Below are 57,479 nucleotides of genomic sequence, written 5' to 3' on the forward strand. Positions count from 1 at the left end.
CGCGCAGCCACGACGCGTCGTCGACGCCGAGCTCGGCCAGGAAGCGTAGGCGGTTCTCGCCGGCGAACACGTTCCACGCGGGCTGGAGATCACAGGCGGGGTCGCCCACGTTGAGGCCGCCGAAGTCGATGATCCCCGACAGGCGGCCGTCGACGACCAGCAGGTTGCCCGGCAGCAGATCGCCGTGCACCCAGACCTCCGGACCGTCCCAGGCCGGGGCGTTGAGCGACTCCTCCCACGAGCGCAGGGCAGCGGCGCCGTCGATGCGGTCGCCGAGCTGGGCGATCGACCGGCGGACGAACTCGTCCCCTTCAGCCAGCGGACCGCCGCGAGCGCCGCGGGGACGCGGATGCGCGCCGGTCTGGTCGACCTTCCGCAGCGCCTTCACGAACGCGGCGAGATCGACGGCCGCCTGCTCCAGGTCCGCGATCGTGCCGTTGGCGTTCGCGCCGGGCAGCCACTCGTACACGGACCAGCTGAAGGGATAGCCCTCGGCCGGATCACCCATCGCCAGCTGCACCGGAACGGCCAGCGGCAGGTGCGGTGCCAGCTTCGGCAGCCACTGCGCCTCCTTGGCCGCCTGCCCGGTGGCCCAGGCGATGCGCGGCATGCGCACAGACAGGTGGTCGCCGAGTCGGTAGATGTCGTGGTCTGTGCCGTAGGAGTCGACGGGTTCGATCCGCAGTCCGGCCCACTGCGGGAACTGTCCCGCGAGCAACCGGCGGACTAGCGCGGCATCGGTGTGGACCTCGTCGGCGTGCATCTTCGTCCTGCTCATCGCCGCCCATCCTTGACCGGCCGCGCCCGTTACGGCAATTGGTTTTGGGTGGCGGACGCACCTCCGAGACGGAATACTTAGAGTGTCCGTTCGAACACGAAGGGAAAGATTTCATGGTCGCCATGATGGAAGAGAAGCACCAGACGGAATCGACCTACGCGAAGCTCACGCGTACAGGGATGACCGCTCGTGAGCTGTTCGATGCCCTACCCCCCATCCCGGATCTCCGGGTTGAGGTCATCGAAGGGAAGATGCTTGTGAGTCCTATGGGCAGTCCAGAGCACGGCTGGATGGCCACACGCCTGCACAACGCCCTCCTTCCACTGCTGACACAGCGAGGATGGGAGGCAGCGATGGGCCTCAACCTCTGCGTGGAAGGGCCACGAGATTCCCCCGCGCCGGACTATGTCGTAGCCCCCAGCGACTGCCCACGCTGGGGCAAATGGGAGCTGTTGGCGTCTGGGGTGGTCATGGTGGCGGAGGTGGTGTCACCCAGCAGCGTCTACACAGACCGCGTGGAGAAGCGACGAACCTACGCGCTGGGCAGAGTGCCCATCTACGTGCTGATCGATCCGATCGCCGACGAGCCGAGCGTGACCGTGTTCAGCGAGATCAAAGATGACGCCTATGAGGTGGCGATCACCGAGCAGATCGGCGCACCGATCATGCTGCCCGCCCCGATCGACTTCGAGCTGGACACCTCGATCTTCAAGATGTGACCTTCAGGGCGGCCTCCAGGAGGAGGGTGCCCGCGCCGAGCAGTGCTGCGTCCCGCCCCGCCCGCGCCGGGGCGATCTCCAGGTCCCTTGTCGCCAGCGGCAGGCAGCGTTCCCAGACCGCCGCCCTGATCGACGTGATCAACGGTTCCGCCGCCGACAGGCTCCCACCCACCGCCACCACGTCTGGGTTGAAGAAGTTCACCAGGACGGTCAGGACCTCGCCGATGCGGCGGCCGGCCGTGCGGACCAGGCTGGTGGCCTCCGGGATGGCGTCGTCGACCAGGGTGACGATGTCCGCCGGGCGGCTCACTTCGATGCCGGACTCCTGCAGGGCCGACATCAGGGCGGCGCCGCTCGCGTACGCCTCCAGGCAGTCCGGGTGGCCGCAGGCGCACACGATCGAGGAGTCCGAGCGGACCCGCACGTGGCTGATGTCGCCGGCCGCGCCCCGGCCCCGGTGCAGGTGGCCGTTGACGATGACGCCGCAGCCTATGCCCGTGCCGGCCTTGACGACCATGAGGTTCTCGCTGGCGGGCCACCACCTCGCCTCGCCCGCCGCCATCAGGTTGGCGTCGTTCTCCACGAGGATCGGCAGGTCGTAGCGGGTGGCCAGGTGGTCGGCGACCGGGAAGCCGTTCCAGCCGGGCATGCGGGACGGGGTGACCACGCGCTGGCTGGACGGGTCCACCGGGCCCGGGATGCCGGTGCCGACCCCCCTGAGCGGGACGGAGGAGGGGACGTGGGTGGCCAGCAGCTCGTCGAACGCGTCCGCGATGCGGTCCAGGGTGACCTGCGGGCCGTCGGCTATCTCGCAGCCGCGTTCCTCGATCACGAGCGGCGTGCCGCTGAGGTCCAGGAGACCGAGCCGTACGTGGTGGGCGCCCAGATCGGCGACGGCCAGGACGCCGGCGTCCGGGGACAGGCGCAGGCGGCGGGGGCGGCGGCCGCCACGCGAGGTGCCCGAGCCCTCCTCGGCGAGCAGGCCCGCGTCGATGAGCTCCTCCACGCGCAGCGACACGCTGGACGCGGCCAGGCCCGATAAGCGGGCCAGGTCGGCGCGTGACTCGGCCTTGCCGGTGGCGACGAGTCGCAGCAGGTCGCCCTGTGCCCCCTGCACGGGCAGCCGCTGATTCATGTGAGATACCTACCATGTCCGGACTTGCGACGACAACGTATTGACTTGCTACGAAATCACCCACTACGGTCCGGCCTATCTTCGAAATCGAAGGAAGTGACCGTTCATGAAGAGACTTGTCGCCGTTGTCGCCGCCTCGGTCTTAGGGCTGGCGGCCTGTGGTGAGTCGAGCAGCCCCGCCGTGCCCGCCGTGCCGGGGGAGCCGTCCCAGAAGGGCACCGACGTGCTCGCCAAGGCGCCCGTCGCGGCGGCGGCCGACATCCTGCCCGGCTCGACCATGGAGAAGATCAAGAAGCGCGGTGAGCTCCTCGTGGGCGGCTCGCTGGACGCGCCTCTGCTCTCCCAGCAGAATCCCGTCACCGGCGAGGTCGAGGGGTTCGACGCGGAGATGGGCAAGGCGCTGGCCAAGTACATCCTGGGCGAGCCCAAGGTGAAGATCGTCAACTCCGCGTCGGAGACCCGGGAGGCGCTGCTGGCCAACGGCACCGTGGACGTGGTCTTCCAGACGTACACGATCACGGAGGAGCGGGCGAAGCAGGTGTCGTTCGCGGGCCCGTACTACACCTCGGGGCTGACCATCGCCGTGAAGAAGGGCACCTCGGGCATCGCCAAGCCGGAGGACCTGAACGGCAAGAAGGTCCTGGCGGGCGCGAACACCCCGGCCATCCCCGCGATCAAGAAGCTGGCGCCGCAGGCGGAGATCATCACGTTCGGCAGCGACCCCGAGTGCATCCAGGCGCTCAAGCAGGACCGGGGCGTGGCTTACGTGCAGGACGAGACGCTCCTGATCGCGGACGCCCAGAAGGACCCGTCGATCCAGATCGTGACCAAGCCGTTCACCGTGGACCCGTACGGGATCGGGCTCAAGCACGGTGACGACCAGTTCAAGAAGTTCCTCAACGACTGGCTGAAGAAGACCCAGGATGCCGGTGTCTGGCAGGGGATCTGGAAGAAGTTCATCGGCACCGTCGTGACCGGCGAGGCTCCACAGCCGCCGCAGATCGGCTCCGTGCCGGGGTCCTGATGTCCGTACTGCTCGATCACCTGCCCGAGCTGTGGCAGGGGCTGATCGTGACGTTCCAGCTCACCGCCGCGTCGTTCGCCGGCGCGGCGGTGCTGGGGGCGCTGGTGTGCGCCCTGCGGGTCAGCCCGGTACGGGTGCTGCGCGCCATCGGCACGGCGTACGTGGAGGCGTTCCAGAACCTGCCGCTGCTCGTGCTGCTCGTCCTGGCCTTCTTCGGCCTGCCGGAGATCGGCATCAAGGCCGAGCCGCTGGTCACGGCCATCGTGGTCATCGCCGTGTACGAGGCCGCGTACGTCGGCGAGGCCCTGCGCTCCGGCGTGAACTCGGTGGGCAAGGGGCAGGGCGAGGCGGCGCGGGCGATCGGGCTGACGTTCAGCCAGTCGCTCAGGCACGTCATCCTGCCGCAGGCGCTGCGCACGGTCGTCCAGCCGCTCGGCAACATCTTCATCGCGACCACCATGAACACCGCGCTCGCCGCCGCGGTCGGCGTCGTCGACCTGACGGCCGCCGCCAACCGGGTGAACCTCATCGAGGCGCAGCCCATCCCGATCTTCGTGGGGGCGGGCTTGGCGTACGCGCTGATCGCCTCGGTGGCGGGGTTCGTCACCGGCAGGCTCGAACGCAGGCTGGTGATGCTCCGGTGACGGTCCTCTTCGACGAGCCCGGGCCCAAGGCGCGCAGGCGCATCCGCGTCGCGACCGTGCTCGGCACGCTGGCCGCCGTCGCGCTCGTCGCTCTGGCCGTGCGGCAGTTCGCGGCGAACGGGCAGCTCGACGCCGCCCGCTGGCAGCCGTACGCGACCTGGCCCATGTGGCGATATCTCCTGACAGGTCTGTGGTCCACGTTCCTGGCGGCGGTCGTGTCGGCGGCACTGTCCATGGCGTTCGGCCTGCTCCTGGCCCTCGGACGGCTCTCGGACCGGCGGTGGTTGCGCCTCCCGGCGGCCGCCTACGTCGAGGTGGTCAGGGTCATCCCGGCGCTGCTGCTGGTGTACGTGGTGCTGTTCGCGCTGCCGCGCTACGGCCTGGACCTGCCGCTGTTCTGGAAGTTGTGCGTGCCGCTGACGGCGTCGAACGCCGCCGCCTTCGCCGAGATCTTCCGCGCCGGCATCAACTCCGTCGAACGCGGCCAGACCGAGGCGGGCCTGGCCGTGGGGCTCACCCGGTTCCAGACGATGCGCCTCATCGTGCTGCCCCAGGCGATCCGCCGCGTGCTGCCGTCGATCGTCAGCCAGTCCGTCGGCCTGCTCAAGGACACCTCGCTGGGCTTCGTCGTCAGCTACGGCGAGCTGCTCTACAGCGGCAAGGTCCTGGCCGCCTACAACGGCCTGCTCATCCAGACGTACCTCGTCGTCGCGCTGGTCTACCTGGTGGTCAACGCGTCGCTGTCCAAGCTGGCCCGCACGCTGGAGGCCCGCCAGTCAGCCTCACTGAGAAGGAGAGCCGCACGTGCCTGACTACGCCGTGCTAGCCGAGGTCATCCGCTCCGGCTTCGTGGAGAGTGTCCATTACGGCAGCGCCGTCGGCCTGGACCCGTCCGGGCGTGCCGAGGTGACGCTCGGGAAGGTGGACGCGCCGGTGCTGCCGCGCTCGTCCGCCAAGCCGTTCCAGGCGCTGGCCTGCCTCACCGCGGGCGCGGCCCTGGCCGGGCCGCGGCTGGCCATCGCGGCGGGCAGCCACACCGGCGAGGACTTCCACGTGCGGCTGGTGCAGGAGATCCTCGAGGACTACGGCCTGGACTTCGGCGCGCTGGCCTGCCCGCCGTCGTGGCCCGAGGACAGCCCCACCATGTACGGGCTCATCAGGCAGGGCGCGGAGCCCTCCCGCGAGCGCATGAACTGCTCGGGCAAGCACGCCGCCATGCTCGTCGCCGCCGTAGCCAACGGCTGGGACGTGCCCTCATACCTGTCGGCCGGCCATCCCCTGCAGCTCCAGGTGCGTTCGGTCACCGAGGAACTGGCGGGGGAGAAGGCCGCTCACGTGGCGGTGGACGGCTGCGGCGCGCCTCTGTTCGGCCTGTCGCTGACCGGACTGGCCCGGGCCGTTCAAGGCCTGGTCCTGGCCGCGCCGGGCACCGCGCCACGCCAGGTCGCCGACGCGATGCGCGCGCACCCCGAGTACGTGGGCGGGACCGGCCACCAGAACACCGAGCTGATGCGAGCCCTCCCCGGCGCCCTGGCGAAGGGAGGCGCCGAGGGGGTGCTGGTGGTGGCCATGGAGTCGGGCCACTCGGTCGCGGTGAAGGTCATCGACGGCAGCCCCCGCGCCACCACGGCCATCGCGCTGGCGGTGCTCCGCCGCATGGGCTGCGACGTCGCGCCGGCCGCGGCCTTCGAACGGGTGGACGTGCTGGGCGGCGGCGTCCCGGTGGGCCGGATCGTCGCGAAGCCGGCGTGAGCCCGCAGCTCAGAGCGGGCCGCCGCAGCCTTCCGTGAGGCCCTTCGCCGGGCTCTGGCCGTTCTTCTTGACGGCCGACTTCTTCGGCGAAGGCGAAGGCGAAGGCGAAGATGAGGGCGAGGGCGAGGGCGACGCGGTGGCCGATGGCGAGAGTGACGGGCTCGCGGAGGCGGCGACCGGGGAGCTCCCACGTGCCGAGTCGCGCATCGCCTTGTCGGCGATGAGGCGGATCTTCTCCCAGTCGGGATAGCCGGTGCTGATCAGCGGGGGCACGAACTGCACGCTGGTCACCTTGGCGTTCTTGACCTTCAGCGCCAGCGGCACCAGGTTCTTGAGCATCGACCGCGGGATGTCGGTCCTGATCAGCTCCTTGGTGGCCAGCGCGATCCGGTTGAACCTGGACAGCACCGTCGCCGGGTCCGCCTGGTCGAGCAGCGCGCCGAGCACGCAGCGCTGGCGGCGCATCCGGGTGTAGTCGTCGCTGTACGTGCGCGAGCGGGCGTACCACATCGCGTCGGCGCCCTTGAGCTTGCGCGTGCCGGCCTTGACCAGCCCCTCGTTGTACTTGCCGAACACCACGTCCTGCTCGACGGTGACCGTGATGCCGCCGATGGCGTCGATGAGCCGGGCGAACCCCCACATGTTGACCAGGGCGTACCAGTCGACCTTGACCCCGAGGGTGTAGCCGATCGTGTCCATCAGCACCTTGGCGCCCTGGTGCTGCTTGCCGCCGAAGATCTCGGGGTGCGCGTCGGCGTACTCCCAGACGCTGTTGAGCAGGTCGCTGCGCCCGCCGCCGGGGTCGGGCGGGAGCCGGAAGCCGTTGGGGAACTGCTGCGCCATCGGGGTGCCAGGGCGGAAGCGTACGTTCTCCAGGTTGCGCGGCAGGCTGAACAGCACGGTGTTGCCGGTGTCCACATCGACGCTGGCCAGGTTCATGCTGTCGGTACGCACGCCGATCCTGTGGTCGTCGGCGTCGCCGCCGAGCAGCAGGATGTTGACCCGCTGCCGCCCCGCCCACGGTTCCTCCGGCTTCTCCGCCGCCGCGGCGGACGGCGAGTCGGACGGCGTCTCCTGGAAGATGTCGTTGAGCGTCTGCCGCGAGGTCCACACGGCCTGTGTCAGCCAGCCGAACGGGAACACCACCACGACGGCGAGCAGCCCGGCCAGCGTGCCGCTGAGGATCTGCCCGGACTGCGGCAGCCGCCCGGGCCGCAGCACGACGAACGAGTGCACGATCAGGGTGAACCACGCCACCCCCAGCACGGCGGCGCCCACCAGGATCGCCGTCAGCCAGGAGTTCTCGGTCAGCGAGCCGATCAGGTTGTCGGTGGTCAGCGCCAGCGCGAGCAGCGCCAGCAGCCCGGCGACGTAGCAGGAGAGCAGGACCAGCCCGGTCTTGCGCCAACCGGCACGCAGATGAGCGGCCCCGGGCGCCAGTGCCGCCAGCACCAGCCAGCCGAGGACCGCTCCGGCACTCGCCGGTTCCTTTGCCTGCCGCACGCCTTCCCCGTTTCCCCGAGCTCCACCACATAGGCCCGATCGAGGCCGCTACCAGCGCTAGGCCAGGCCCACCTCAGGCATCAATAGAGGCGGCAGCCTACGCACCAAATACGAAATATGTCTTTATCGGCGGATGAACATCAGTAGCCGAACAGTCATCACCGAGATCGCCACCGTCACATTGAACCGTCCGGAGCGGCTGAACGCCGTCACCTTTGCAATGCGCGGGCAGTTGATCGAGTCGCTTGACCTCGCCGACGCCGACGATGTCTAACATGTGCCTCTATGGTGTCTAGCATGTACGAGATCACCGTGCTGCCCATGCCGCACGACTTCGAGGGCGAGGTCGTCGCGACGCTGGTCTCCAGGACGGTCGGATCCCGCAGGGCGGTGCTCTACCTGCACGGGTTCACCGACTACTTCTTCCAGGACCATCTGGCCGATCACTACATCCAGCGCGGCATCGACTTCTACGCGCTCGACCTGCGAAAGTACGGGCGCTCTTTGCTGCCGCACCAGACCAGGGGCCTGATCAGGAGCGTCACCGACTACTTCCCCGAGATCGACGAGGCCGTCCGCCTCATCCGGCAGGACCACGACGAGCTGACGATCAACGCCCACTCCACCGGCGGCCTCGTCGCCTCCCTGTGGGCCGACCGGGTCCGCGGCCGGGGGCTGGTGCAGGGGCTGGCGCTCAACAGCCCGTTCTTCGACCTGAACGTGCCCGCCCCGCTGCGCCTGGCCGCCGACCTGCTCAAGACGCCGCTCTCGTACACGAGGAGGGCGCTCCCGCTGGGCATCAGCACCGTCTACGGGCAGACGCTGCACCGCAGCGAGGGCGGCGAGTGGGACTACGACCTGACGCTCAAGCCGCTGGCGGGCTTCTCCGTGCACGCCATGTGGCTGGCCGCCATCCGCAGGGCGCAGCGGCGGCTGCACGCGGGGCTCGCGGTGGACGTGCCGGTGCTCGTGCTCGCCTCCACCAACGGGCTCCGGGTACGCGACTTCGTGCCGGAGGCCCGCTCCGCCGACGTCGTGCTCGATCCGCAGCACATCGCCCGCTGGTCCACCGCGCTGGGGCCGCACGTCACCTGCGTGCGCATCCCGGACGGCATCCACGATCTCGTGCTGTCGGCCGAGCCGGTGCGCAAGCAGGTGTTCGCCGAGCTGGACCGCTGGATGAACGCGTATCTTGGTCCGCGTTCGGCGGACCAAGACAGGTAGCGGAGTCTGCCCCCCGTGGCTCTCCGTGAGGAGTTCGGCCCAGAACGGGCCGAGCACGGCGTGGGCTGAGCCCGCCATCGCCTCCAGTCCGTCCGCGCGGGTGCGGCCGGAGGCGTCTGGAGCCTTGTGTGGACGGCGTCTTCCTCGGGCGTGCGGCGCAGTCCAGGAAGCTCGACGGATTCTCAACATATCCTCAACACCTGTAGACCTACATTTCCAGTCATGAGAAGAGCCTCAGCTCTGGCTACCGGGTGGCCCAAGAAGGGCGCCAAGTTCCACGGCTACTGCTGGGGCAACAAGCCCGTCTGGAACTGGACCGAAGTCTGGAACCTGAGCGGCGGGGGACACAGGTACATCTGGCACACCGGGCTCAAGACGGTCCGCCAACGACACCAGCGGCCGACCAGTGACCGCCGCGCCGTGCCGAGGACACGATGTGGTTGCGCGAGCGCCTGGCCGCCGGTGCCGTCGCCGACGTCGTGCTCGCCCCGGCCGAAGATCAGGCCTACCGGCGCACCGTCGACTGGCTCAGGTGCTGCGGCCGGCCAGTGGCGAGTGCGTCACAGCCATCAGGGATTGATCGCGTTCGTACGGGAGGCGGTTGATGAGAGCGACCATGCCAGATCCACGGCCTGTTCAGGTCGAAAACGTCGCCGAACTTCGCGGCGATCTCGGCAGTCGAACCGACCGATGCGTTCTGCTGAATGGAGGATTCGTGTGAATCGGCCCAGGTGCGTACTTGCGGCAATGGTGGTCGCCGGCCTTCTCACCTCCTGCGGAGGAGGTGCGGGAAGCGATGACTCGGGAGGACCGCACGCGTCCCGGACCGGCACGGGGAAGCCGTCCTCGTCCGCCTCCCCTGAGCGTGTCGCACCGAAAACCCAGCTGTCGGTGCCCAGCCTCTATGACACCTCCCGCGGCTGGGAGTCAGATCTGCCGGGGGACCAGCTCACCCTGCCGCACTCCGGGGCGGTCGCCGTCTTCGGGCAGGGTGGCAAGAACGACGGCACCATCACCGTGCTCGATGTGACCAGCGGCCAAACCCTGTGGAAGACCGAGGTGAAGGGCCCCGGCCTGATGTCAGCGTTCTCGGTCACCGTGCAGGGAAAGGACTACCTGGTCGCCTCCGCGTCCGGCTTTCAGGGCGCCGACGTGGTCAGCAAGGGCCGGCAGGTCACGACGATCGACATCTTCCCCGCCCGTGCCGTTGGAGACGGAGTCAAGCCGGCTCACCATCTCGAACTGGACGGCGAGGGTGCGGTGAGCAACGGCGGTGGCGGACTGCTGGTGAAGCAGGACAACGACATGGTGGTGACCGTGGATCCGGCCACAGGCGCGACGAAGACGTACGACCTGAGGAAGATGAAACCTCCAGCCAGCGAGTGCAAGCTGTGTTTCGCGTCGACCAAGGCCGTAGCGGTCACTCCCCGCGGGCCGCTGCTGTCCACCAACACCCAGCCCCGCCGTCACTACTGGGTGCCGGGAGCCTGGTCAGGCGGGACTCTCACCACCGACGCCGATCGCAAGATCTTCGTCGCGCCGGTCGGGGACTCCCTCGTCGCGCAGTGGCGCGACGAGGGCGCGGCCAACGACACGTGGGCCGTTCTGGACCCCGCCACGGGAAAGGTCCGCGCCGAAGTCGACTGTGCGCCGGATCAGCGCGTGACGGCCGACGACTCCAAGGGAGCCTCCCTGTCCGCTGACGGGCGCTATCTCGTCCGCAGCCACACGGCCTTCGACCTGGACGAAGGCACCGGCCACTGCTTCGAGGAGACCGACCAGGACAAGCCGGTGCATCTGACCGGTGTGACCGATGACGGCGTCGCCTTCGGTATCGGCGCCTCGACTGCCGACCAGGCCGATCCTCGGGTCACCGTCGATCTCGCCACAGGCCAGGTCCAGCTCGGCGACTATGTTGTGGCTCCCTTCGGTGACTACTCCGGATACGGTCTGTTCTGGGACGACTCCACCAGCACCATGGTCGCCTATCCACACGTCAAGTGACCGCACGCGTGGGAGACCGGTCACGTTCAGTGGTGCGGGCAGCCCCAGCGGGGGCTGCGCCCGTGTCCGGCACAGGTGATCCGTAGCGGGGCCGGGGTGAGCCGGTGGTGGTGATCGCGGACCGGGCCGACGTGGAACGCATATCCGTGCACTCCACTTCGGAAACTGACACCTGCTCACTGGCCGGGAACGGCGTGGAATCCCGGGCGCGAGGTGCGGTGGAGCTGTGGGATCGTGGAGGCTTTGACGCCACGTCCTGCCCGCCGCACCCGGGGATTTGTCATGGAATTTCGGATTATGGGGGCATTGTCGGTACGTGACGGCGCCGAGGATCGCACCCCCACCGCTCCGAAGCACCGTGACCTGCTGGCGATGTTCGTGCTCAACGCCCGCCGCCCGCTCACCGTCGAGCGGCTGCGACAGCTGCTGTGGCCGCTGGAGGAGGGCGACCGGTCAGATTCGCTGATCCGCGGCTACATCGGCCGGCTCCGGCAGCTGATCGGCAAGGACGTCATCACCACCGTGTCCGGCACGTACACGCTGGCCGTCAACGACGATCAGCTCGACGTCGGTCGCTTCCGCCGGCTCGTGCAGGAAGGGCTGTCCGGGCGTGACGGCGGGAAGCTGCGGGAGGCGCTGGGCCTGTGGCGCGGGCCGGTTCTGGCGGACGTGGATCCTGACGCGAGGCGCTGGGCCGAGACCGGGCGGCTGCGCGAGGAGCTCGAAGAGCTTCGCCTGCTCGCCCTGGAGCGCCGGATCGAGCTCGACCTGGACGCGGGCCGGCACCGCGAGCTGCTGTCCGAGGTACGGAGGCTGGTCGCGCAGCACCCGCTCTGGCAGCGTTTCCGCGGCCAGTTCATGCTGGCGCTCTATCGCAGCGGGCGGCGCGTGGAGGCGCTGGCTGCGTACACGGCGCTGCGCGACGAGCTCGACGGCGGGCACGCCATCGAGCCCGACCCCGAGCTGCAGCTGCTCTATCACCGCATGCTGCACGACGACGTCATGCTGCACGTCTCCGCGGGCCCGCCGGTGCTCTTACCGCGGGACGTCGCCCACTTCACTGGCCGCGCCGACCTGCTCGACCAGGTGTTCTCCGGCCTGGTCGTCGTGCACGGCCCGGCCGGGGTGGGGAAGTCGGCGCTCGCCGTACGCGCCGCCTGGCGGCACAGGGAGCGCTTCCCCGACGGGATCCTGTACGCGGACCTGCGCGAGTCCACCCGGCCTGGCGCGATCCTGGAGGACTTCCTGCGCTGGCTCGGCTGCCCGGCCCAGGCGGTACCGGCATCGGAGGGCCAGCGGCAGCGGCTGCTGCGCACTTACACCGCCAACCGCCGCATGCTCGTCGTGCTGGACGACGCCGCCGACGAGTCCCAGGTACGGCCGCTGCTCACCTCGTGCCCCACCGTGATCACCAGCCGGTCGGCGCTCGGCGGGCTGACCGGCGCCGTACGGCTGCCGCTGGGCGTCCTGGACGACGACGAGGCCCGTGACCTGCTCGTCAAGCTCATCGGCGAGGAACGGGCGGACGACGGCGGGGTACGGGAGCTGATGCGGTTCTGCGGCGGGCTGCCCATCGCGCTGCGCATCGCCGGATCCCGCCTGGCCACCAGACCAGGCTGGACCCCTGGCTACCTCGCGGGCCTGCTGAAGGACGAGCGCGGGCGGCTGGACCGCCTTCACTCGGGCGACCAGACGGTCCGCAGCGTGTACGCGGTCGGCTACGAGGGCCTGCCCACGCCGGCGCGCCGCATGGTGCGGCTGCTGGGCGCGCTGTCGGCCCCCGACGTCGCCGACTGGGCCGCCCAGGTCTTCGGCGACCAGGCCGACACGCTCGTGGACGCCGGCCTGCTGGAGGCGCACACCGTGGACGTGGCGGGCCAGGTCCGCTACCGCATGCACGACCTGACCCGGCTCTACGCCCGTGAGCGGCTGGTGGAGGAGGAGGGCGTGCATGCGGTACGGGACGCGCTCGCGCGGCTCCAGGCCGTCGTGATCGCCCGGGTGCAGGCGTCCCGGTTCCCGCTGGTCTCCGGTGAGCCGACCATGCGCAGCTTCGTTACCAGGGACATCAAGGAGTCGGCCGAGTGGCTCGTCGCCGAGCGCGCGTTCCTCGCCGCCCTGGTCGGCGACCTATACGGGGCCGGGCTCGACGAGGGCGCGTGGCGGCTCGCGCATCTGCAGGGCCCGTTCCTGGAACGGCGGCGCTTCCTGGACGACTGGCGGCCGGTCGCCGAGACCGGCCTCGCGGCGGCGCGGCGCACGGGTGACGCTCGCGCCGAGGCCCTGCTCCTGCGCGACCAGGGCGACCTGTGCCGGGCCGAGGGCCGGTGGGCGGAGGCGCTGGATCTGCTCACCCGGGCGCTCGGGGCGTTCACGAGCCTCGGTACGTCCAGCGGCAAGGAGGCCGCGCAGGTCCGGCGCAGGATCGGCCAGGTGTACCTGGAACAGGGCCGTCTGGACGAGGCAGAACGCCAGCTGACCTCCTCTCTGCACGCCTTCAGCAGCGGGAGGGCCGGCGCCGAGGCGCAGCAGGCGCTCGGCGCGGTGCTGCGGCGGGCCGACCGCCCCGACGAGGCAGCCGACCGGCTCGCCGCCGCCGCAGGCTTCTTCGATGCTGTAGGCGACCGGCACCGGCACGCCGACACCCTGCTGGAGCTGGCCGCGGCACGGCTGGCGCAGCGGCGGGTGCCTGGCGCCAGGGACTGCGCGCAGCGGGCCAGGTCCATCGCCGTACGGCTCGGCGACCGGCTGCTGGACGCGCACGCGTTGCTGGCGCTGGCCCGGGTCAACCAGGCTGAGGGCGACCGCGACGCGGCGCGCGAGCTGGCCGAGGACGCGTTCAAGATCTTCGACGGCATCGCCGACGAACCCGGTAGGGCGACCGCGCTGGACCTACTCGCCGCCCTGGTGTGACGACCTGGTGTGACGACCTGGTGTGACGACCTGGCGTGACGACCTGCTCTGACGGCTCAACACCGCCTCAACACGGCCTCAACATCACCCGCACTAGCTTCCTCTCGTCAGTCCAATGGACACATGAGAGAGGAAGATCACGATGGCGTTCATCACCTTCCGCACCTCGATCGCCGCCCTGGCTGTCGCCGCGGCCGCAACAACCGGTCTCGCCGCCCTCCCTGCCGTCGCGGCTTCGGAGGCGACCTCGGCGTCCGCGATGGGGACCGCCTCCGGCTCCTGCGGCAAGGGCGGCGCGTACATCAACTTCACCGCGCACTACCACAACAGCAGCCGGTACCACGTCTTCACCAAGTTCTCCTGGACGATCGCCGGGAGCGGCGTGGGCAACAAGAACAACGTCGAGTTCCGGGTGAAGCACGACAACCGACTCGGCCACGACCCGATCTACTGGACCTGGAAGTCCCCGGACAACATCCGCAAGGGGTACTCCGAGGTCAACTCCGGCACGCGCAACGGCGGGAACCCGGTCCCGAAGAGCGGCATCAGGGTGCCGAAGAACAAGGCGGCGTACGTGGAGTTCAAGGCCGTCTTCGACAAGAGGGGCACCGACCCGCGCTGCGCCGGTCACACGCGCAACGTCTGATCCCGTTCGCTGAGGCAGGGGCCGTGTCTTCCAGGGCGCGGCCCCGGCCGGTCGAGGGAGGTTCTCATGCGTCGTCGTCGGGTGGCGCTCGCCGGTCTCATGGTCGCGGCAGTTCTCGCCGGTGGCTGTGCCGCCGTGGAGCCGGCCCGTCCGTCCGCTCAGCCGTCGCCCGCCCCGTACAGGACCGACCCGATGATCGTCGCGGTCTCGTCCGATGGTGTGGTGGTGGCGGATCCCGGCAGCGGATCGTACCGGGGCTACTCCTCGCGCGGGGAGCTGCGCTGGACGGACCGGGAAGCGTACCGCCAGGACGCGGACGCCGTCTGCGCGGCGCGCTGCCCTGACGCCGTGCTGTCAGCGCCCGCGGGCGACGTCCCGACCTGGCGGCGGCCGATGGGGCGCGCCACGCTGGTGGGCGGTGCAGGGAAGCGGGTGCTCAGCGTACGGGGGCCGTCGGACGCTGTGCTGGCCGAAAGCGCGCCGGGGAAGGGCGGCTGGCTCACCCTGCTCAGGAACGGCGTGAAACGAACGCGGGTCCCGATCTCCAGCGCGGCGGGGCTCCTCTGGGTGGAGGACCCGGCGCGGTCGGCCGCCCTCATCGCGTACGACGACCCGGACGTCGCGGGGGCCGACATCCGCTGGTTCCGGCGCGACCGGCACGGCTGGCGGCCGACTGGACGCACGGCGCCCGCGGCGGGCGTGTGGGGGGCCTGCCTGGCGGACGGCGGCGACCTGACCGTGCTCACCGGCCCCGGCGCGCGGATGCTGGTGAACGGCCGCACAGTGCCACTCCGGACCGACCTGAGGGTCGCCGCGGAGTGCGCGGCGGGCCGGGACGGCGCGGTCGTGCTGGACCGCTGGGTGGACGAGCGGGGCGTGCGGCACACGGCCGTCCGGGGTGTCGGTGTGGACGGGCGTCAGATCTGGGCCAGGGAACTCGCCACTGAGGCGACGGTCGCCGCCGATCCGGACGGTCGCCGGTTCGCGCTGGTCCACGATGGGACGGCGGAGATCGTCGATGCGCGGGGACGTACGACATCACGGTTCGGCGGGGTGGTGGCCGCCGCGTTCCCGAGGAAGGGCGAGCTCGTCACATTGGACGCAGGAGCACGGCCTAGACGCCTCACGCTTGGTTGAGCGGATCAGTACCGTATGGAGCATGGTTGCCCCTCTTGCCCCTGAGGATCCTCCGCGTCTGGGTGAGTTCGAGCTGCTGGGCCGACTCGGTGAGGGCGGCCAGGGAATCGTCTACCTGGCCCGCGATGCAGGTGGGCAGCGGGTGGCGGTGAAGGTGCTGATCAGGGCCGACGCCGAGGCCCGCGCCCGTCTGGCCCGCGAGCTGGCCGCGGTGGAGAGCGTGGCGCCCTTCTGCACCGCCCGCGTGCTCACGGCCGTGCCGGACGGGCCGCGGCCGTACGTGGTGAGCGAGTTCGTGGACGGGCCGACGCTGGCGGAACGGGTACACGAGCACGGCCCCCTGCACGGCGGCGAGCTGGAACGGCTGGCCGTCGGCACCACGACGGCCCTGGCCGCCATCCACGCGGCCGGCGTCGTGCACCGCGACTTCAAACCGAGCAACGTGCTGCTCGGCCCGGACGGTCCCCGGGTGGTCGACTTCGGCATCGCCCGCGCGGACGGTGTCACGACCATGACCAGCGGACTCATCGGCACCCCTGCCTACCTCGCGCCCGAACAGCTGAGCGGCGCCCCCGCCTTGCCCGCCTCGGACGTCTTCGCCTGGGCGGGCACCATGGTCTTCGCCGCCACCGGCACCTCCCCGTTCGCCGCCGCGGGCATCGCGGACGTGCTGAACCGCATCGTCACCCACGAACCGGATCTGTCAGCGGTCCCGCCGCCGTTGCGCGGCTCGATCGCCGCCGCCTTGGAGAAGGACCCTTCGCACCGGCCGGCGGCGGGCGAGCTGCTGTCCCGCCTGATCGACCCGCTCTCCGGTGGCCGCGGCCGGTCGATCGTGGAGCTCACCAGCCTGGGCAGCCGCCTCGCCGCCGAACCGGCCGGCGATCGGGGAACGCCGGACCCGGCCGGCGGTCGGGATCTTGCCGGGACGGCCGGTCGTGCGGGCACCGCGGAACCCACTGGTCGTGGGGGCACCGCGGAACCCATCGGTCGTGGGGGCACCGCGGGCCCGGCCGGGGAGCCGACGGCCCCGCCCTCCTCACGGGCCCCGGTGCTCATCGGGTGGACCGCTGCGCGGGGCCGCCGTGCCGCGCTCGCCGTGGCGGCGGCGCTGCTCGTGGTCGTGGTGGGGGCGCTCGCCTGGTTACGGCCGTTCGGCGGGACGGGGTCCCAGGCGTCCTCAGGTACCGGTGAGCCGGGCTCCTCGGCCGCCTCACGTCCCGACGCTTCCGCCCCCACCTCCGCCGAGCCCTCATCGGCCTCACCGTCGGGCTCACGGGAGGTCTCGCCCAGCGGGTCGGCGAGTCCGGGTGCGTCGGCGGTCCGGGGCGGGGGGCTGCGGGTGTCCGACACGTTCGGGCGTACGGTCAGCACCGGATTCGGTACGACGGACGACGGGGAGCGTCACTGGTTGGTCGGCGTTCCGGCGAGCGGCTACTCGGTGGACGGCAAGAAGGGCCGGATCACGATGACCTCCGGAGCCGGCTCCAGCGCGTACCTGGACGGCGTGAAGGAGACCAGAACCGACCTCAGCTTCACCTTCGCCGGCGACAAGCCCCCCACCGGCGGCGGGATCTACGTGTCCGCCGTGGGACGCAGGGTCCCGACAGTGGGGGGTTACCGGGCGCACGTGAGCCTGCGGCCTAACGGCAAGGTCCTGTTCCAGCTGATCCGCTTCGAGGCGGGCCGCAGTGAGATCGACCTCGCACAGCCACTGCGGGTCCCCGGGCTGACGGCGGGCGCGGGCATCGCGATGCGAGTACGCGTCCAGGTCACCGGCACGTCACCGACCACGATCCGCGGCAAGGTCTGGGCCATCGGCGCGCCCGAGCCGGACTGGCTGCTCTCCGTCACGGACGCGACCTCCGGACTCCAGGTCCCGGGTGGGGCCGGCGTCCTGACCTTCTTGTCCCGTAAGGCCACCGACACCCCCGTCACGGTGACCGTGGACGACCTCGCCCTGACCGCAGCACCGGGGTGACGTGCCTGGTGACCTCCTGGAACGTGACCGACTCACCGCGAGCCGACAATCCGTTCGGCCCGGAGCAGGCGATCCCGGCGATGCCGAGCCCCCGCGCCAGATGGTGGAGCACCTATCGCTCGCGGGCGGTGAGCAGGTCGAACACCGCCGCGCTTGCTCCTGCCCGGCGACCAGGGGTACTTCTCCCGAAATGATCTCCACCATGGGTGACAACCTGGATTCGCCCAGATTCCCAATAAGGCACCCCTACATCACCAGGGGAACGAGAACAGCCCGTAGTAGGCGGCCGCCACCAGCAGGAGCCCGGTGCCGCCCAGCACGCCCGCCACGGCCACGTGCTGCCAGCGGCCCGGCCGCATGCCCTCACGCAGCGCGGACACGAACGCCGCCACCGCCGTGACCTCCTGAATCAGCATCAGCACGGCCAGCAGCCGCACGACCAGCCAGCCCGCCAGCACGGCCGGCCAGGCGCCTGCCTGGTTGACGGAGAACAGCACCAGCAAGGTGATGAACGCCACCACCGACGCCAGCAGGCCCAGGCCCGTCCAGGCCATCCGGTTGAGCCTGCGTCTGATCGGCGGCCACAGCGCGGCGTTGGTCTCGGCGCGGACCTGGTTGCGCCCGCGCAGGCGGACGACCATGGCCGCGACCGGACCCGCCACGTAGCCGACGGCGGCCAGGCAGATCGTCAGCCCCAGCATCGTGCCGCCCGCGTACCAGGGGGCGGCCGGCACGTCGCTGGCCTCGAACCGCTGCACCGGCGTGGCGCCCGCCATGTGCAGCGCGGGCCTGGCCGTGCCGGGCAGTCCGGTGATCCAGTTGGCGAGGGTCTCGAGATAGCCCTTGGTGAACTCGCCGCCGTTCACCCGCATGGCGTGGTCGCCCTTGGCCATGAACCGGATCGTGTAGTTGTCATTGCCCGCTCTGTGCAGTCCCTTGATGAGGGCCTGCGTGGACTCGACGAAGGGGATCGAGGGGTCCATCGTGCCGTAGAAGGCCAGAACCGGCTGCTTGATCTCGCTTAATGCCGGCTGCGCGTCGTACCTCAGGAAGTTGAAGCCGACCCCGCCCATCGCCCTGGTCAGCAGGTCGCGGGCGCCGATCGGGGCGTGCAGCCTGAGCAGTTGCTCGTTGAGCGCCCAGGCGACCTGGCGGAGCGGGGAGACGTTGGGGGACGACACCAGGATCACGAACCCCACCGCCGTGCTCTTGGCCGCCGCGATCGGCACCACCCAACCGCCCTCGCTGACCCCCCACAGGCCGATCCGCGCCGGGTCCACCTCGGGACGCGCGCGCAGGAACTCCACCATGCGCAGCGTGTCGTCGGCGAGCAGCGAGAAGTCCCTGTGGCGGAAGTCGTAGCCGGTCGTGCGCTTGTCGAACGCCATCGTGACCACGCCCGCCTTGGCCAGGAACTCCGCCTGCGGCGTGAACTCCGTCCGCGACCCGTTGCCCGATCCCGACACGAACACCAGCGCCGGATGGCGCCCCGGCGTCAGCGGCACCCGGAGCGTGCCGTCCAGGCGCTGGCCCTCCGCCGCGATGGAGATCTCCTCCCTGCGGATGGGATCGACTGCCACCACCGGCCGCAGCTCGCTCGGCGGCTGCGCCGGAATCGTCTGGAAGACTGGGTCCGCCTTGAGCGGCGGCGGATCGAACGCGGGTGGCAGGACGTATCCGACCGTCGCAAGAGCCACCAGGACCAGGCCGGCGGCGACGCTCAAGGTGCCACGGCCAGTGCGCATCGGCCTCCCCATGTGGGTTGGTTTGCCCGCCGATCTTCTAGCCTACTCCCGGCCCATGAGACAGGTGAGGCCGCATTTGTCGGTGAGAGCTGTTAGCTTCCTGCGACATGCGGATCCTGCACACCTCCGACTGGCATCTGGGGCGCTCCTTCCACCGGGAGAGCCTGCTCGCCGGGCAGGCGGCGTTCGTCGACCACCTGGTGGAGACGGTGCGGTCCGAAGGGGTCGACGTGGTGGCGGTCGCGGGCGACGTCTACGACCGTGCGCTGCCGCCGGTCGACGCGGTGGCGCTGCTCGACGAGGCGCTCGCGAGGCTGCGCGCGGCCGGGGCGCGGGTGGTGCTGATCAGCGGCAACCACGACTCGGCGCTGCGGCTGCGCTTCGGCTCGGCGCTGTTCGAGGCAGCCGGGGTCCATGTGCGCACCTCGCCCGACCTCGCCTGGGAGCCGGTGCTGGTGGACGACGTGGCCTTCTACGGCATCCCGTACCTCGAGCCCGAGCTGGTCCGCGCCGCCTGGGAGCTGCCCGACCGGAGCCACACGGCCGCGCTCACGTACGCGATGGACCGCATCAGGGCCGATTCCGTCCGCCATCGCGCCTCGGTGGTGCTCTCGCACTGCTTCGTCACCGGTGGGCAGGCCAGCGACAGCGAGCGCGACATCAGCGTGGGCGGCGTGGCGCACGTTCCGCTGCCTGCCTTCGACGGGGTGTCGTATGCCGCGCTGGGCCATCTGCACGGGCGGCAGCGGATGTCGCAGACCGTGCGTTACTCGGGCTCGCCGCTGGCCTACTCGTTCTCGGAGGTCGGGCAGGTCAAGGGGTCGTGGCTGGTCACTCTCGGCTCCGAGGTGGAGGATGTGGAGTTCGTGCCGGCGCCTGTGCCGCGGCCCGTCGGGCGGCTGTGGGGAGAGCTCGAGGCGCTGCTGACAGATCCGCGACATGCCGCTGTCGAGGACCACTGGCTGCAGGTCACGCTCACCGATGCCGTCCGCCCCAAATCCGCCATGGACCGGCTGCGCGCCCGTTTCCCCCACACCCTCGCCCTCTCCTTCGACCCGGTCGGCGCGGCAACCGCCGCCCAGCCCGTACGCCTCAGCGGGCGGCCGGAGGCGGAGGTGGCCCTTGATTTCGTCAGGGAGGTCCGCGGCGAGCCTGCCGCACCTGAGGAGGAAGACCTGCTAAGACAGGCCATCGAGGCGTCGAGGGTGAAGGAGACGATGGCGTAGATGCGGCCGCACCGGCTCTCGCTGACGGCGTTCGGGTCCTTTCCCGGCTCCGAGACGGTCGACTTCGACGCGCTGGCCGAGGCGGGCCTGTTCCTGGTCCACGGGCCTACGGGGGCGGGCAAGACCACGATCCTCGACGCGCTCTGCTTCGCCCTCTACGGCCAGGTGCCCGGTCAGCGCAACAGCGCCCGCAGCCTGCGCTGCGACCACGCCCCGCCCTCGGCCGGGCCCTCGGTCACGCTGGAGGTGTCCATCCGTGGCCGGTTACTCCGCATCCAGCGCTCACCGGCCTGGCACCGTCCCAAGCTGCGCGGGACCGGTTCCACGGAGGAGAAGTCCAAGGTCGTCGTCTCCGAGTGGCAGGGGGCCGAGTGGCACGGGCTGACGACCAGGCTCGACGAGGCGGGCGATCTGGTGGGCGGGCTGCTGGGCATGAACGCCGAGCAGTTCTGCCAGGTGGCGATGCTGCCCCAGGGGGATTTCGCCAAGTTCCTGCGGGCGGACGGGGATGATCGGGCCAAGCTGCTCGAGCGGCTGTTCACGGTGAAGGTCTTCACCCAGGCCGAGTCGTGGCTGGCCGAGCACCGGAAGCTGGCGTGGCGGGCGGCGCAGGAGCTCCGGCAGCAGGTGGACTTCGCCATCAAGCGGGTGGAGGAAGCGGCGGGCGACGACCTGCACGGCGGTGTGTCCGCCGGCGATGGTGCCGCGGGCCGGGACGGGGCCGACGCCGAGGCGCCCACGCCCGAGGAGGACCCCCTGCGCTGGGCGGGAGCGCTGCGCGAAGCGGCGCGGGCAGTCGTGACGCGGGCCGATGAGCAGCACGAGCTGGCCGGGCAGGCGTTGCGTGCGGCGCGGTTGCGGTTCGAGCAGCCGCCGCCCTCGCCGACCGGCAGCGCCGTTACGCCGAGGCGCTCACCCTGCGCCACACCCTCGACGAGCGGGCGGACGAGCGGGCCGACCTGCAGGCCATCCTCGACGACGCCGCCAGGGCCGATCGCGTGCTGCCTCTCATCACGGTGGCCAGGCAACGTTCGGAGGCCGCCACCAAGGCACGCGCCCTGGCCGCCGACGCCCTCGCCCGAGCCCGCCCCCTGCTGGCCCGCCAGGCGGAACGGCAGCCGGGCGAGGCCACCGGCCCCTCGCCGACCTCAAGTCGTCACTCAAGCACGTCATCCTCGGCGGGCGGTCCCGCGGCGGCTGAGTTGGCGGGGCTGGAGCGGGAGCGGCAGGCGGAGATCGCGCGGTTGTCGGAGCTGCTCACCGAGGAGGCCAGGCTGTCGGTGGTCCGGCGCGACCTGCTGCGCGTGGCGGAGGAGCTGGCCGAGCTGGTCGGCGCCGACGAGGCCGTCGGCGCAAGGCTGGCGGTTCTGCCCGGCCTCATCGAACAGGCCGAAGGCAGGCTGGCCGAGGCGCGGATGGATGCCGCCAGGATCCCGGCCGCGCAGGCCGTCCGGGATGCCGCCGCCCACCTGATCGAGATCGACGATGAGCTGGCCAGGCTGGCCGTGGAGCTCGACGCGCTGGCACAGCGCGAGGCCGAGGTGTCGGCCGCCGAGACCGAGCTGCCCGGACGCATCGCCGACGCCGGCGCGGCGCTGGCGGAGGTGCAGGCGCAGGCGGCCGCCATCCCGGCGGCGTCCGCCGGCCTCGACACAGCCAGGGCCGCGCTGGAGGCCACTCACCGCCGCGAAGCCCTGGCCGTGGAGCTGGAGGCGGCCGTCGCCACCCACCAGGCGCTCGTGGACCACGCCCAGACCCTGCGCGAACGCTGGCTGGACCTGCGCCAGGCCCGCATCGACGGCATGGCGGCGGAGCTGGCCCGCGACCTGTCCGAGGGCCGGCCCTGCGCGGTCTGCGGCTCAGACCACCACCCCCACCCCGCCTCTCCCGCCCCCAGCGCCCCTTCGCCGGAGGACGAGCACGCAGCCGAGAGCGCGCACGAAGCCGCCCTGGCCGAACGCGAGGCCGCCGAACGCGCCCTCGCCTCCCTCGAGTCCCGGCACGCCGACGCGGCCGAGGCCACCGAGGGCTTGGACGTCGAGACGGCGCAGGCGCACGTTCTGGGGGCCGAGCAGGAGCTGGCCCGTCTCCAGGCGGTGGCCGACCGGGAGCCCGCCCTGGCCGCCGCCCTCGACCGCATCGAGAGCGAGCGCGAACGGGTTCGGGATCAGGCCAGGGAGGTCGCCGAGGCCCTCGCCGCCCACCGCGCCCATCGCACCCACCTGGAGTCCGAACGCGCCCGGCTCCTGACCCGCCTCACCCAGGCACCGGTCCCAGCCGACGGCGCCGACGCGATGCTCCGGGAGCTCGACTATGCGAGCGCGGCGGTGCCGGGGGCGGCTGCGCGCGATGCGCAGGGCGAGGCGCTCGAAGGAGAGGGCTCCGGCCAGGGGGACCTGGACGGGCCCGCCGTGCTGGACCGCGCCGAGCGCGAGCTGCGCAGGCTGCGGGCGTCGGCGGGCAACGAGCCGGTGCTGGCGCGGGAGGCGGCGGCGCTCAGCCGGGAACGGCTGGAGCTGGAGGAGCGCGGCCGGCGGGTCGCCGCCCGGCTGGCGGCCTGCCGCACCAGGCATGAGGAGCTGAGCGGCGACGCCGGGCGGCTGAGCGCGCGGCTGGACGCGGCGCGGGGCGACGACCCCACCCTGACCGCGCGCCTGTCCAGGTTGCACGACGAGGCCGAGCTGCTCCGGGAGGCGCTGGAGGCCACGCAGGCGGCGATGGCGGCCGGCGACGAGCTGGTCAGAGCCGGGCAGGCCGCGTCCGAGGCGGCCGTCGAGGCGGGGTTCGCGGACGTGGCGGAGGCGGAGGCGGCGTTCAGGAGTCCGGCCGAACGGGAGCGCAAGGCCGAGGCGTTGCGGCGGCTGGACGACGAGCAGGCCGCCGTCACGAGCGTGCTGGCCCAGCCCGAGCTGATCGCGGCCGCCGCCGAGCCCGCGCCCGACCTGGCGGCGATCGAGGGCGAGCGGGACCGGCTGGAGGCGGCGTACACGCGGCTGTCGAGCGAGCGCGACCGAGCCGTGGCCAGGGCGCAGCGGCTGGAGGAGCTGCACGGCGAGCTGGCCGGCCGCATCGAGCAGTGGCGCCCGGCGGCCGAGCGGCACCGGCTGGCCGAGCGGATGGCGGCCCTGGCCAGCGGCACGTCCAGCGACAACCAGTGGAGCATGAGCCTGTCGTCGTTCGTGCTGGGGGAGCGGCTGCGGCAGGTGGTGGACGCCGCGAACGAACGGCTCGACCACATGTCGTCAGGGCGTTACCTGCTACGGCACGACCTGCGGAAGACGGCGGGGTCCCGGGGGCGTTCGGGCGGCGGGCTGGGGCTGCGGGTGGCCGACGGGTGGACCGGCGTCGATCGCGACCCGGCCACGCTGTCCGGCGGCGAGAGCTTCATCACCTCCCTGGCGCTGGCGCTGGGGCTGGCCGACGTCGTCACGGCCGAGGCCGGGGGCACGGAGCTCGGCACGCTGTTCGTGGACGAGGGCTTCGGCACCCTGGACGAGGACACCCTCGACGGCGTGCTGGACATCCTCGACGGGTTGCGCGACGGAGGGCGGGCCGTGGGCATCGTCAGCCACGTCGCCGAGCTCCGGTCGAGGATCAGCGCCCAGCTCAAGGTCACCAAGACCCGCACCGGGTCGACCCTCGCCCTGGCCGGGGTGCGCTGAGGGACCCGCGCTAGATTGCTCGGACCGAACCCCGTAAAGGAGCAGAGCTCATGCACGTCGTCGTCACCGGAGCCCACGGCAAGGTAGGCCGTGCGGCCGTCAAGGCGCTGGCCGCGGCCGGTCACGAGGTGACCGGCGTGGACCTCACGCGCCCCGTCTTCGAACGGCCCGAGCCCGGCCGGCCCCGCTACCAGCAGGCCGAGCTGACCGACGCCGGGCAGGCGTTCGCCGTGGTCCGCGGGGCCGACGCGGTCGTGCACGCCGCCGCCATCCCCGACCCCACCGCCAATCCGCCGCACGTGGTCTTCCAGAACAACCTGATGGCGACGTTCAACATGATCGAGGCCGCGGTCCGCTTCGGCGTCTCCCGCTTCGTGAACATCTCCAGCGAGACCGTCCCCGGCTTCTTCTTCCCGGAGCGCCCCTTCCTGCCCGACTACGCGCCCGTGGACGAGGAGCACCCGATCCGGCCGCAGGACCCGTACGCGCTGGCCAAGCACTTCGGCGAGCAGCTCATGGACGCGGCGGTGCGCCGCTCGGACATCAGGTGCATCTCGCTGCGGCCGAGCTGGGTGCAGCACGAGGGCAACTACGAGCGCAACCTCGGCCCGCAGGTCCGCGACGTCTCCGAGATCGGCGCGGGCCTGTGGAGCTACATCGACGTGTACGACCTCGCGGACGCGATCGTCCTGGCCACCGAGTCCGACCTGCCCGGTCACGAGGTGTTCTACATCGCGTCGCCGGACAACGCGGGCGGGCACGACTTCGCCGCCGCGCTGCGGGAGCACTACGGCGACCGGATCGAGCTGCGCCCGCTCGCCCGCAAGGACGCCTCGGGCATCTCCTGCGCCAAGGCCCACCGCCTGCTGGGCTGGAACCCGAAGCGCTCCTGGCGCGACTATCTGGACGAGAACGGGCGTGCCCGTCAGGGGTGATGAGAGAGCCTAATCGCCCTCGAGAGAGCTGATCAGGCCGGGCAGGGCGGCATGGTGGTGGAAGATGGTGGCGCCCAGGCCGGTGAGGCGGGAAGCGGGGGTGAGGCCGCCGGCGAAGGCCAGGCAGCGCATGCCCGCGCTCATCGCCGCCGTCACCCCGAACGGGCTGTCCTCCACCACCACGCACCGCTCCGGCTCCACCCCCATCGTGGCCGCCGCGTGCAGGAACAGGTCCGGCGCCGGCTTGCCCCTGGCCACGTCCTCGGCGCTGAACACCCGCCCGGCGAACCGCTCGGTCAGTCCCGTGAGCTCGAGGCTGCGGCGGATCGTGCTGTGCCGGCCGTTCGAGGCCACGCAGGTCGGCACGGTGAGCCGGTCGAGTGCCTCCTCGATGCCGTCGACCGCGCACAGCTCGGCCTTGACCGCGGCCGTGTAATCGGCGATGAGCTGTTCGCGCCAGCCCGGCGGCGTCTCGCCCACCTGCTCGTCCCAGTACTCGTTCGTGCACCCCACGAACCGCTCGGCGTACTCCGCCTCATCGATCGACCAGCCCAGGCGCCGCAGCGCCGCCGTGCCCACGCGTACGGAGATCGGCTCGCTGTCCACGAGCACCCCGTCGCAGTCGAAGATGACCAGATCGACAGCCAAACCCGTTCCTTCCCAAGGTGATATTTCGCGGGTGATAGCTTCTCTGTATCGCCTTACAAGACGCAAGTCCGCATAGTGAGACCAATATGACAACATCCCCCGATATCGCGGCCCCCAGCCGGTCCAGGATCGCGGCCGCCAGCCTCATCGGCACCGCGATCGAGTTCTACGACTTCTACATCTACGGCACCGCGGCGGCTTTGGTGCTCAATGCCGCCTTCTTCCCCAAATTGGACCCGGTGGCGGGCAGCCTGGCCGCGTTCGCGTCGTTCGCGGTGGCGTTCATCTCGCGCCCGCTCGGCTCGGCCGTGTTCGGGCACTGGGGGGACCGGGTCGGCCGCAAGTCGATGCTGGTCGTGTCGCTGCTGGTGATGGGGCTCTCGACGGTCGCGATCGGGCTGCTGCCCGGCTACGCGGCCATCGGCGTGGCGGCGCCGGTGCTGCTCGTGCTGCTGCGGTTCACGCAGGGCATCGGGCTCGGCGGCGAGTGGGGCGGCGCGGCGCTGCTGGCCACCGAGCACGCGCCGCCCGGCAAGCGCGGGCTCTACGCGATGTTCCCGCAGCTCGGCCCGTCGGTCGGCTTCATCATGGCGAACGGGCTCTTCCTGATCCTCGGCGAGGCGCTCAGTGACGAGGAGTTCGGGTCATGGGGGTGGCGGCTGCCGTTCGTGGCGAGCCTGCTGCTGGTGATCGTCGGCCTGTACGTACGCCTCAAGATCTCCGAAACGCCGGTCTTCCAGGCGGCCATGGACCAGCACCGGATCGCCAAGGTGCCGTTCGCGGGCCTCATGCGGCACCAGTGGCGGCGCGTGCTCCTCGGCGCCGGCGCCATGACCGTCGCCTACACGCTCTTCTACACCGCCACCACCTACTGCCTGGCGTACGGCACCACCACGCTGAAGATCCCGAAGACCACCATGCTCGCCCTGACCATGATCGGGGTCGTGTTCATGGGCGCGGGCACGGCGGTCTCCGCGATGGTCTCCGACCGCCTCGGCCGCCGCCGCACCCTCATCGCCGGGACAGGCGCGGCCGTCGTGTGGGGACTGGTGATGTTCCCGCTGATGGAGACCAGGTCGGTCGTCCTTGTCGGCCTGGCCCTGGCGGGGGCGCTGGGCCTGATGGGGCTGATCTTCGGGCCGATGGGCGCGTACCTGCCGGAGCTGTTCAGGACGCAGTACCGCTACAGCGGCGCCTCGGTGGCCTACAGCCTCGGCGGCGTGCTCGGCGGCGCGGTGCCGCCGCTGGTCGCCACCAGCATGCAGGCCGGCGGTCTGGGCGTGACGGCCGTCGGCGGGTACGTCGCGGCGATGGCCCTGCTGAGCCTGCTCTGCCTGCTGGCCCTGCCCGAGACGGGCGACGACACCTTCTAAGGGTTCTCGTAGCCGGGGAACAACAGGGACAACTCGCGCGGGAACGTGGCGATCAGGCGGAGCTCGTCGTCGGTGAGCGGGCGGCCGGTCATGGCGTTGCAGAGCTGCACCAGCCGGAAGGCCAGGTCCTCCTCGCGGACCTCCACCCCCAGCCCGTCCATGACGTGCCGGAAGCCCGCCTTCCCGCCGTACTCGCCGGTCAGCACGACCCGGCCGTCCCGCGCGTGCCAGTCCTCGGGGAACGGGCCCAGCGTGGCCTCGTCGTACAGCTCGTAGTTGCCGTGGTCCTTCAGCGCGCCGTCGGCGTGGATGCCGCTCTCGTGCGCGAACGCGTTCCGCCCCACCCCGACCTGGTTGTTCGGCAGCTGCTGCCCGAACGCGTAACTCGCCCACAACGCGAACCTGCGGGCCCACGACAGGTCGAGCGCGTCGCCGATCTCCGCGTTGAGCCCGAAGCCGTGCTGGAAGGCCAGGATCGTGGAGAGCAGGTCGGCGTTGCCGGAGCGCTCGCCGATGCCGTTGACGCACGTGTTGATCCAGGCGTCCTGCCCTGCCTCGAGGTCGCCGAGCGCGCCCGAGACGGAGTTGGCCACGGCCATGCCGAGGTCGTTGTGGCAGTGGGTCTCGACCGGCATCGCGACGGCGGAGGCCAGCTTGGCGAAGCGCTCGCGGATCCTGTCGGGCGTGTCACCGCCGATCGTGTCGCAGTAGCGCACCCGGTCGGCGCCCGCCTCCTTGGCTGCCAGCGCGAACTCCAGCAGGAAGCCGCCGTCCGTCCTCGAGCCGTCCTCCGCGTTCACTCCCACGGTCCGCGCGCCCGCGGCCTTGGCCGTGCGCACGGCGGCCGTCATCTCCCTGATGATCGCGTTCCTGTCCAGCCGTCCCCGGAACTTGTTCTGGATCATGTAGTCGGACGTCGAGATGGACAGGTTGTAGTGCTCGAGCCCGAGCGGCGCCGCCTTCTCCACGTCCTGCGGCACGCCGCGGCACCATCCGGAGAGCCGCAGGCCGCCGAACGCCCCTGCCTCGGCCAGCGCCACCTGCGCCTTGACGTACGGGACCTCGTGGAACAGGAAGGGGAATCCGATCTCGGACTGCGCCACCCCGAGCTTGGCCAGATAGAAGTTGACCATGGTCTTGCCGAACTTCGACAGGCCGGTGCGCGCGGTCTGCACGCCGTCCCGGTTGGTCACATCGAGGAAGTGAACTTTTGGCATGCCCTCACGTTGACACGCTCTCTCGACATGGATCAATATTGATTTTCATCAACATTGAGGGGTCATGGTGGAGTGGATCGACGCAGCCACGGCGTCCGCACGCCTTGGGGTCAAGCCCGCCACGCTGTACGCGTACGTGAGCCGGGGCGTGCTGCAGCGGCGGCACAGCGAGGACGGCCGGCGCAGCCTCTTCTCGGCGGAGGAGGTCGAGCGCCTCGCCCGGCGCGGGCGTCCCCGCAACCAGCCGCCTGAGCTGGTGATCGAGTCGGGCATCACGGCCCTCGGGGTGGACCGACCCTACTATCGGGGGCTCGACGCGCTGGAGCTGGCACGAACGAGCGACTTCGAAACGGTCGCCTCCTGGCTCTGGACCGCCGACCCTGCGAGCGGCAGCGGGGCGCGCATCCCGTGGCCGGTGCCGTGGCGGTGCGAGCCGGACGCGCTGGCGGCCGCCGTGGCCGCGCAGCGCGGGCTTCCTGAGGACCTCCTGCCCCTCGACCGCCTCCAGGTGATCACCACGGTCCTCGGCGCGTCAGACTCCCTCCGCTACCAGCTGGACCCCGTCTCCGTCGCCGCCACCGGCCGCCGCATGATCGCGGGGCTCGTCGACGCCCTGCCGCAGCTCAGCGAGCCCCAGGGCGAGTCGATCGCCGAGCGCCTCTGGTCCCGCCTGTGCCCGCGGCCCGCCACCCCCGCCCTCCTCGACGCCCTCCAGGCCGCCCTGGTGCTGCTCGCCGACCACGAGCTCGCCGCCTCCACCCTGGCCGCCAGGGTCGCCGCCTCCGCCAAGGCAGACCCGTACGCCGTGGTGCTGACCGGGCTCGGCGTGCTCGGCGGCCCGCTGCACGGCGGCGCGTCGTACGGCGCGGAACGCCTGCTCGCCGAGGTCGCCGAGCCGCACCAGGCCGCACGGGAGATCGGCGAGCGGGTGCGGCGCGGCGAGCGCATCCCCGGCTTCGGCCACAGCATTTACAAAAACGGCGACGGTCGCGGCGGCCTCCTGCTCGACCTGGTCAGTGCGGCCGCGCCAGGGCACGAGCGGCTCGCCGCCGGAACGGCCGTACTGGAGGAAATGCGCAGGCGCCGCCTCCCGGAGCGGAACACGGACTTCGCCCTCGCCATCCTCACCGCCGTGAGCGGCATGGTGAGCGGCGCGGGCGAGGCCATCTTCGCGGTGGCCAGGGTGGCGGGCTGGCTGGCGCACGCGATGGAGGAGTACGGCCGAGGCACCCTCCTCCGCCTCCGCGCCTCCTACACCGGCCCGCCGATCAAGTGACCGCGGCGCCGGTCCTGTCGACGTATGCGGCCAGCGCCCGCACCCGTTCGGCGTGCTGGTCGTGCCCGACGATCACCGGCGGCTCGTTGTACGGCATCGCGTCCGACGACCGCCGCAGCTTGATGTACTGCCCGCAGGCGTCGATCGCGTACGGCTCCATGTCGTCCTGGAGCGCCCCGATCACCGTGATCCCGTACGTCTCCCCGATCCGCCTGAACAGCGCCACCGCCTCCCTGCGGTGCTCCTTGCCCAGGTTGCGGCCGAGCTCGTCGAGCACCAGGCACAGATGCCCGCCCCCGGAGGAGGCGATGGCCGCCGCGCACACCAGCTTGACGGCCTTCTCGTCCATGAGCGCGGTGTTGGCCCGCCGGTTGTACGGCACGAACCCCTGCCCCTCGCCGCGCCGCCACTTCGGCGTCACCCGCCACTGCCAGCGCTGCTCGGGGTCGGCGGGCGCGGGCGGCACGGGGAACTCCAGCGTGGCCCCGTAACCCCCGTAAGAGGTGTCCAGCTTCTCGAACTCCTCGGCCACCCGCGTGAGCCGCGCCTTGATCGCCGCCGTCAACGCCGCCCGGTGCACGGCCGTCGACTGCGCCGCCTCCTCGGCGCCGCGCGCCGCCGCCGCCAGGTCACGCTGCCTGGAGACGACCTGGGCCTCGATCTGGCGCCGCTGGTGCCGTTCGTACTCCTCCTGGCCCCGCAGGTAGGAGGCCAGCGCCCCGCACACCGCCGCGAACGTCGCCTGCTCCCGCGCCGCGCTCCCGCCCCGCTCGCTCAGCAGGAACCGCAGCTCCTCCGGGATCTCCGCGTCCTCCTCCGGGAACGTGTCGCGCAACGCCTGGTCGAAGTGGCGTTCGGCGATCCGCCACCACTCCTCGGCCGCGCGCGGCCGTTCCTCCTCCGGGAGCGCGCCGAGCCATTCGCGGGCCGTCTCCACCGTGCCGCCCCAGTCGGCGGCCAGCGCGTCAAGCTTGAGCGACTCGCGTTCGGCGCCGACCTTGGCCTCCCGGTCGCGGGCCTGCGCCCGCTCGGCCTCGTGCCGGTGGCGCCGCCCCTCCAGGCGTTCGATCTCCATGTCCCTGGTCCTGGCCCGGAAGTCCAGCGCTCCGGTCTGCCGCTCGGCCTCGGCGACCTTCGGCGCGGCCTCCTCGATCGCGGTGTTCAGCTCGGCCAGCCTGGCCCGCCGCTCGGCCAGCTTCGCCTCCAGCTCGGCCAGGCGCACCCCGGCCCTGGCGCCTTCCAGCCGCCGCTGCGCCTCGGCGACGGCTTCCTCCCCATCGCGTACGGCCTGCGCCGCCGTCTCCTGTACGTCCTTCGCGCGGTTGAGTCGCTGCTCGGCGGCCTTGATCCGGGCCTCACGCCCGGTGGCCACCCCGTCGAACGCCCCCACGACGCTCACCCCGGCCGAGCTGACCAGCACGGAACCGGGCAACGCGGCCAGCGCGGCAGCGGCGGCATCGAGCTGCGCCGCATCCACGATCACCGCATGCTCGTTGGGCCACCCCCGCAGATCGCCCAGCACCAGCCCACCCGACGGCCCGCCGACGCCGCCCGGCGCTTTTCCGTAGCGTGCCTTGAGGGCCGCGCCCAGCGCCTCGACGTCCCGCGCCTCGACGTCCCGTGCCTCGGCGTCACCCGCCCCGCCGGCATCCGCACCGGCGGTCCTCCCGCGCAGTGCCTGGTCGTGTCCCGAGGAATGGGCGGCGTCGCGGGCCTGCTCGGCCACGTCGAGGGCGTCCAGCAGGCCGGTCGCGCCGACCCCGGCCGCCGCCAGCGCGTTGAGCTGCGCCGCCGCCGGACCGCCCTCGGCGTCGTCCAGCGCCGCCTGAGCGGAGGCCACCTCCTGGTCGGCCACGCCGAGCGCTTTGAGCGCCTCGTTGAGCCGCAGCCGGACCTCTCCCAGCTCCCGCTCGGCCGTAGGCACGTCACGCCCGTCGGCGAACCTGCGCCTCTCCTCCAGCGCCGGAATCAGCCCGCGCAGCTCGTCGGCGGAGTTCTCGGCCACCGCGCGGTCGGCGTCGAGCTTGGCCGCCCTCGCCTGCAGTGCCGCCAGCTCCTTGCGGGCCTGCGAGACCTGCCTGTCGAGGGTGTCCTCCCGCAGCGTGGCGATCTCCGCCTTGACCATGGCGATCGCCTCGGCGGCCGCCTCGCCGGCCGCGTGGTGCCGCTCCAGGTCGGCGGCCAGCGCCTCGTCCTTCGCCGCCGCGTCGGCCAGCTTGCGCGCCTGCCTGCCCCGCCAGCACCGCAACGCGTCCGCCAGCCGTACCCTCGCCTGGTCACGCCGGTCGAACGTGGTCAGCAGCGCCTTGGACTCCGACTCGAACTCCGCCAGCCGCTCGGCCGCCTGCGCCGCGCGCACCCGCTTGGCGTGCTCGTCGCGGCGGGCCTCCCGCTCCTGCTCCAGCTCGGCGTCGAGGCCGGTGAGGGCGGCGATGGCCTCGAAGACCCGCTCGGGGGAGATCTCGTTGAGCGGCTGGGAGAGCAGGTTGGTGGCGACCTTGCTCCGTACGGACGTGGACAGGAACGACACGCACCTGACCCGGTCGCCGTAGAGCACCTTGGTCAGGTCGCGTGCCACCACGTCCCGCCGACCGGCCGACTTCGGCAGGGACGCCCAGATCTCGTCGGCCCGCGCCACCCGCTCGGCCTCGGACGGGGACGCCGCCAGGTGCACCCCCTCCCGCCAGCGGATCTCCAGGTGCGGCGCCTCCTGGTTGACCTTGAGCCACACGGTGAGCGCCCCACCCGAGGTGTCGGGCACCTCGAACAGCTCCCCGCTGAGCTCGCCCCCGGCCACCTGGCTCTCGAGCGCGAACTCGGCCTCCTCCGCGTCGTCCGGCGACTCGGAAGCCGTGGCGGGAGCATCGCCCGCCTGCGGGGGCGGCACGGAAGCCGCGTCGTCCGGTCGTTGGAGGTCGAGGTCATAGGGGGCGAACCCCTCCATGCCGGGCGGACCGAAGACGCCCACGATGTAGCCGTGGTCGGCGCTCGCCCACTGGCGGGCTCCGGCGCCGCTGGCCAGCTCGGCGTTGAAGAGCAGCTCGGACACCGCCTTCGCGCCCGAGGCGAAGCGCCACTGCTCGTCCCCGAGCAGCGCCGTGATCGAGGCGATGAACGACGACTTACCCGCGCCGTTGGAGTCCTTCGGCCCGGCGCCGGCCACGACGATGAGCGTGCCGGGGACGGTGGGCACCGGATGGGTGGAGAGCCGCGAAATGTTGACCGCCTGCATGGCGATCAACACCCGGTCTCCGACGACGTTCTCCACCTGTGACACCTCTGACCCCCGTAGTCCTTCCATTCGTCCTGACGCTGAACTCGCCGCACCCGGCTGTGATCACTTCGCCGATCTTCGAGCTCGTACGGCGGCCGCCAGCGGCGTGTTCGGCCCGGCCGCCAGGATCAGCTCCTCCTGCAGGCGCCGCCTGGCCGCCGGAGTGAGCCGGTGGAACTGCGACCCCGGCACGTAACCGCCCGCCTCCTCGCCCGCCTTGACCTGGCTCAAGAGCCCCGAGTGCCGCAACGCCCGCAACGCCGCCTCCAGCTCGCCGATGGGCAGCTGGGTGTGGCGGCGCAGCTCGTCCACCGGTGTGGGGTGCGGCGACAGCCAGGAGTCCTCGGGCAGCAGCCCCTCAGCCCTCGGGATCGCCACCGAGTGCACCAGTACGAGCGTCAGCACCGCCCGCTCACTCACCCCCAGCCGCGCGCCCGCCGAGCCGCCACCGCTTGCGCCTGACGGCCGGGCCGCCTGCCGGGAGACCGGGGCGCCGTCCGAACCGGAAGCGCCGGCAGCCGCGCCCGTTGCGTCGCCCGCTGGGGCTGCGCCGGCCACGTCGCCCGCAGTGGGTGTGCCGGGCACATTGCCCGCCTTGGCGGCGCGGGTGGCATCGCCCGTCTCGGCTGCATCGATCTCGCTCGCCCGGTCGGCCGCCTCGACGGCTGCGGACGCTGCGTCTGGGGTGCCGCCACCACCCCGGCCGGTCGGCGAGGGCTCGTCCGACGGGGTCGAGCCGGTGCCAGGGGGAGGCTCGTGCGCGGCCTCGGCCTCGAGCCTCGTCAGGGAGGCGGCGTGGGTGTCGTCATAGCCGGAGGTCCAGCGGTCGCGGTGCTGGATCAGCGTACGGCCGCGCCTGGTCAGCAGCTCGCCCAGCGTGTGGCGCAGCGCCGGGTCCCGCAGGGCGGCGAAACGCGCCTCCTGCACCGGCTCGGCGGCGTACTCCACCGCCATGAACGCCGCCACCAGCTCCGCCCGCCGCCGCTCGTCGTAAGCTCCCAGCAGATCGTCGAACTCCGCCGGAGAAGCGGCCTCGACCCGTCCGCCGGCTCCCACCGGATCGGTCTCGGCGGCGGCCACGATGTCGGCGTCACCCACCACGGTGAGCTCGGGGCGTTCGGGATCGGGCAGGCGGCGTACCAGCTCCTGCAGCTGCGCATGCGACTCGACCGGCCACAAGGCGCACCGGGGGCCGAGCGCGACCACGCCGTCGTCCATCAAGACCCACGCCGAGTCGTGCAACCGCCGCAGCGCGCCGATCGCCCAGTTGCGCATCAGGTCGTCGGTGCGGCCGATCAGCGCTCGGTATGTGTCGAGCACCAGCTCCATGGGCGCGGGCTCGCCGGGCCACGGGTCCACGGACAGGTCGGTCCAGCAGCACTTGAGCACGGCGGCCAGCACCCGCCGGGTCTCCCCGGACCGCTCCACCGGGACGGGCGCCACCTGATACTCCTCCAGCAACGACGGCGTCACCCCATCGGGCCACACCGACAGCGCCTGCCCCGTGGAGTCGGGACGCGTCAGCCGCACCATCCCGGGCGGCGCGGGCACCCCGGCGTCCAGCCACAGCGGCCCACCCGACCGCGCCCGCACATGAGCCACGGCCGGGGGCTGGGCCTGCGCCCGCAGGACACCCTTCGAGCGACTCCCCGCCTGCGCCGACGGTCGCTCGCCTGCCAAGTGACGTTCCTCGATGGCCATCAGGTGCGCTCCAGGTAGCCGTGCGAGAGCCAGGCCGGCTCGCGGTCCGGGTCGATCGTGAGCCCGTCGGACCACGTCAGCCGGTAAGGCAGCTCGGGCCGCAGGTCCACGGTCGTCAGGTCGGCGAGCACGCGGCGCGCCGAGGGCCAGTCGGAGCCCAGCACGTCGGCGAGGGCCACCCGCGAAGCGTCACCCAGCAGCGACTCCGCCACCTCTCGCAGCCGCTCCATGGCGGCGCTGGGCGAGGCGTCAAGGGAGGAGTCCGGCCCGGCGTCGGGGAGGTGGGAGCGTGGGGGAGTGGGCTGGGCGGGGGCGGGGCGCGGGGCCTCGTCCACGGCGCGGGCGATGGCAGCCGGGTCGTGCCACGGCGCGGGCGCGTCGAACACGAACCCGTCGAGCACGGCCGCCAGCCGCTCCCGGGACGCGGTCTGCGCGAACGTGCGCCACGTCTCCGTGGGCAGCAACGTCAGGTTGCGCGTGGTGCCCGCCGAGTCGGCCAGGCGGCCGGCGGCGCGGCGCGAGGCGTCGCTGTAGGCGTAGATCGCCGCCCGCAGGTCGGTGCAGACGCGGTCGAGCTCCGGCCACCGGGTCAGGATGGTGCCGTGCAGGCCCTGGGCGCGGCGGGCGATCTCCTCGGTGCCCCACAGCTTGGGCGCCTGCTCGCGCAGCTCCTCGATCGTGCCCATGGTGAGTGTGATCAGCTCCAGCGCCCAGAGCCGGAACGCCCGCGCCAGATTGACCGCGCTCTGCCTGGCCTCCTCCATCGTGGTGCGCGGATCGGCGACGTTGAGGTCTTCGAGCGCCAGCAGCCGGTGCATCTCCGACTGGCCGCCGTCGGACATCATCCGCCTGATGAACATCAGCCCGACGACACTGGTGAACGAGGCCCGGTAACGCAGCTGGTTGGGCTTGGGGAACACCTCGCGGACGGCCCCCAGCCCCTTGAGCACCCGCAGCCGGTTGTCGAACTGGTCGGCCGGATATGCCCGGCACGCGAAACGCATCTGCTCGTGCGTCAGCCACTCCTCGCCCGCCTCCGCGAACGCCGAGAACAGCGTCTCGGCGATGTCGACCAGGGCCGGGTCGTCGACCACCGCGCCGCTGTCGCGCGCCAGCGCGGCGAACATGCGGCGGTAGGTCGACAGGACCGCCTCGTCGGTGAGGACGGCGTCGAGGGTCAGGGGCTGTTCGGACACGGGCACTAAGGTACGGCTTCTCACCGACAGTCTCGCCACGCCACAGCAACCCCAAGTGCGCTACCAGCGAGTACGTACGCACAAGAGACCTACGCTACGTCCGCACAAGAGACCACTGACCGCTAATGTGATGCCCGCGGACAGCGACATCGCCTTCCAGTGTGCCTTTGGCGGGGGGCCTGGCTGGTGGAGATGGAGGTCATGATCGCGGATGCCGGTCGGACGTAAGCACCGCCTGGACCTCACCCCCGGCCAGGCGGAGTTCGTGCAGCCCACGGGAGCACTTCAAGATTCCCGCATGAGAAGCGTCGAGGCCCAGCTCCTGCACCGCCCGCCAGGCCTGGCGGCAGGCGAGGTCGTCAGGCGGCTGGCGGCGATGCAGGCCCAGGACGTCCCCGCGGCCCTGCTCGCCTTCCGCGCCCGCTCCGCCACCCTCACCAGGCAGGACGTCGAGGCAGCCTGGCACGCACGCGAGATCGTCAGGACCTGGGGCCCGCGCGGCACGCTCCACTTCGTCCACGCCGACGACCTCCCCTGGCTGCACGCCCTCACCCGGTCCGCCACGAACACCCTGCGCCGCCTCCGCGAGGAGGGCGTCACCGGCGACGACCTGCCCGCGCTCATCGGCCGCGCCCTCGAGGGCCAGGGCCCGCTCACCAAGGCCGAGCTGGAGGAGCGCCTGGCGGGCCGGGCACGCGGCCAGGGCGTCGTGCACCTGGTGGCGCTGGCCGCCTGCCACGGCCTGGCCGTGCTGGGCCCGCTCAGGGCGGGCAAGCCCACGTACGTGCACGCCGCCGACTGGCTGGGCGCCCCGATCACCCCCGAGCCCGACCGCGACCGCGCGCTCAAGGAGCTGGCCACCCGCTACCGCCGTGCCCACCACCCCGCCGGGCCCGAGGACCTGGCCGCCTGGTCGGGCCTGCCGCTGGGCGAGGCCCGCACCGCCTGGAGCCTCGGCGCCGCCGGCCCGCCGCCCGTCGAGGAGGAGCCCGTGGTACGCCTGGCGCCCGCCTTCGACGAATACCTGATGGGCTGGCGCAGCCGCGACCCGATCCTGGCGGCCGAGCACGAGAGGAAGGTGTTCCCTGGCGGAGGCATCCTGCGGCCCGTCGTGCTGGTGGGCGGCGTGATCAGGGGCGTGTGGGGGCGTAAGGGCGCGCAGGTGAGCGTGCAGCCGTTCGACGAGCTTCCCGGCGGCCTCCTCGACGCCGAGGTCGCCGACGTCCGCCGCTTCCTGAGCTGACCGCGGCGTGAAAGTGATCCGGCGTATCGGGTGATAAGAGATGACCACTGATACGTCGGAGGGCTGTACATGACGGGGGAGACGATCGCGACACCGGTGCCCTGGGCGGCCCGCGCGCCGGGCGCCCTGGACGACGACGCGTTCGCGGAGGTGTTCGACGCCCACTTCGGTGAGATCCACACCTATGTCGCCCAGCGGCTCGGCCCGGACAACGCCGAGGACGTCGTCGCCGAGACGTTCCTGACGGCGTTCCGCAAACGCGCGCACTACGACCCGTCCCGCGCCGGCGTGCGTGCCTGGCTGTACGGGATCGCCACGAACCTCATCGGCAAGCACCGCCGGCTCGAGGCCCGCACCCTGCGCGCGCTCGCACGCTGCGGCCCCGAGCCGGAGTCCCCCGGGCACGAGGACTCGGTCGCGGTCCGCGTCAGCGCCCAGAGCCTGCGCCCGGAGCTGGCCGCCGCCCTGGCCGGGCTGGACCGCCGCGACCGCGACGTCCTGCTGCTCGTCGCGCTCGCCGGGCTGAGCCACGACGAGATCGCCTCCGCGCTCGGCATCCCGTACGGCACCGTCGGGTCCCGCCTGAGCCGGGCGAGGAAGAAGCTGCGTGCCCAGCTCGGGGAGGTGCTCGTCCATGGATGACCTGGAGCGCGTCAAGGAGCTGTACGGCACGCCGCAGCCGGACCCGCACGCCCAGGCCAGGGTGTGGCGGCGGGTGACGGCCAGGCGCCGGCGCAGGCGGCTGTCGTGGCTGATGGTCCCGGTCGTCGCGGCGGCCGTCGCGCTGGCGTTCGTGGTGCACGAACCGCCTGTGTCCGGGCGCTCCGTGCTGCTGGCGGCCGCCACCAGTGCGGCTTCCTGGCCCGCCGCCGAGGGGACGTACTGGCACATCAAGAAGGTGCGGGACCGGTCCGAGGTGACCGAGCTCTGGGCGACCAGGGACGGCCGGGCGTGGACCTCGGACGGCGGCCGGGTCTCGCCCGTCAGCGGCCGGTCGGCGTTCAGCATGGCAGGGCGCGACCTGACGTTCGAGCAGATCCAGAGCCTGCCCGCGGACCCGGCGGCGCTCAAGGAGCGGGTGGCCGCGATGCTGCCGTCGCAGGGCCTGCTCGCCGACGCGCTCAGCGGCCTGCTGTGGACCAAGCCGTCCCCGCCCGCGGTCCGCGCCGCCGCCTACCGCGCGCTGGCCGACCTGCCCGAAGTGCGCTACCTGGGCGCGAGCACTCCTGGCGAGGCGTTCTCGTACGTGCTGCCCGACGGCACGCGGCGCACGCTCGTCATCGACCCGGCGACCTCGCAGGTGCTCTCCTGCACCGACAGCGGGCCGTCCCCGCGCACTGAGCGCGTGATCGAGGCGGGCTGGACCGACCGAGGTCCCCGCTAGAACTTCCCGACGGCGGCGCGTGGGTTTCGCGCTGCCAGAAAACAGGAGCCACGACGTGTTCTGGCGTGCCCGCACGACCTCAGGCAGGGCCATCTGCCTGAGCGGCCAGTTTCCCGCGATCAAGGTGGAGGAGGTGATGGGCGGGCGGGTCACGTTCGCCGGGCTGCCGGCGGTCGAGCTGGGCGCGGAGGTCGACTGGACCGCGAACCCGCACGGCAACCGCTCCTGGGCCCTGAACCTGCACACGCTGCGCTGGATGGGCCGCCTGGTCGCCGAGTACGAGCGCTCGGGCGGGCAGGCGTACCTCCACCGGGCCGCCGACCTGGCCGAGCAGTGGATCCGTGCGAACCCGCGCGGCGGCCCCGGCGTCAGCCCGTGGGCGTGGGCCGAGCACGCGGTCGCGTTACGCGCCCCGGTGCTCGTGTGCCTGAGCGAGCACGTACGGACCCGCCTGTTGTGGGACAGCCTGGCCGAGCACGGCGAGATCCTGGCCGACCCCGCCCTCTACCGCGCGGGCCACAACCACGGCCTGGACCAGGACATCGCGCTGCTGGTGGTCGGTTGCCGGCTCGGCCGGGCGCGCTGGCGCGACCTGGCCGTCCGCAGGATGACCGCCTCCGCCGAGCTGGCCGTCGACGAGCAGGGGGTGCTGCAGGAGCAGGCTCCCCGCTACGGCCTGTACGTGCACCGCCGGCTCGGCGTGGCGCTGCGGGCGATCGGCGAGAGCGGCGCCGAGCCGCCCCAGGGGCTGATCGCCCGGCGGGCGGCGCTGGAGGCGTACGTCGCGCACGCCACCCAGCCCGACGGCTTCCTCGCCCCCATCGGCGACAGCCCCGCAGACGTCCGCGGCGACGGCTTCCCGCACGAGGGTCCGGTGGTGCGGGTGTTCGACGGCGGCTACGTCTTCGGCAGGACCGCCTGGGACGACCCGCGCTCGGCCTACTACTCGATCAGGTTCGGCCCCGGCCGGCGGCTGCACGGGCACGAGGACCACTTGGGCGTCACCTACAGTGCCCAGGGCCGCCGGATCCTGGTCGAGGCCGGGTTCCACTCCTACGAGCGGACCGGTTACGTGGAGTGGACCCGTTCGCCGGAGGCGCACAACGTGCCCGTCGTGGAAGGGACCTTCCGTCCCGGCACCGCCACCCGCCTCGCCGCCTCGTCCGTCGGGTCGTCACGCCAGTGCTTCGAGCTGGCCGACGACGCCTACGGGCCGGACAGGACCCGGCGCGTCCTCGTCAACCACGGGCCCGACCTGATGGCCGTGCACGACTCGGTCGCCGGCGGGACCTTGCGCAGCCTCTGGCACCTCGACCCCTCGCTCAAGGTGGTCTCGCGACGCGACGGCGCGGTGGTGCTCGGGGACGGCGGGGACTGGCGGGTGACGCTGCTGCAGTTCCCCGGATCGGGGATGGGGGTGCGTCCCGGGCTGATCTCGACCGGCTACCTGCGTACCGCCGAGGTGGTGACCGTGCTGTCGCCTCCCGCGCCGGACGTCCTCACGGTGATCGTGCCCGGCGCCGCCGATCCCCGCGTGTCGGTGTCGGGCGAGACCCTGACCGTCCACACCCCGGACGGCCCCGTCACGCTTCACCCCTGGTACAACCAGTCGACGTAGGTGTAGCTGGACATGTCCCTGGTGCGGAACAGCTCGTTGCGCAGCACCCTCGCCACGCCGTCCACATGCCAGATGTCGCCCCACAGCCGCGCCGTCGTCTGCACGCGCGCCGTCCGGGGCGCGCGGATCTCCTGGTACGCGGCCAGCGCCCGGTCCCAGTCAACCGCCTGCTGGCCATGCTGGTCTATCGCGACTTCGCCGTACAGGACGAGCACCACACGTACCTGCCGGGGCCGTTCCTCACCTCGACGCAGGCCACTCCCGGCGGCACGGGCCTGCGCGAGCTGCGCGCCCGGGTCAGGCCCGCGATGGAGGGGCTGTGCGCGCGGGCCGCGGAGACCGTGAACCTCATGGTCAGGGTCGGCACGGAGGTGCGCTTCCTGGACAGCGCGGAGTCGTCGCAGATCCTGCACGTGGGCGACCGGCGGGGCACGATCCTGCCGGCGCGGCTGGCGTCCGGCGGCAAGGTCCTGCTCGCGACGCTGACCCCCGACCAGCTCTGGGACCTCTACCCGGACCTCGCCGACCCGGAGCGCGCCGCGCTGGCGCGCGAGCTCGACGAGGTCCGGGAAATACTCGGATACGCCCTGAACGTCGAAGGCACCGAGCAGGGCGTCTCGGCCATCGGCGCCGCACTGCGCAACGGGAGCGGATCGGCGGTGGCGGCGCTGTCGATCTCGGCGCCGTCCGCGCGCTTCGGGACGGACCGCGTGGCGGCGTTCGCGAAGGAGCTGCGCCGCGCGGTCGCCGAGGCGGAACAGGCCCTGGCCGGCTTCCCCGATTAGCGCATTGCTATGTAACCCCCTTGGGGTTACAGTGGGGGCATGCCAAAGATCAATGTGTATTTGCCGGATGAACTGGCGGAGGCCGTCAAGCAGGCCGGCGTGCCGGTGTCGGCGGTCTGCCAGCGAGCACTGGAGCAGGCGGTGCGCCGGGTGACCGCCATCAGGGAGACCGTCCTGGCGGATCTCGACCTGGAGGAGCCGACGGGGGCGCTGACCCACCTGACGGAGAGAACGCGTACCGTGCTCAAGCTCGCCGCCGACCAGGCCCGTGCGGAGGGTGCCGCGAGCGTCGGCACCGAGCACCTGCTCAGCGGCATGCTGAGCGAGGGCGGCAACCTGGCGCTGCGCGTCCTGCACGCCATGGAGATCGACCCCCAACAGGTCGAACGCGACCTCGCCCACCGCCACCAGCCCGCAGCGGGCACGGAGGCACCTCGAAGCTTCAGCGGGCCCGCGGCCAACGCGCTCGAGTTCGCCGTGACCGAGGCCACCTCGCTGGGCCACAACTACGTCGGTTGCGAGCACCTCCTGCTGGGCCTGGTCGCCGAGCCGGACGGGACCGCCGGCCAGGTCCTGCGCGCACTGGGCGCCGAGCCCAGGCTCACCCGCCGCGCCGTGGTCGCGGCCCTGGCGGGTTATGTCCACCTGCGCGCGCAGGCCCAGCAGGGCGGGCCTGCCACCCAAGGTGGGGATCAGCTCGCGGCGCTGGCCACCGTGGTCAGGAACGAGCTGCAGTCGATCGCGCAGCGCCTGGAACGCCTGGAGCAGCATGTCGGCCTGAACTCCTGAGGGCCTCCCGTGAAAGGCGCTGGCCGCGCGCTCGCTGCCCTTCGCATCGCCCTCGCGGCGCTGATCGTGACGGGCCTCCTGATCGCGGCTTTGTGGTGACCGGTTTTTCGAAACACGTGCGAACAGAGAGTCATCGAGTGGTAACTTTTCGCACATGCCTTCCTCGCAGCACGAGGCGCTCCATCGCATATTCCGCGACAAACCGGAGCTCTATGCCCATGCCTTCAAAATGCTCAACATCGACTTCCCGACCCCGAAGGAAGTCGCAGTGGTCGATACCGACCTGACGGAGATATCGCCGATCGAGCGGCGCGCCGACACGGTGATGATGTTCACGTCCCTGTGGGGTCGCAAGCACGTCGTCATCAGTGAGTCGCAATCACAGAGAGACGACCGCAAGATCTCCGCGTGGGCCTATTACATCAGTCACGCGCACATCAAGTTCGGCTGTTCGGTGACGCTCATGGTGATATGTCAGGACGCGGCCACGGCCAGATGGGCCCGCGAGCCGAAGCCGATCGGCCTGGCCGGTCATCCCTCTCTGGTCGTGCGCCCCATCGCGCTCGGTCCCGACATCGTGCCCGCGATCACTGATACCGCCGAAGCGTGCACGGACGCGGTGCTCACCATGTACTCGGCGCTGACACACGCGCAATCGCCCAAGGTCGATGCCATACTGAAAGCCCTGGACGTCGCGCTGACCACGATCGACACCGACACCGCCAAGTACATCGCCGAGCAAACGGAAATAGGTCTCGGGGACACCCATGCCCGACAGATCTGGAGGCGTCTGATGACGATGCAGAACTACCGCTTCAAGTCCGAGTTCGCCGAGATGCTCCGGGCCGAGGGCGAGGCCCGTGGCGAGGCGAGGTCCGTGCTGAAGGTCCTGGAGAGGCGTGGCGTGCCGGTCACGGAGTCGACTCGGGAGCGCATCATGGCATGCACGGATCATGCCCTTCTGGAGGGCTGGCTCCTGCGGTCACTCGAGGTCACCACCGCAGAGGAGCTCTTCGAGGGAGACGCCTGATGCCCGCGTGGGATCATCGATTCAATTCCACGGCCGCCCGCAAGCTCTGGGTCGGGGGGTGGGCCGAAGGGCGGGCCGAGGGGCAGGCCGAAGGAGAGATCCGTGGTAAGTCGAAGGCCGTGCTGATGATCCTGGAGGAGCGTAGCGTGCCTGTCACGGAGGCGATTCGGTGGGAGATTCGGTGGTGCAAGGATCTCGACATTCTTGACCGCCGGCTCCTCCAGCCGCTCAAAGTCACCACCGCAGAGGAGCTCTTCGCCTGATCCCAGCCCGGCGTCAGAGCCAGTTCCGCCTCTTGAAGACCACATAAAGCGTCAAGCAGACGGCCGCCATCAGCACGATCGCGAACGGGTAACCGAACGCCCAGTGCGTTTCCGGCATGAAGTCGAAGTTCATCCCGTAAATGGTCCCGACCAGGGTCGGTGCGAAGAGGATGGCCGCCCAGGCGGAGATCTTCTTGACCTCCTCGCCCTGCTGGATGCTCGCCTCGGTCATCCGGGCCATCTCCGCGTTCTGCGCCTGTGTCACCAGCGTCGAGTTGACGACCAGGATGTTCTGCAGCATCGTCCGGAAGGACGAGATCCGCTCCGCCACGGTGATCGCGTGGTCGGCCACGTCACGCAGGTAGCTCTGCAGCTCGTCGTTGACGCCGTACTTGGCCGCCCCCGCGATGAGGCCGTGCAGCATGCCCACCAGCGGCGCCGTGGCGCGCTGGAACTCGATCACCTCGCCGGACAGCTCGTAGACGCGCCGCGACACCGAGGGGTCGCCGCCGAAGACCTGGACCTCGATCTCCTCGATGTCCTTCTGCAGTCCGGCGACCACCGGCGCGTAGCCGTCGACCACCGCGTCGAGGATGGCGTAGAGCACGGCCTGCGGGCCCTGCTGGAGCAGCTCGGGGTCCGACTCCATGCGCTTGCGGACGGCCTGCAGGTCGGGTGCCTCCGCGTGGCGTACGGTGATCACGAAGTTGGGTCCGACGAAGACGTGCACCTCCCCGAAGGCGACCTCCTCGACGTCGTCCAGATAGCGGGCGGCCCGCAGCACCACGAAGAGCGTGTCGCCGTAGCGGTCGGCCTTGGGCCGCTGGGAGCCGACGATCGCGTCCTCCAGCGCCAGCTCGTGCAGCTCGAACTCCTCGCCGAGCTTGACCAGCTCCCACTCCTTCGGCCGGTAGAGGCCGATCCAGGCCATGCTGTCCGGCATCTGCTTGAGCCGCTCGAAGGCGTCGCCGAGCGAGCCGGGGTTGTCGACACGCTGGCCACTCAGGTAGATCGCGTTGTCGATGACGGTCGGCCGGTACGGCCGCTCCTCCGCGGCGCGCGGGTCCATCGAATGCTCGGGCGCTTCCTCACGTACGTCACCGCTGCGCCTGAACCCCTTCACCCTGGCCATGCCTGCCCTACTCCTTGGAACTACGCGAGCTCGTCGAGTCGTTGTACGGCGCGGTCTCTGATGGTCTTGCGCCACATCGGCGTCCACCCGAACAGCAGCCCGTGCGGCCTGCCGAGCGCCATCTTCGACCAGCGCCTGAAGTCGAATTCGTCGTGATGACGGACGATCAGATCGTCCTCGAACCTGAACAGCGCGTCGATCTCGTTCACGACCTCGCGCCCTGTGCTCGAGAACGTGTACCGCGCCGTCCAGTGCGCCGCCCCGGTATGGTCGTCGGCCGTCACGTCACGATATGCGGACTTCACCCCGTCGCGCACGCCGAGCTGCAGCCGCCACATCCTCATCACCCTGGCGCGCCCCTCGACCTCCTGGAAGATCGGATCGCCGAAGCTGATGTCAGGGTGATAGCAGCGCTCCATGGCCGCGAGGTCCGCGCGGTCCAGAGCGTCGAAGAGAGCGCCGATGAGCGCCACGTGCCGATCGTTCACCTTCCTATCAGATCACGGCCGCGCCGTTGTCCCAGCAGACGGCCCGCAACCAGTCCTCGCCCAGCTCAAGCCGGGCGAGGGCGTCCAGTTGATGGGAGTAGGGGTACGGAATTGTCGGAAAGTCGGTGCCGAGCACCACTTTCCCGGAAAGGCCCAGATCAAGCAACGCCGGCCGCAACCGCGCGGGGAACGGCATGCCCGCCTCGGCGAAGTCGGTGAAGGCCATCGTGGTGTCCAGCGCGACCCGTTCGTAGCGGGCGGCCAGCTCGAAGAACGGGTCGTACTCCGGCATCCCCAGATGCGCGATCACCACCCGCAGCCGCGGATGCCTGCGCAGCACCTCGCCGATCGGCCCCGCCCCGATGTATCCGCCGGGCACGGGCACCGAGCTGGCATGCGCCACGACGGGCACGCCCGTGTCCGCCAGCAGCCCCCAGACCTCGTCCAGCTCGGCGGCCCGCGGGTCGAACGCGCCGACCTGCAGGTGCACCTTGAAGATCCTGGCGCCGTCCGTCAGCGCCCGGCGCACGTACTCCACGACCCCAGGCTCGGGGTAGAAAGTCGCCGAAGGAAGGCATTCAGGTGTACGGCTGGCGAAATCCAGCGTCCAGGCGTTGAGGTCGGCCGCCATGTCCGGCTTGTGCGCGTAGGCGAGGGCGGGGAACCTCCGTACGCCCATCGCCCGCAGCCGCTCGACCCGCTCCTCCGCCGGCCACTCGTACTCGATCTTCCAGCCGTTCCCCATCAGCGGGCCACCGTGCCTGAAGTGGTGCCACACGCGGCGCTCCATCCGCTCCGGCAGGAAGTGCACGTGCAGGTCGATCAGGCCGGGCAGACCCAGCCCCCGCCACCAGTCCGGCACCTGCGCGTCAGAATGTTGTTCTGTGGCCACGGATGAGACTTTACCCGGATAGGGTTTTTCTTCGATGGAACAGCTCTGGGCCCACCTGATCAAGGTTCAGCCTGACCCCGACCCCTGGGTCGTGGGGGTCTCGGCTCTGGCCGCGCTCGTGCTCGTCGGCTTCCGCATGCCCTGGCAGGTGTCCAGAGGCCTGATCACGATCGCGCACGAGGGCGGCCACGCGCTGATGGCGCTGGTCACCCGGCGCAAGCTCGAAGGCATCCGCCTCCACTCCGACACCTCGGGCGTGACGCTGACCAGGGGCAGGCCCACCGGGCCCGGCATGGTGCTGACCGCGCTCGCCGGCTACGTCGCGCCCCCGCTGCTGGGCCTGGCCGCCGCCTGGCTGACCGAGATGGGGCACATCACGCTGCTGATCTGGGGCGTGCTGCTGTTCCTGGTCTGCATGCTGCTGCTGATCCGCAACCTGTACGGCGCGCTGATCCTGCTGGCCACCGGCGGCGCCGTCTTCGCTCTGATCATGTACGCGCCGGCCGAGGTCCAGCAGGCCGTCGCCCTGGTCGCGGTCTGGTTCCTGCTGTTCGGCGGGATCAGGCCGATCATCGAGTTACAGCGCAAGCGGCGCAGGCGGCAGGCGAGAGACTCCGACGCGGATCAGCTGGCCAGGCTGACGTTCCTGCCCGGCGGGTTCTACGTGTTCTTCTTCCTGCTGGTATCGGTCGTGTCCGCGGCCTTCGGGGCGTACCTCATGAATCCTCTCTAACCTCGAAAATACCGCTCTGGGCCAGGGCGCCACCGCGACCGTCCAAGCCGGCGTGCGTCCGCGGAGCCGTGGTCCGCTCAACCCAGTAGCTTGCGCGCCGCCTGCTCGATCTCGTCCTCCGACAGCAGCACGTGGTCGGCCGCCTTGCCGAGGGGGATGAAGCTGTCGGCCGAGGTCACCCGCCCGATCTTCCCGGTGAACCCGGCGTCGACCAGCTCCGCCACGATCGCCTCGGACACGCTGCCGGTGTGCCGGGTCTCGTCGGCGATCAGCACGTTGCCGGTCAGCTCCGCCGCCCGCAGCAGGTCCTCCTTCGGCAGCGGCGCCAGCCAGCGCAGGTCGAGGACGCGGCATCCGACGTTCTCCTGGGTCAGCCGCACGGCGGCCCGCAGGCTCATCCGCACGCCGTTGCCGAACGTCACGATCGTCAGATCGCGCCCGTCGCCGTAGGAGCGCGCCCGCCCGATGGGCACGTGCGTCTCCGCCCAGCGCCCGGGCGGCGGATAGGGCGCGAGCCAGCCGCCGTCGCCCTCCTCGAACAGGTCACGCGTGTGGTAGAGCGCGATCGGCTCCAGGAACACGCACACCGAGCCGCACGTGCGCGCCGCCGCCAGGCAGGTGCGCAGCATGGCCGCGGCGTCGTCGGGACGCGCGGGCGAGGCGACGACCAGGCCGGGGATGTCGCGAAGCGCGGCCACCGCGTTGTCGTTGTGGAAGTGCCCGCCGAAGCCCTTCTGGTAGGCGTACGCGGCCACCCGCACCACCATCGGGTTGGTGTACGAGCCGCGCGAGAAGAACGACAGCGTGGACGCCTCGCCGCGGATCTGGTCGAGCGCGTTGTGCAGGTAGGCCAGATATTGGATCTCTGGCACGGGCAGCAGCCCCGACACGCCTGAGCCGAGCGCCAGTCCCAGGATCGCCTGCTCGTCGAGCAACGTGTCGAACACCTGCCCGGCGCCGAACCTCTTCTGCAGCCCCCTGGTCACGCCGTAGACGCCGCCCTTCTTGGCGACGTCCTCGCCGAACACCGTCATCTCCGGGTAGACGGCCAGCGCGTCGGCGAGCGTGCGGTTGACGGCCTGCGAGAGCGTCATCGGCTTGTCGTGCTCGGGCAGCGAGCCGGCGAAGGCCTTCTCCCTGGCCGCGGTCGTGGCCGCCATCGGGCTGATCTTCGCGATCAGCTCGGGCTTGCGCGGCGCGAGCGGCTCCATGATCTCCTTGACGGAGCCGAGCCGCGGGCTGCGCGTCGTCTCGAGCGCGATCCGCAGCACGTGCTCGCGCTGCGACTCGTAAGCGCTGAGCAGCTCTTCCGGCGTGCTCAGCCCGGCCTGCACGAGCAGCGCCGCCGTGCGGACCAGCGGGTCGTGCTCGAGGTCGGCCCTGATCTCCCGCTGGGTGCGGTAGGCCTGCTCGACGTCGGACCCGGCGTGCCCCATGAGCCGCACGGTGGACAGGTGGAGGAACGCGGGGGAGCGGTGCTCGCGTACGTGCTGGACCGCGCGGACGGCGGCGTCGTACGCCTCGGCCAGGTCGCAGCCGTCGGCGGCGAAGTATTCGATGCCGGGGCGCCGCGCGGCCGACTCCACCCAGCCCTTGGGCGTGCGGACGCTGATGCCGATGCCGTTGTCCTCGCACACGAACAGGATCGGCAGCGACTGCCCCTGGTAGGTGGCGTAGGAGGCGGTGTTGAGGCCGCTGAGGGCGCTCGCGTGGTTGATCGAGGCGTCGCCGAAGCTGCACACCGTGACCGCGTCCGCCTGCTGCCACGCGCTCGGCGCGCCGAGCGCCTTGGCGCGCTCGATGGCGAACGCCACGCCCACCGCCCTCGGCAGGTGGCTGGCGATCGTCGAGGTCTGGGGGATGACGGCCAGCTCGGGATGGCCGAACACCTTGTGCCTGCCGCCCGCGATCGGCTCGTCGGCCGCCGCGGTCAGGCCCATCAGCACGTCGCGGAGCCCCTGCTCGGGCAGCCGGCCGGCCTGCTCGGACCTGGTCAGGTAGAACGCGCCCGAGCGGTAGTGGAGCAGGGCCGGATCGGTGGGCCGCAGGGCGGCGGCGACGGCCGCGTTGCCCTCGTGACCGGCCGAGCCGATCGTGTAGAAGCCCTCGTCCCGCGCGCGCAGCCAGCGGGCCGCGATGTCCAGCAGGCGGCTGTCGACCTGGCGTTGGAACAGCCGCACGCACTGCTCGCCGGTCAGGGAGGTGCCCTCGCGGACCGGCCGCCCCGGATCTCGTGCGGGGCCCGCCTTCAGCGTCGCAACCGCCTGGATGAAATGAGTCTCAACTGTGTCCCGCGCCACACCACCGATTATGTCCTCGTTCGGCGCTGACGTCTGCTGGACGCCGCCCACATCTTGTGGACCGGTCCTATTGGCCACGATCTATAACGGTTTGTCACATTCCACAACTTTCGGGCTGATGCGCACGTCTACAGAGACGACATACGTGGCACCCTCAATGCCGCGTTCAACCCCTGGGGTATCCAGAAAGGAACCCGCATGTTGCAACGCTTCCGCGTGGCCGCTCTCGCCGTCGCGCTGGGCGCCGGGACTCTCGTCCTGGCACCCACCGCCGCGACGGCGGCCGCGGACCCCGTCGTCACCCGCGTGGGGATCAGCCCCGGCCCGCCGATCGACGTCACGAACGGCGCGGTCACGGCCACGTTCCGGTTCGCCACCAAGGGGACCGACAAGGCCGAGCTCCAGCTCAAGCCCCCGGGCGACGTCAGCGTCGGCAAGCCCCTCGACCTGACGCCCACCAAGGACGGCGACTGGACCAGGTGGACCGGCACCAGGTCCTTCGACTCCACGAACGTCGGCAAGTGGAGCTGGCTCGCCGTCGCCGGCGGCGCCTCCCGCGGCGGCACGTTCGAGGTCGTCGTCAAGAAGGTGCTCGACACCAAGATCGTCGACTTCGACGCCAACCCCGACTTCGTGGACAGGGGCGACCTGATCAAGGTCTCAGGGCGGCTGCTCGCCGACGGCAAGGGGTACGGCGGGCAGTCCGTCGCGCTCACCTTCCGCGCGCGCGGCACTGACGCCTACCGTACGGTCGCCAAGGTGACGACCGGCGCCGACGGCTCGTTCAGCGCCGGCGTACGGGCCCGCGAGACGGGCTGGTGGCGGGCCGAGTTCGCGGCCACGTCCGCGGCCAAGGGCTCGGTCAGCGACGCCGACAGGGTGGACGTCAGGCGCGGCGAGCTCGCCAGCAGGATCGCCGGCTTCGACGCCCGGCCCGAGCCCGTGGACAAGGGCGACCGGCTCACGTTCACCGGCGCCCTGCAGGTCGAGGGCCGCGGCGGCGTGCCCGGCGAGCGCGTGTCGATCTTCTTCAGGGCTGGCGGCTCGCACAGGTGGGAGTACGTCACCAGTGACGTGACCGGCCGCGACGGCCGCTTCTGGGCCTCCGCCACCGCGCAGACCTCGGGCTGGTGGCGCGCCGAGTACGCGGGCACCCGCGGCGTGCGCGGCTCGGTCAGCGACGCCGACTGGGTGCGGGTCGACCAGCCCGCCCCGCCGCCCGCCAAGGCGGACACGCGGCTGATCAAGTTCAACGCCTACCCGGAGCCGGTCAAGCGCGGCAAGTACGCGAGGTTCACGGGCAAGCTGCAGATCGACGACGAGGGCACCTGGGAGGGCTACCGGGGCAAGGTGGCGCTGTACTTCAAGCGTGCGGGCTCGCACAAGTGGCAGTACGTGAAGACGACCTGGTCGAACGGTAGCGGCCGCCTCTACACCAAGGTCAAGGCGTGGAACTCGGGCCGGTGGCGGTTCGTGTTCGCCGGCGACGAGGACGCCTACGGCGACACCAGCAGCTCGGACTACGTCCGCGTGAAGCGCTGACCGGCTGACCGCCTGATCGACGACTGAGGCCCGGGGACACCACCCCCGGGCCTCAGCTCTGCGGCGGCTAGTCCGCCCGCCTGAACTGCGCGATCCCGACTCCCAGCAGCGCCAGCCCCAGGGCGGCCACGACCCCGATCTCCAGCAGCACCGGCACCTGGAAGTCGAACCACCGGACCCCGGGGTTCAGCACCGCGTTCACCTGCGCGGTCACGTCCAGGTGCGAGAAGACCGCCTCCCGCATCGGGTCCACCGCGTACGTCATCGGGTTGACCACGGTCAGCACGTGCAGCCACGAGGGCAGGTTGGCCAGCGGGAACATCGCCCCGGACAGGAACATCATGGGCATGATCGCCATCTGCATCAGCCCGAAGAACGTCTGCATGTTCTTCATCCGCGCGGCCAGCATCACCCCGAAGGCGGTGATCGTGAACGCCGCGAGGAACATCTCCGCAAGCAGCGTCGCGAAGAGCGCGGGCGAGTAGGGCACCCCCACCAGCCCGGCCAGCGCCAGGATGACGACGCCCTGCCCGGTGGCCACGATGGCGCCGCCCAGGCACTTGCCGACCACGATCGCCCCACGGGAGACGGGCGCGACCAGCATCTCCCTGAGGAAGCCGAACTCGCGGTCCCACACGATGGACCCCGCCGAGAACATCCCCGTCATGATCACGGTCATGGAGATCATGCCGGGATACATGAACGTGCGGTAGTCGACCCCCGGGATCGACCCCTGTACCAGCGACCCCAGCCCCGTGCCCATGACGAACAGCCAGAGCGCGGGCTGCACGAGCATGGACAGCATGCGGGTGCGGTCGTTGAGGAAGCGCAGCATCTCCCGGTGCAGCACGATCTTGATCGCCCGCAGGTCGTGCCCGGCGCCGCGGGCCGGCACGCGGACGCCGACGGTCTGTGTCGCCATGGCTATCGCCTCACCATCGCTCTCATCCACGCCTTGTTGTCGGCGCCGGCCTCGGCGTCGCGGATCGTGGAGCCGGTGTACGACATGAACACGTCATCCAGGGACGGCCGCGAGACGCTCACCGACTTGATCGGCATGCCGAGCTCGGCGAACAGCCTGGGCACGAACTCCTCGCCCGAGGCCACCGCGAACGTGACCGAGCCCTCGTGCACGGCCGCCTCCAGGCCGAACCGCTCCCGCAGCGCCTTGATCGCCCCGGTGTCGTCGGCGGTCTGGATCTGCACCCGGTCCTTGCCGATGCTGGCCTTCAGCGCCTCCGGCGAGTCGATGACGACGATCTCGCCGTGGTCGATGATCGCGATCCGGTCGCAGTACTCGGCCTCGTCCATGTAGTGGGTGGTCATGAAGATGGTGATGTCCTCGAGCAGCCTGAGCTGGTTGATGTAGCCCCAGATGGCCGAGCGGGTCTGCGGGTCGAGCCCCACGGTCGGCTCGTCCAGGAAGAGCACGCGCGGCGAGTGCAGCAGGCCGCGGGCGATCTCCAGACGCCGCTTCATGCCGCCGGAGAACGTCATCACCTTGGCGTCCTTGCGGTCCCACAGCGCCACCATCTCCATGACCTGGCGGATCCGGTCGTCGACCATGCCCTTGGGCACGCCGTACAGCTCGGCGTGGAAGCGCAGGTTCTGCTCGGCGCTCAGGTAGCTGTCGAGGGTGGGGTCCTGGAAGACCAGGCCGATGTTCCTGCGCACCTCGTCGCGGTCCCTGACCACGTCGTGGCCCGCCACGGTGGCGCTGCCGCCGGTGGGGTTCACCAGCGTGCAGAGCATGCTGATGGTGGTGGTCTTGCCGGCGCCGTTCGGGCCGAGGAAGCCGAACACCTCGCCGGGGCGCACCTCGAAGTCGACGCCCTTGACGGCCTCGACCTTCCCGTACGCCTTCCGCAGTTCGCGAACGACTATCGCCGCGTCGGCCGTCATTCAGTCCTCCGCCAGGATCTGGAACATGGACCTGCGGGTCTTCTTGATCAGCTCCTTGGCCTGCGCCACCTGACGGGGGCTGGCCGTGCGGACCAGGTGGGAGAAGGCCTCGTTGAGCTGGCCCCAGAGCGCGCGCAGCTCGTGGTGGTCCTGCGGCACCGAGCGGGCGACCTCGTCCCACGGCGCCTCGTCGGCGTGCCTGGCCGCATGGCGGCGACCCTCATGAGTCAGGCTGTACGTACGGCTCCCGCCGGACTCGCCGCCCGACACCAGGCCCTCGTCCTCGAGCTGCTGGAGCGCCGGATAGACCGAGCCGGGACTGGGCCGCCACACGCCGCGGCTGCGCTCCTCGATGCTCTGGATCATCTGGTAGCCGTTCTGCGGCTCCTCCAGGAGCAGCACCAGCAGCGCCGCCCTGACGTCGCCGCGGCGGACCCGCGGCGCGGGCGTCTCCCAGTGCGCGACCGTGCCGAACCCGGGGCCGTGCGGGGGCGGAGGAGGCGGTGCGAACGGGGGCGCGCCGAACCTGCCCGGTCCCGGCGGGCGCATCGGAGGGGGTGGTGGACCATCCCAGAAGTCAGGATCGCGCATGATTGCCTCCAACTATCGAGATATCTTGACGATATATCTAGATAGTTGGCATGAGCAAGGGCATGTCGGGCATACCTCTGGTAGTTAGTGAGCGTTAACGGAGGCGTCGATCGCCGCCCGCGCCATGGCGCGCAGCAGCGGCCGCATGTCCTGTGCGGGCAGCTCGCCCGCGCTGTGCGGCGTGGAGTTGAGCAGCCCGAACACGGCGTGCGTCGCGGCCCGCAGCCGCGCGGCCGGGCACGAGGGGTGCAGCTCGGCCAGCACGGTCACCCACTCCTCGACGTAGAGCCGCTGCAGCCGCCTGATCTGCCTGCGCTCCGGCTCCGGCACGTTGCCCAGCTCCCTGTCGTGCACCGTGATCAGCGCCGGCTGCTCGAGCGCGAACGTGATCTGCACGTTGAGCAGCGCGTCCAGCGTCTCCTGCGGATCCGGGTACGAGGTGACCACCGCGGCGGCCGACTCGCGCAGCCGCGAGCTGACGTCGAGCAGCATCTCCGACAGCAGCGCGTCCTTGCCGCTGAAGTGCCGGTAGAGCGCGGGGCCCGAGACGCCGACCGCGCCGCCGATGTCCTCGATCGAGACCCCGTGGAAACCGCGCGCGGCGAACAGCCGGGCCGCCGCCTCCAGGATCTCCCTGCGCCGGTTGCCGCGATTGCGGGTAGATGAGGACGTAGTGGTCACGTCTCACATGCTAGACGAGTACGTTAATGATGACTAACATCTCGTGCCATGAGAGGGGAGTCATGAGCGACTGGCCCGTGCTGAAGTCGGCCGCCGATCCTGGCGGCGAGGCGTACAAACGCAATGCCGAGCTCAACGAGCGGCTCGCCGCCGACCTGCTCGAACGCCTGGCGGTCGCCGCCAGAGGCGGCCCCGAGCGATCGCGCAAGCGGCATGTCGAGCGCGGCAAGCTGCTGCCGCGCGACCGCGTCGACGGCGTGCTCGACCCCGGCTCCCGCTTCCTGGAGCTGTCGCCGCTGGCCGCGAACGGGCTCTACGACGACCAGGCTCCCGCGGCCGGGATCATCACGGGCGTCGGCAGGGTCTCGGGCCGGGAATGCGTGATCGTCGCCAACGACGCCACCGTCAAGGGCGGCACGTACTATCCGATCACGGTCAAGAAGCACCTGCGCGCGCAGGAGGTGGCCCTGCACAACCACCTGCCGTGCGTCTACCTCGTGGACTCGGGCGGGGCGTTCCTGCCCAAGCAGGACGAGGTGTTCCCCGACCGCGAGCACTTCGGCCGCATCTTCTACAACCAGGCCACCATGTCGGCCCGCGGCATCCCGCAGATCGCCGCCGTGCTCGGCTCGTGCACGGCGGGTGGCGCGTACGTGCCCGCGATGAGCGACGAGGCCGTCATCGTGCGCGGCCAGGGCACGATCTTCCTGGGCGGCCCGCCCCTGGTGAAGGCGGCCACCGGCGAGGAGGTCACGGCCGAGGAGCTGGGCGGCGGCGACCTGCACGCGCGGGTCAGCGGCGTCACCGACCACCTGGCCGAGGACGACGCGCACGCGCTGGCCATCGTCCGCGACATCGTCTCCACGCTCGCCCCGCGCGCCCCGCGCCCCTGGGACACGGTCGCGCCGGAGCCGCCGAGGCACGACCCGCGCGACCTGTACGGGATCGTGCCCGGCGACACGCGCCAGCCGTACGACGTGCACGAGGTGATCGCCAGGATCGTGGACGGCTCGCGCTTCCTGGAGTTCAAGGCCGAGTACGGCTCGACGCTCGTGACCGGGTTCGCCCACATCCAGGGCCATCCGGTGGGCATCGTGGCGAACAACGGCATCCTGTTCAGCGAGTCCGCCATGAAGGGCGCGCACTTCATCGAGCTGTGCGACCAGCGCCGCATCCCCCTCGTCTTCCTGCAGAACATCAGCGGCTTCATGGTGGGCAAGGCATACGAGGCGGGCGGCATCGCCAAGCACGGGGCCAAGATGGTCACCGCCGTCTCCTGCGCGCGGGTGCCCAAGTTCACCGTGGTCATCGGGGGGTCCTTCGGGGCGGGCAACTACGCGATGGCGGGGCGGGCGTACTCGCCGAGGTTCCTGTGGATGTGGCCGAACGCCCGCATCTCGGTCATGGGCGGCGAGCAGGCCGCCAACGTGCTCACCACCGTCGGCACCGCCGACGCCGACGCGATCAGAGCACAGTACGAGCACCAGGGAAACCCGTACTACTCCACGGCCAGGCTGTGGGACGACGGCGTGATCGACCCGCTCGACACCCGCACCGTCCTCGGCCTGGCGCTGTCCGCGGCGGCCAACGCCCCGCTCGAGCCCGCCGGTTACGGCGTCTTCCGGATGTGACGCGATGTTGTTCGACCGTGTTCTGATCGCCAACAGGGGCGAGATCGCCGTACGCGTCATCCGCACGCTGCGCACGCTCGGCATCACGTCGGTGGCCGTGCACACGCCGTCGGACGCCGGCGCGCGTCACGTGCTGGAGGCCGACCTCGCCCTGCAGGTGCCGAAATATCTGGATATAGAGGCGATTATCGGGGCGGCTCAGGCCGCGGGCGCTGAGGCCGTACATCCCGGCTACGGGTTCCTCGCCGAGAACGCCGCGTTCGCGCGGCGGTGCGCGCAGGCCGGGCTGGTGTTCGTCGGCCCGCCCGCCGAAGCCATCGAGGCGATGGGCGACAAGATCCGCGCCAAGGCCACCGTGTCCGCGGCGGGCGTGCCCGTGGTGCCCGGCGGAGCCGAGCCGGGCGACTCGCTGGAGTCCTGGCGCGACTTCCCCGCGCTGATCAAGCCCTCCGCCGGCGGCGGGGGCAAGGGCATGGTGCTGGTACGGTCGGCCGCCGAGCTGCCCGACGCGCTCGAGTCGGCCCGCCGTACGGCGCGGGCGGCGTTCGGCGACGGGACGCTGCTGATCGAGCGGTACGTCGAGCGCCCGCGCCACATCGAGATCCAGGTCCTGGCCGACACCCACGGCAACGTCGTGCACCTGGGCGAGCGCGAGTGCAGCCTGCAGCGCAGGCACCAGAAGATCATCGAGGAGGCGCCCTCACCCTTCGTGAGCCCCGAGACGCGCGCCCGCATGGGTTCGGCGGCGGTGGAGGCCGCGCGCGCCGTGGGGTACGTGGGGGCGGGCACGGTCGAGTTCATCGTGGACGGGACCACCGGGGCCCACCACTTCATGGAGATGAACACCCGGCTGCAGGTCGAACACCCCGTCACGGAGCTGGTGACCGGGCTCGACCTGGTGGAACTGCAGCTTCGCGTGGCGGCGGGGGAGCTGCTGCCGTTCGGGCAGGAGGACGTGCTGCTGGACGGGCACGCCGTCGAGGCCCGCGTCTACGCCGAGGACCCGGCCCGCGGCTTCCTGCCCACCGGCGGCCGCGTCCTGGTGCTCCGCGAGCCGGGTGACGGCGTACGGGTGGACTCGGGGCTGGTCGAAGGCGGGGTCGTGGGCAGCGAGTTCGACCCGATGCTCTCCAAGGTGGTCGCCTGGGCCCCGGATCGGGCGTCGGCGCTCAGAACGCTCGAGCGTGCCCTTTCCCGCACGGCCGTCCTCGGCGTGGTCACGAACATCCCGTTCCTGCGGGCCCTCGCCGGACACCCGGTCGTCAGAGCGGGTGAGCTGGACACCGGGCTGGTCGAACGCCTGCTTCCGGAACTGGTCCCGTCCGTGGAGGTGCCCGGCGAGGTGCTCGCGGCGGCGGCGCTGGCCTTCCACGCCATGCCCCAGGGCGACGACCCGTGGGAGGTCACCGACGGGTGGCGGATCGGGGCGCCCGCCTGGACGACGTGGCGGCTGGAGTCCAGGGACGGGGTGCACGCGGTCCAGGTCCGCGGCCTGCCCGAAGAGTCAGCCGAGATCCGGATGAACGATGAGACCGCCCCCGCGCGCCTGCAGCGCAGCGGCGCGGATCTGACCGTCACGATAGGCGGCCGTACCGACCGCTACCTGCACGTACGCCGTGCCGACACGATCTGGCTCGGCAAGGACGGCGAGGCGTGGGCGCTCACCCGGCACCTCATCGGCGACCCGGGCGACCGGCCCGGCGCCGCGGCCAAGGGCGACGGCGTGGTCAGGAGCCCCATGCCCGGCACGGTCCTGGTGGTCAAGGCCCAGGCCGGCGACCGGGTGAGCGAGGGGCAGCCGCTGGTCATCGTGGAGGCCATGAAGATGGAGCACACGGTCACCGCCCCGCGCGACGGCGTGCTCACCGAGCTGCCGGTCCAGGCCGGCCAGCCGGTCGACATGGACGCCGTGCTGGCCGTGGTGACGAGCGAGGAGGCGTGATGCCCTACCCACTGGAAGGCCTTCCGCAGCAGGTCACGATCTACGAGGTCGGCCCGCGCGACGGGCTGCAGAACGAGTCCGCTGTCGTGCCCGTCGAGGTGAAGGCCGAGTTCATCGAGCGGCTCGCGGACGCCGGGCACAAGGTGATCGAGGCGACCAGCTTCGTGCACCCGAAGTGGGTGCCGCAGCTCGCCGACGCCGGCGAGCTGCTCGCCCGCCTGCGCAGGAAGCCGGGCGTGCGCTACCCGGTGCTGGTCCCCAACCTGCGCGGCCTCGACCGGGCGCTCGAACGCGGCGTGGACGAGATCGCGATCTTCGCCAGCGCCACCGAGACGTTCGCCGCCAAGAACCTGAACCGGAGCCTGGAGAGCCAGTTCGACATGTTCGAGCCGGTCGTGGCCAGGGCGCTGGACAACGGCGTGCGGGTGCGCGCGTACGTGTCGATGTGCTTCGGCGACCCGTGGGAGGGGCCGACGCCGATCGCGCAGGTGGTCTCGGTCGGGGAGCGGCTGCTCGGGCTCGGCTGTTACGAGCTGTCGCTCGGCGACACGATCGGGGTCGGCACGCCAGGGCACGTGACCGCGCTGATCAAGGCGTTCCGCCGGCCGGACCGGCTCGCCGTGCACTTCCACGACACCTACGGCCAGGCGCTCGGCAACACGCTGGCCGCGTTGCGCGCGGGCGTGACCACGGTCGACGCCTCCACGGGCGGCATCGGGGGCTGCCCCTACGCCGAGTCCGCCACCGGCAACCTCGCCACCGAGGACCTGGTCTGGATGTTGCGGGGGCTCGGCATCGAGACCGGGCTCGACCTGGACAA

Annotated in this window: 48 protein-coding genes and 1 pseudogene (2 of these 49 cut by a window edge); 31 read left to right on the top strand and 18 right to left on the bottom strand. The window is 71.3% G+C overall.

Annotation, left to right across the window (positions count from 1 at the left end; translation table 11 throughout):
• Positions 1-778 carry the 5' portion of an aminoglycoside phosphotransferase family protein gene (locus ABN273_RS34095; protein WP_349453206.1) on the bottom strand. 125 nt of this gene lie to the left of the window's left edge, so the window shows 778 of its 903 coding nt (coding positions 1-778); the start codon lies at positions 776-778; its stop codon lies beyond the left edge, outside the window.
• A 122-nt stretch (positions 779-900) separates the two neighbouring features.
• Here ABN273_RS34095 and ABN273_RS34100 point away from each other — a divergent pair, with 122 nt between their 5' ends.
• Complete coding sequence (locus ABN273_RS34100) at positions 901-1,497, top strand: Uma2 family endonuclease (RefSeq protein WP_349453207.1); 597 nt, start codon at positions 901-903, stop codon at positions 1,495-1,497.
• Here the strand turns inward: ABN273_RS34100 and ABN273_RS34105 are convergent.
• On the bottom strand, positions 1,487-2,632 hold the full coding sequence (locus tag ABN273_RS34105; protein WP_349453208.1) for an ROK family transcriptional regulator: 1,146 nt from the start codon (positions 2,630-2,632) through the stop codon (positions 1,487-1,489). The genes ABN273_RS34100 and ABN273_RS34105 overlap by 11 nt on opposite strands.
• 106 nt (positions 2,633-2,738) lie before the next feature.
• Here ABN273_RS34105 and ABN273_RS34110 point away from each other — a divergent pair, with 106 nt between their 5' ends.
• Genes ABN273_RS34110 through ABN273_RS34125 form a run of 4 tightly spaced genes read left to right on the top strand, consistent with a single transcriptional unit; the run spans position 2,739 to position 6,052 of the window.
• The gene (locus ABN273_RS34110) at positions 2,739-3,656 is read left to right on the top strand and encodes a glutamate ABC transporter substrate-binding protein (RefSeq protein WP_349453209.1); all 918 of its coding nucleotides are present in this window, start codon (positions 2,739-2,741) and stop codon (positions 3,654-3,656) included.
• On the top strand, positions 3,656-4,300 hold the full coding sequence (locus tag ABN273_RS34115; RefSeq protein WP_349453210.1) for an amino acid ABC transporter permease: 645 nt from the start codon (positions 3,656-3,658) through the stop codon (positions 4,298-4,300). Before ABN273_RS34110 ends, ABN273_RS34115 begins: the two co-directional genes overlap by 1 nt.
• Complete coding sequence (locus ABN273_RS34120) at positions 4,297-5,112, top strand: amino acid ABC transporter permease (RefSeq protein ID WP_349453211.1); 816 nt, start codon at positions 4,297-4,299, stop codon at positions 5,110-5,112. The genes ABN273_RS34115 and ABN273_RS34120 overlap by 4 nt, the downstream gene beginning before the upstream one ends.
• On the top strand, positions 5,105-6,052 hold the full coding sequence (locus tag ABN273_RS34125) for an asparaginase (protein WP_349453212.1): 948 nt from the start codon (positions 5,105-5,107) through the stop codon (positions 6,050-6,052). Before ABN273_RS34120 ends, ABN273_RS34125 begins: the two co-directional genes overlap by 8 nt.
• A 9-nt stretch (positions 6,053-6,061) precedes the next feature.
• On the opposite strand, the gene ABN273_RS34130 is transcribed toward ABN273_RS34125, so the two are convergent.
• Positions 6,062-7,555 carry an LCP family protein gene (locus ABN273_RS34130; RefSeq protein ID WP_349453213.1) on the bottom strand — a complete coding sequence of 498 codons (1,494 nt, stop codon included), beginning with the start codon at positions 7,553-7,555 and terminating at the stop codon, positions 6,062-6,064.
• Positions 7,556-7,688: 133 nt separating this feature from the next.
• On the opposite strand from ABN273_RS34130, the gene ABN273_RS34135 reads away from it, so the two are divergent.
• From ABN273_RS34135 to ABN273_RS34165, 7 genes are all read left to right on the top strand, one after another.
• On the top strand, positions 7,689-7,829 hold the full coding sequence (locus tag ABN273_RS34135) for a hypothetical protein (protein ID WP_349453214.1): 141 nt from the start codon (positions 7,689-7,691) through the stop codon (positions 7,827-7,829).
• A 23-nt stretch (positions 7,830-7,852) separates the two neighbouring features.
• Complete coding sequence (locus tag ABN273_RS34140) at positions 7,853-8,779, top strand: alpha/beta hydrolase (RefSeq protein WP_349453215.1); 927 nt, start codon at positions 7,853-7,855, stop codon at positions 8,777-8,779.
• Between the two features lie 891 nt (positions 8,780-9,670).
• Positions 9,671-10,783 (top strand): hypothetical protein, encoded by a 1,113-nt coding sequence (locus tag ABN273_RS34145; protein WP_349453216.1) that lies wholly within the window; start codon positions 9,671-9,673, stop codon positions 10,781-10,783.
• A 282-nt stretch (positions 10,784-11,065) separates the two neighbouring features.
• Positions 11,066-13,696: an AfsR/SARP family transcriptional regulator gene (locus tag ABN273_RS34150; protein WP_349453217.1), complete on the top strand. Its 2,631-nt coding sequence runs from the start codon at positions 11,066-11,068 to the stop codon at positions 13,694-13,696.
• Positions 13,697-13,838: 142 nt separating this feature from the next.
• Positions 13,839-14,342, top strand: coding sequence for a hypothetical protein (locus tag ABN273_RS34155; RefSeq protein WP_349453218.1), 504 nt, complete (start codon positions 13,839-13,841; stop codon positions 14,340-14,342).
• Positions 14,343-14,408: 66 nt separating this feature from the next.
• Positions 14,409-15,479: a hypothetical protein gene (locus ABN273_RS34160; RefSeq protein ID WP_349453219.1), complete on the top strand. Its 1,071-nt coding sequence runs from the start codon at positions 14,409-14,411 to the stop codon at positions 15,477-15,479.
• A 22-nt stretch (positions 15,480-15,501) separates the two neighbouring features.
• Positions 15,502-17,460, top strand: a complete 1,959-nt coding sequence (locus tag ABN273_RS34165; protein WP_349453220.1) for a serine/threonine-protein kinase — start codon at positions 15,502-15,504, stop codon at positions 17,458-17,460.
• Positions 17,461-17,711: 251 nt separating this feature from the next.
• On the opposite strand, the gene ABN273_RS34170 is transcribed toward ABN273_RS34165, so the two are convergent.
• Positions 17,712-19,205, bottom strand: a complete 1,494-nt coding sequence (locus ABN273_RS34170) for an alpha/beta hydrolase family protein (RefSeq protein WP_349453221.1) — start codon at positions 19,203-19,205, stop codon at positions 17,712-17,714.
• A gap of 107 nt (positions 19,206-19,312) precedes the next feature.
• Between ABN273_RS34170 and ABN273_RS34175 the strand changes: the two genes are divergently transcribed.
• The 4 genes and pseudogenes from ABN273_RS34175 to ABN273_RS34190 all read left to right on the top strand — a co-directional run bounded on the left by ABN273_RS34175 (position 19,313) and on the right by ABN273_RS34190 (position 25,028).
• A complete protein-coding gene (locus ABN273_RS34175; protein WP_349453222.1) occupies positions 19,313-20,431 on the top strand; it encodes an exonuclease SbcCD subunit D in 1,119 nt (372 codons plus the stop codon).
• A pseudogene (locus ABN273_RS59725) lies at positions 20,432-20,911 on the top strand (AAA family ATPase); the annotation flags it as partial.
• A gap of 722 nt (positions 20,912-21,633) precedes the next feature.
• Positions 21,634-24,093: an SbcC/MukB-like Walker B domain-containing protein gene (locus ABN273_RS59730; protein WP_502911172.1), complete on the top strand. Its 2,460-nt coding sequence runs from the start codon at positions 21,634-21,636 to the stop codon at positions 24,091-24,093.
• Between the two features lie 50 nt (positions 24,094-24,143).
• Positions 24,144-25,028, top strand: a complete 885-nt coding sequence (locus ABN273_RS34190) for an NAD-dependent epimerase/dehydratase family protein (RefSeq protein ID WP_349453225.1) — start codon at positions 24,144-24,146, stop codon at positions 25,026-25,028.
• A gap of 9 nt (positions 25,029-25,037) precedes the next feature.
• On the opposite strand, the gene ABN273_RS34195 is transcribed toward ABN273_RS34190, so the two are convergent.
• Positions 25,038-25,676, bottom strand: coding sequence for an HAD family hydrolase (locus ABN273_RS34195; RefSeq protein WP_349453226.1), 639 nt, complete (start codon positions 25,674-25,676; stop codon positions 25,038-25,040).
• 86 nt (positions 25,677-25,762) lie between these two features.
• Between ABN273_RS34195 and ABN273_RS34200 the strand changes: the two genes are divergently transcribed.
• On the top strand, positions 25,763-27,049 hold the full coding sequence (locus ABN273_RS34200; protein ID WP_349453227.1) for an MFS transporter: 1,287 nt from the start codon (positions 25,763-25,765) through the stop codon (positions 27,047-27,049).
• Here ABN273_RS34200 and ABN273_RS34205 read toward each other — a convergent pair.
• Entirely contained in the window at positions 27,046-28,266 is a 1,221-nt protein-coding gene (locus ABN273_RS34205) for a LeuA family protein (RefSeq protein ID WP_349453228.1), read from the bottom strand. The genes ABN273_RS34200 and ABN273_RS34205 overlap by 4 nt on opposite strands.
• Positions 28,267-28,330: 64 nt before the next feature.
• On the opposite strand from ABN273_RS34205, the gene ABN273_RS34210 reads away from it, so the two are divergent.
• A complete protein-coding gene (locus ABN273_RS34210; protein WP_349453229.1) occupies positions 28,331-29,542 on the top strand; it encodes a citrate synthase in 1,212 nt (403 codons plus the stop codon).
• Here ABN273_RS34210 and ABN273_RS34215 read toward each other — a convergent pair.
• From ABN273_RS34215 to ABN273_RS34225, 3 genes are all read right to left on the bottom strand, one after another.
• Complete coding sequence (locus ABN273_RS34215; protein WP_349453230.1) at positions 29,535-32,810, bottom strand: coiled-coil domain-containing protein; 3,276 nt, start codon at positions 32,808-32,810, stop codon at positions 29,535-29,537. The genes ABN273_RS34210 and ABN273_RS34215 overlap by 8 nt on opposite strands.
• A gap of 69 nt (positions 32,811-32,879) precedes the next feature.
• Positions 32,880-34,496 (bottom strand): hypothetical protein, encoded by a 1,617-nt coding sequence (locus ABN273_RS34220; protein ID WP_349453231.1) that lies wholly within the window; start codon positions 34,494-34,496, stop codon positions 32,880-32,882.
• A gap of 20 nt (positions 34,497-34,516) precedes the next feature.
• A complete protein-coding gene (locus ABN273_RS34225; RefSeq protein ID WP_349453232.1) occupies positions 34,517-35,713 on the bottom strand; it encodes a hypothetical protein in 1,197 nt (398 codons plus the stop codon).
• 298 nt (positions 35,714-36,011) lie between these two features.
• Here ABN273_RS34225 and ABN273_RS34230 point away from each other — a divergent pair, with 298 nt between their 5' ends.
• From ABN273_RS34230 to ABN273_RS34245, 4 genes are all read left to right on the top strand, one after another.
• On the top strand, positions 36,012-36,956 hold the full coding sequence (locus tag ABN273_RS34230; protein ID WP_349453233.1) for a winged helix DNA-binding domain-containing protein: 945 nt from the start codon (positions 36,012-36,014) through the stop codon (positions 36,954-36,956).
• 69 nt (positions 36,957-37,025) lie between these two features.
• Positions 37,026-37,598, top strand: a complete 573-nt coding sequence (locus tag ABN273_RS34235; protein ID WP_349453234.1) for an RNA polymerase sigma factor — start codon at positions 37,026-37,028, stop codon at positions 37,596-37,598.
• Complete coding sequence (locus ABN273_RS34240; RefSeq protein ID WP_349453235.1) at positions 37,591-38,340, top strand: hypothetical protein; 750 nt, start codon at positions 37,591-37,593, stop codon at positions 38,338-38,340. The genes ABN273_RS34235 and ABN273_RS34240 overlap by 8 nt, the downstream gene beginning before the upstream one ends.
• 55 nt (positions 38,341-38,395) lie before the next feature.
• The gene (locus ABN273_RS34245; RefSeq protein WP_349453236.1) at positions 38,396-39,958 is read left to right on the top strand and encodes a heparinase II/III domain-containing protein; all 1,563 of its coding nucleotides are present in this window, start codon (positions 38,396-38,398) and stop codon (positions 39,956-39,958) included.
• Here the strand turns inward: ABN273_RS34245 and ABN273_RS34250 are convergent.
• Positions 39,931-40,173: a hypothetical protein gene (locus ABN273_RS34250; protein ID WP_349453237.1), complete on the bottom strand. Its 243-nt coding sequence runs from the start codon at positions 40,171-40,173 to the stop codon at positions 39,931-39,933. The genes ABN273_RS34245 and ABN273_RS34250 overlap by 28 nt on opposite strands.
• Here ABN273_RS34250 and ABN273_RS34255 point away from each other — a divergent pair.
• The 4 genes from ABN273_RS34255 to ABN273_RS34270 all read left to right on the top strand — a co-directional run bounded on the left by ABN273_RS34255 (position 40,135) and on the right by ABN273_RS34270 (position 42,825).
• A complete protein-coding gene (locus ABN273_RS34255) occupies positions 40,135-40,743 on the top strand; it encodes an IclR family transcriptional regulator (RefSeq protein WP_349453238.1) in 609 nt (202 codons plus the stop codon). The genes ABN273_RS34250 and ABN273_RS34255 overlap by 39 nt on opposite strands.
• Before the next feature lie 39 nt (positions 40,744-40,782).
• The gene (locus tag ABN273_RS34260; RefSeq protein WP_349453239.1) at positions 40,783-41,532 is read left to right on the top strand and encodes a Clp protease N-terminal domain-containing protein; all 750 of its coding nucleotides are present in this window, start codon (positions 40,783-40,785) and stop codon (positions 41,530-41,532) included.
• A 154-nt stretch (positions 41,533-41,686) separates the two neighbouring features.
• Positions 41,687-42,562 carry a hypothetical protein gene (locus ABN273_RS34265; protein ID WP_349453240.1) on the top strand — a complete coding sequence of 292 codons (876 nt, stop codon included), beginning with the start codon at positions 41,687-41,689 and terminating at the stop codon, positions 42,560-42,562.
• Complete coding sequence (locus ABN273_RS34270) at positions 42,562-42,825, top strand: hypothetical protein (protein WP_349453241.1); 264 nt, start codon at positions 42,562-42,564, stop codon at positions 42,823-42,825. Before ABN273_RS34265 ends, ABN273_RS34270 begins: the two co-directional genes overlap by 1 nt.
• Positions 42,826-42,838: 13 nt before the next feature.
• Here ABN273_RS34270 and corA read toward each other — a convergent pair whose 3' ends face one another.
• The 3 genes from corA to ABN273_RS34285 are packed head-to-tail and all read right to left on the bottom strand — an operon-like array spanning position 42,839 to position 45,337.
• A complete protein-coding gene (corA, locus tag ABN273_RS34275; protein ID WP_349453242.1) occupies positions 42,839-43,957 on the bottom strand; it encodes a magnesium/cobalt transporter CorA in 1,119 nt (372 codons plus the stop codon).
• A gap of 20 nt (positions 43,958-43,977) precedes the next feature.
• Positions 43,978-44,445 carry a nuclear transport factor 2 family protein gene (locus tag ABN273_RS34280; protein WP_349453243.1) on the bottom strand — a complete coding sequence of 156 codons (468 nt, stop codon included), beginning with the start codon at positions 44,443-44,445 and terminating at the stop codon, positions 43,978-43,980.
• A 7-nt stretch (positions 44,446-44,452) separates the two neighbouring features.
• Positions 44,453-45,337, bottom strand: coding sequence for an amidohydrolase family protein (locus ABN273_RS34285; protein WP_349453244.1), 885 nt, complete (start codon positions 45,335-45,337; stop codon positions 44,453-44,455).
• Positions 45,338-45,371: 34 nt separating this feature from the next.
• On the opposite strand from ABN273_RS34285, the gene ABN273_RS34290 reads away from it, so the two are divergent.
• Positions 45,372-46,070: a M50 family metallopeptidase gene (locus ABN273_RS34290; protein WP_349453245.1), complete on the top strand. Its 699-nt coding sequence runs from the start codon at positions 45,372-45,374 to the stop codon at positions 46,068-46,070.
• A gap of 77 nt (positions 46,071-46,147) precedes the next feature.
• Here the strand turns inward: ABN273_RS34290 and ABN273_RS34295 are convergent, their stop codons facing one another.
• On the bottom strand, positions 46,148-48,370 hold the full coding sequence (locus ABN273_RS34295) for a thiamine pyrophosphate-dependent enzyme (protein ID WP_349453246.1): 2,223 nt from the start codon (positions 48,368-48,370) through the stop codon (positions 46,148-46,150).
• A 198-nt stretch (positions 48,371-48,568) separates the two neighbouring features.
• Here ABN273_RS34295 and ABN273_RS34300 point away from each other — a divergent pair, with 198 nt between their 5' ends.
• Entirely contained in the window at positions 48,569-49,912 is a 1,344-nt protein-coding gene (locus tag ABN273_RS34300; RefSeq protein WP_349453247.1) for a hypothetical protein, read from the top strand.
• Positions 49,913-49,979: 67 nt separating this feature from the next.
• Here the strand turns inward: ABN273_RS34300 and ABN273_RS34305 are convergent, their stop codons facing one another.
• The 4 genes from ABN273_RS34305 to ABN273_RS34320 all read right to left on the bottom strand — a co-directional run bounded on the left by ABN273_RS34305 (position 49,980) and on the right by ABN273_RS34320 (position 53,086).
• The gene (locus tag ABN273_RS34305; protein ID WP_349453248.1) at positions 49,980-50,834 is read right to left on the bottom strand and encodes an ABC transporter permease; all 855 of its coding nucleotides are present in this window, start codon (positions 50,832-50,834) and stop codon (positions 49,980-49,982) included.
• 2 nt (positions 50,835-50,836) lie between these two features.
• Positions 50,837-51,814 carry an ATP-binding cassette domain-containing protein gene (locus ABN273_RS34310; RefSeq protein WP_349453249.1) on the bottom strand — a complete coding sequence of 326 codons (978 nt, stop codon included), beginning with the start codon at positions 51,812-51,814 and terminating at the stop codon, positions 50,837-50,839.
• Complete coding sequence (locus ABN273_RS34315) at positions 51,815-52,405, bottom strand: PadR family transcriptional regulator (RefSeq protein ID WP_349453250.1); 591 nt, start codon at positions 52,403-52,405, stop codon at positions 51,815-51,817. It abuts the gene before it with no gap.
• Between the two features lie 84 nt (positions 52,406-52,489).
• On the bottom strand, positions 52,490-53,086 hold the full coding sequence (locus ABN273_RS34320; protein WP_349453251.1) for an SACE_7040 family transcriptional regulator: 597 nt from the start codon (positions 53,084-53,086) through the stop codon (positions 52,490-52,492).
• 62 nt (positions 53,087-53,148) lie between these two features.
• On the opposite strand from ABN273_RS34320, the gene ABN273_RS34325 reads away from it, so the two are divergent.
• The 3 genes in view from ABN273_RS34325 to ABN273_RS34335 are tightly spaced (at most 4 nt apart) and all read left to right on the top strand, a layout consistent with a single transcriptional unit that may run on beyond the window.
• On the top strand, positions 53,149-54,717 hold the full coding sequence (locus tag ABN273_RS34325; protein ID WP_349453252.1) for a carboxyl transferase domain-containing protein: 1,569 nt from the start codon (positions 53,149-53,151) through the stop codon (positions 54,715-54,717).
• Positions 54,718-54,721: 4 nt separating this feature from the next.
• Positions 54,722-56,659: an acetyl/propionyl/methylcrotonyl-CoA carboxylase subunit alpha gene (locus ABN273_RS34330; RefSeq protein ID WP_349453253.1), complete on the top strand. Its 1,938-nt coding sequence runs from the start codon at positions 54,722-54,724 to the stop codon at positions 56,657-56,659.
• A protein-coding gene (locus ABN273_RS34335) for a hydroxymethylglutaryl-CoA lyase (RefSeq protein WP_349453254.1) crosses the window boundary here: on the top strand, positions 56,659-57,479 show its 5' portion. 85 nt of this gene lie beyond the right edge of the window; 821 of the gene's 906 nt are visible here — the first part of the coding sequence; the start codon lies at positions 56,659-56,661; its stop codon lies beyond the right edge, outside the window. The genes ABN273_RS34330 and ABN273_RS34335 overlap by 1 nt, the downstream gene beginning before the upstream one ends.

Source organism: Nonomuraea sp. B19D2 (assembly GCF_040137845.1).
Lineage (GTDB): Bacteria > Actinomycetota > Actinomycetes > Streptosporangiales > Streptosporangiaceae > Nonomuraea.

Coding starts and splice junctions, on each gene's coding strand:
- ABN273_RS34205 (WP_349453228.1), bottom strand. CDS start 28,266: ATGCCAAAAGTTCACTTCCTCGATGTGACCAACCGGGACGGCGTGCAG.
- ABN273_RS34265 (WP_349453240.1), top strand. CDS start 41,687: ATGCCTTCCTCGCAGCACGAGGCGCTCCATCGCATATTCCGCGACAAA.
- ABN273_RS34160 (WP_349453219.1), top strand. CDS start 14,409: ATGCGTCGTCGTCGGGTGGCGCTCGCCGGTCTCATGGTCGCGGCAGTT.
- ABN273_RS34260 (WP_349453239.1), top strand. CDS start 40,783: ATGCCAAAGATCAATGTGTATTTGCCGGATGAACTGGCGGAGGCCGTC.
- ABN273_RS34330 (WP_349453253.1), top strand. CDS start 54,722: ATGTTGTTCGACCGTGTTCTGATCGCCAACAGGGGCGAGATCGCCGTA.
- ABN273_RS34110 (WP_349453209.1), top strand. CDS start 2,739: ATGAAGAGACTTGTCGCCGTTGTCGCCGCCTCGGTCTTAGGGCTGGCG.
- ABN273_RS34140 (WP_349453215.1), top strand. CDS start 7,853: ATGTACGAGATCACCGTGCTGCCCATGCCGCACGACTTCGAGGGCGAG.
- ABN273_RS34305 (WP_349453248.1), bottom strand. CDS start 50,834: ATGGCGACACAGACCGTCGGCGTCCGCGTGCCGGCCCGCGGCGCCGGG.
- ABN273_RS34190 (WP_349453225.1), top strand. CDS start 24,144: ATGCACGTCGTCGTCACCGGAGCCCACGGCAAGGTAGGCCGTGCGGCC.
- ABN273_RS34210 (WP_349453229.1), top strand. CDS start 28,331: ATGGTGGAGTGGATCGACGCAGCCACGGCGTCCGCACGCCTTGGGGTC.
- ABN273_RS34165 (WP_349453220.1), top strand. CDS start 15,502: ATGGTTGCCCCTCTTGCCCCTGAGGATCCTCCGCGTCTGGGTGAGTTC.
- ABN273_RS34155 (WP_349453218.1), top strand. CDS start 13,839: ATGGCGTTCATCACCTTCCGCACCTCGATCGCCGCCCTGGCTGTCGCC.
- ABN273_RS34300 (WP_349453247.1), top strand. CDS start 48,569: ATGTTGCAACGCTTCCGCGTGGCCGCTCTCGCCGTCGCGCTGGGCGCC.
- ABN273_RS34115 (WP_349453210.1), top strand. CDS start 3,656: ATGTCCGTACTGCTCGATCACCTGCCCGAGCTGTGGCAGGGGCTGATC.
- ABN273_RS34135 (WP_349453214.1), top strand. CDS start 7,689: ATGAACATCAGTAGCCGAACAGTCATCACCGAGATCGCCACCGTCACA.
- ABN273_RS34315 (WP_349453250.1), bottom strand. CDS start 52,405: ATGCGCGATCCTGACTTCTGGGATGGTCCACCACCCCCTCCGATGCGC.
- ABN273_RS34290 (WP_349453245.1), top strand. CDS start 45,372: ATGGAACAGCTCTGGGCCCACCTGATCAAGGTTCAGCCTGACCCCGAC.
- ABN273_RS34200 (WP_349453227.1), top strand. CDS start 25,763: ATGACAACATCCCCCGATATCGCGGCCCCCAGCCGGTCCAGGATCGCG.
- ABN273_RS34175 (WP_349453222.1), top strand. CDS start 19,313: ATGCGGATCCTGCACACCTCCGACTGGCATCTGGGGCGCTCCTTCCAC.
- corA (WP_349453242.1), bottom strand. CDS start 43,957: ATGGCCAGGGTGAAGGGGTTCAGGCGCAGCGGTGACGTACGTGAGGAA.
- ABN273_RS34325 (WP_349453252.1), top strand. CDS start 53,149: ATGAGCGACTGGCCCGTGCTGAAGTCGGCCGCCGATCCTGGCGGCGAG.
- ABN273_RS34235 (WP_349453234.1), top strand. CDS start 37,026: ATGACGGGGGAGACGATCGCGACACCGGTGCCCTGGGCGGCCCGCGCG.
- ABN273_RS34240 (WP_349453235.1), top strand. CDS start 37,591: ATGGATGACCTGGAGCGCGTCAAGGAGCTGTACGGCACGCCGCAGCCG.
- ABN273_RS34230 (WP_349453233.1), top strand. CDS start 36,012: ATGAGAAGCGTCGAGGCCCAGCTCCTGCACCGCCCGCCAGGCCTGGCG.
- ABN273_RS34105 (WP_349453208.1), bottom strand. CDS start 2,632: ATGAATCAGCGGCTGCCCGTGCAGGGGGCACAGGGCGACCTGCTGCGA.
- ABN273_RS34150 (WP_349453217.1), top strand. CDS start 11,066: ATGGAATTTCGGATTATGGGGGCATTGTCGGTACGTGACGGCGCCGAG.
- ABN273_RS34270 (WP_349453241.1), top strand. CDS start 42,562: ATGCCCGCGTGGGATCATCGATTCAATTCCACGGCCGCCCGCAAGCTC.
- ABN273_RS34100 (WP_349453207.1), top strand. CDS start 901: ATGATGGAAGAGAAGCACCAGACGGAATCGACCTACGCGAAGCTCACG.
- ABN273_RS34310 (WP_349453249.1), bottom strand. CDS start 51,814: ATGACGGCCGACGCGGCGATAGTCGTTCGCGAACTGCGGAAGGCGTAC.
- ABN273_RS34170 (WP_349453221.1), bottom strand. CDS start 19,205: ATGCGCACTGGCCGTGGCACCTTGAGCGTCGCCGCCGGCCTGGTCCTG.
- ABN273_RS34255 (WP_349453238.1), top strand. CDS start 40,135: ATGCTGGTCTATCGCGACTTCGCCGTACAGGACGAGCACCACACGTAC.